53 protein-coding genes, 3 tRNA genes and 1 pseudogene are annotated in these 51,073 nt (G+C 61.4%); 32 read left to right on the forward strand and 25 right to left on the reverse strand.

Features of this window, described 5'->3' with window-relative positions:
• Positions 1–208: 208 nt before the first annotated feature.
• The gene (locus tag O2S87_RS07405) at positions 209–343 is read right to left on the reverse strand and encodes a hypothetical protein (protein ID WP_475408163.1); all 135 of its coding nucleotides are present in this window, start codon (positions 341–343) and stop codon (positions 209–211) included.
• Between the two features lie 228 nt (positions 344–571).
• Between O2S87_RS07405 and O2S87_RS07410 the strand changes: the two genes are divergently transcribed.
• Positions 572–1,408, forward strand: coding sequence for a hypothetical protein (locus O2S87_RS07410; protein ID WP_475408164.1), 837 nt, complete (start codon positions 572–574; stop codon positions 1,406–1,408).
• A 102-nt stretch (positions 1,409–1,510) separates the two neighbouring features.
• Here the strand turns inward: O2S87_RS07410 and O2S87_RS07415 are convergent, their stop codons facing one another.
• Entirely contained in the window at positions 1,511–3,637 is a 2,127-nt protein-coding gene (locus tag O2S87_RS07415) for an HsdM family class I SAM-dependent methyltransferase (protein ID WP_475408165.1), read from the reverse strand.
• A 134-nt stretch (positions 3,638–3,771) separates the two neighbouring features.
• Positions 3,772–3,996: a DUF8024 family protein gene (locus O2S87_RS07420; protein WP_475408166.1), complete on the reverse strand. Its 225-nt coding sequence runs from the start codon at positions 3,994–3,996 to the stop codon at positions 3,772–3,774.
• Between the two features lie 99 nt (positions 3,997–4,095).
• On the opposite strand from O2S87_RS07420, the gene O2S87_RS07425 reads away from it, so the two are divergent.
• Positions 4,096–5,889 carry a site-2 protease family protein gene (locus tag O2S87_RS07425; RefSeq protein WP_475408167.1) on the forward strand — a complete coding sequence of 598 codons (1,794 nt, stop codon included), beginning with the start codon at positions 4,096–4,098 and terminating at the stop codon, positions 5,887–5,889.
• 97 nt (positions 5,890–5,986) lie between these two features.
• Positions 5,987–7,558, forward strand: coding sequence for a heme-binding protein (locus O2S87_RS07430; RefSeq protein WP_475408168.1), 1,572 nt, complete (start codon positions 5,987–5,989; stop codon positions 7,556–7,558).
• A 58-nt stretch (positions 7,559–7,616) separates the two neighbouring features.
• Here the strand turns inward: O2S87_RS07430 and O2S87_RS07435 are convergent, their stop codons facing one another.
• The 5 genes from O2S87_RS07435 to O2S87_RS07455 all read right to left on the reverse strand — a co-directional run bounded on the left by O2S87_RS07435 (position 7,617) and on the right by O2S87_RS07455 (position 10,755).
• Entirely contained in the window at positions 7,617–8,180 is a 564-nt protein-coding gene (locus O2S87_RS07435; RefSeq protein WP_475408169.1) for a DUF502 domain-containing protein, read from the reverse strand.
• 254 nt (positions 8,181–8,434) lie between these two features.
• On the reverse strand, positions 8,435–9,490 hold the full coding sequence (locus O2S87_RS07440) for an aldo/keto reductase (RefSeq protein WP_475408170.1): 1,056 nt from the start codon (positions 9,488–9,490) through the stop codon (positions 8,435–8,437).
• Between the two features lie 66 nt (positions 9,491–9,556).
• Complete coding sequence (locus O2S87_RS07445; RefSeq protein ID WP_475408171.1) at positions 9,557–10,000, reverse strand: CBS domain-containing protein; 444 nt, start codon at positions 9,998–10,000, stop codon at positions 9,557–9,559.
• Positions 10,001–10,063: 63 nt separating this feature from the next.
• Positions 10,064–10,351: a hypothetical protein gene (locus O2S87_RS07450; RefSeq protein ID WP_475408172.1), complete on the reverse strand. Its 288-nt coding sequence runs from the start codon at positions 10,349–10,351 to the stop codon at positions 10,064–10,066.
• 32 nt (positions 10,352–10,383) lie between these two features.
• Positions 10,384–10,755, reverse strand: a complete 372-nt coding sequence (locus tag O2S87_RS07455; RefSeq protein WP_475408173.1) for a TrmB family transcriptional regulator — start codon at positions 10,753–10,755, stop codon at positions 10,384–10,386.
• 350 nt (positions 10,756–11,105) lie between these two features.
• On the opposite strand from O2S87_RS07455, the gene O2S87_RS07460 reads away from it, so the two are divergent.
• The 3 genes from O2S87_RS07460 (at position 11,106) to O2S87_RS07470 (ending at position 13,335) form a co-directional block, all read left to right on the forward strand.
• Positions 11,106–12,041 (forward strand): acyltransferase, encoded by a 936-nt coding sequence (locus tag O2S87_RS07460; protein WP_475408174.1) that lies wholly within the window; start codon positions 11,106–11,108, stop codon positions 12,039–12,041.
• Positions 12,042–12,053: 12 nt separating this feature from the next.
• Positions 12,054–12,794 carry an Nmad3 family putative nucleotide modification protein gene (locus tag O2S87_RS07465; RefSeq protein WP_475408175.1) on the forward strand — a complete coding sequence of 247 codons (741 nt, stop codon included), beginning with the start codon at positions 12,054–12,056 and terminating at the stop codon, positions 12,792–12,794.
• A gap of 121 nt (positions 12,795–12,915) precedes the next feature.
• Positions 12,916–13,335, forward strand: a complete 420-nt coding sequence (locus tag O2S87_RS07470; RefSeq protein ID WP_475408176.1) for a universal stress protein — start codon at positions 12,916–12,918, stop codon at positions 13,333–13,335.
• Between the two features lie 10 nt (positions 13,336–13,345).
• On the opposite strand, the gene O2S87_RS07475 is transcribed toward O2S87_RS07470, so the two are convergent.
• Positions 13,346–13,627, reverse strand: coding sequence for a hypothetical protein (locus O2S87_RS07475; RefSeq protein WP_475408177.1), 282 nt, complete (start codon positions 13,625–13,627; stop codon positions 13,346–13,348).
• A gap of 59 nt (positions 13,628–13,686) precedes the next feature.
• Positions 13,687–14,973, reverse strand: coding sequence for a Glu-tRNA(Gln) amidotransferase subunit GatD (gatD, locus tag O2S87_RS07480; RefSeq protein ID WP_475408178.1), 1,287 nt, complete (start codon positions 14,971–14,973; stop codon positions 13,687–13,689).
• Between the two features lie 99 nt (positions 14,974–15,072).
• On the opposite strand from gatD, the gene O2S87_RS07485 reads away from it, so the two are divergent.
• A complete protein-coding gene (locus O2S87_RS07485; RefSeq protein ID WP_475408179.1) occupies positions 15,073–15,558 on the forward strand; it encodes a hypothetical protein in 486 nt (161 codons plus the stop codon).
• 20 nt (positions 15,559–15,578) lie between these two features.
• Here the strand turns inward: O2S87_RS07485 and O2S87_RS07490 are convergent, their stop codons facing one another.
• Together O2S87_RS07490 and O2S87_RS07495 are read right to left on the reverse strand one after the other, a co-directional pair.
• The gene (locus O2S87_RS07490; protein ID WP_475408180.1) at positions 15,579–16,256 is read right to left on the reverse strand and encodes an ArsR/SmtB family transcription factor; all 678 of its coding nucleotides are present in this window, start codon (positions 16,254–16,256) and stop codon (positions 15,579–15,581) included.
• 74 nt (positions 16,257–16,330) lie between these two features.
• On the reverse strand, positions 16,331–17,020 hold the full coding sequence (locus O2S87_RS07495; protein ID WP_475408181.1) for a DUF1405 domain-containing protein: 690 nt from the start codon (positions 17,018–17,020) through the stop codon (positions 16,331–16,333).
• 116 nt (positions 17,021–17,136) lie between these two features.
• Between O2S87_RS07495 and gpmI the strand changes: the two genes are divergently transcribed.
• Positions 17,137–18,651: a 2,3-bisphosphoglycerate-independent phosphoglycerate mutase gene (gene gpmI / locus O2S87_RS07500; RefSeq protein WP_475408182.1), complete on the forward strand. Its 1,515-nt coding sequence runs from the start codon at positions 17,137–17,139 to the stop codon at positions 18,649–18,651.
• A 37-nt stretch (positions 18,652–18,688) separates the two neighbouring features.
• Here the strand turns inward: gpmI and O2S87_RS07505 are convergent, their stop codons facing one another.
• Complete coding sequence (locus O2S87_RS07505) at positions 18,689–19,345, reverse strand: TVP38/TMEM64 family protein (RefSeq protein WP_475408183.1); 657 nt, start codon at positions 19,343–19,345, stop codon at positions 18,689–18,691.
• 85 nt (positions 19,346–19,430) lie between these two features.
• Between O2S87_RS07505 and O2S87_RS07510 the strand changes: the two genes are divergently transcribed.
• Positions 19,431–19,835 (forward strand): DUF5830 family protein, encoded by a 405-nt coding sequence (locus O2S87_RS07510; RefSeq protein ID WP_475408184.1) that lies wholly within the window; start codon positions 19,431–19,433, stop codon positions 19,833–19,835.
• A gap of 17 nt (positions 19,836–19,852) precedes the next feature.
• Here the strand turns inward: O2S87_RS07510 and O2S87_RS07515 are convergent, their stop codons facing one another.
• Entirely contained in the window at positions 19,853–20,929 is a 1,077-nt protein-coding gene (locus tag O2S87_RS07515; RefSeq protein ID WP_475408185.1) for a DUF7115 domain-containing protein, read from the reverse strand.
• Positions 20,930–21,146: 217 nt separating this feature from the next.
• Between O2S87_RS07515 and O2S87_RS07520 the strand changes: the two genes are divergently transcribed.
• The 3 genes from O2S87_RS07520 (at position 21,147) to O2S87_RS07530 (ending at position 23,521) form a co-directional block, all read left to right on the forward strand.
• Positions 21,147–21,298: transfer RNA gene (locus O2S87_RS07520), tRNA-Met, on the forward strand.
• 382 nt (positions 21,299–21,680) lie between these two features.
• The gene (locus O2S87_RS07525; RefSeq protein WP_475408186.1) at positions 21,681–22,058 is read left to right on the forward strand and encodes a DUF7532 family protein; all 378 of its coding nucleotides are present in this window, start codon (positions 21,681–21,683) and stop codon (positions 22,056–22,058) included.
• Positions 22,059–22,066: 8 nt separating this feature from the next.
• Positions 22,067–23,521, forward strand: coding sequence for a ribonuclease FAU-1 family protein (locus tag O2S87_RS07530; RefSeq protein WP_475408187.1), 1,455 nt, complete (start codon positions 22,067–22,069; stop codon positions 23,519–23,521).
• A gap of 72 nt (positions 23,522–23,593) precedes the next feature.
• On the opposite strand, the gene O2S87_RS07535 is transcribed toward O2S87_RS07530, so the two are convergent.
• Positions 23,594–23,668 (reverse strand) — tRNA-Ile (locus tag O2S87_RS07535).
• A 117-nt stretch (positions 23,669–23,785) separates the two neighbouring features.
• Positions 23,786–23,858, reverse strand: a tRNA-Asn gene (locus tag O2S87_RS07540).
• A 99-nt stretch (positions 23,859–23,957) separates the two neighbouring features.
• Between O2S87_RS07540 and cca the strand changes: the two genes are divergently transcribed.
• Entirely contained in the window at positions 23,958–25,322 is a 1,365-nt protein-coding gene (cca, locus tag O2S87_RS07545) for a CCA tRNA nucleotidyltransferase (RefSeq protein ID WP_475408188.1), read from the forward strand.
• A gap of 60 nt (positions 25,323–25,382) precedes the next feature.
• Complete coding sequence (locus tag O2S87_RS07550; protein ID WP_475408189.1) at positions 25,383–26,729, forward strand: aminotransferase class III-fold pyridoxal phosphate-dependent enzyme; 1,347 nt, start codon at positions 25,383–25,385, stop codon at positions 26,727–26,729.
• 8 nt (positions 26,730–26,737) lie between these two features.
• Here O2S87_RS07550 and O2S87_RS07555 read toward each other — a convergent pair whose 3' ends face one another.
• Positions 26,738–27,061 (reverse strand): ribbon-helix-helix protein, encoded by a 324-nt coding sequence (locus tag O2S87_RS07555; protein ID WP_475408190.1) that lies wholly within the window; start codon positions 27,059–27,061, stop codon positions 26,738–26,740.
• Positions 27,062–27,151: 90 nt separating this feature from the next.
• Between O2S87_RS07555 and O2S87_RS07560 the strand changes: the two genes are divergently transcribed.
• From O2S87_RS07560 to O2S87_RS07570, 3 genes are all read left to right on the forward strand, one after another.
• A complete protein-coding gene (locus tag O2S87_RS07560; RefSeq protein WP_475408191.1) occupies positions 27,152–28,087 on the forward strand; it encodes an HhH-GPD family protein in 936 nt (311 codons plus the stop codon).
• An 88-nt stretch (positions 28,088–28,175) separates the two neighbouring features.
• A complete protein-coding gene (locus O2S87_RS07565) occupies positions 28,176–28,403 on the forward strand; it encodes a hypothetical protein (protein ID WP_475408192.1) in 228 nt (75 codons plus the stop codon).
• 26 nt (positions 28,404–28,429) lie between these two features.
• Positions 28,430–29,770 carry a cytochrome P450 gene (locus O2S87_RS07570; protein ID WP_475408193.1) on the forward strand — a complete coding sequence of 447 codons (1,341 nt, stop codon included), beginning with the start codon at positions 28,430–28,432 and terminating at the stop codon, positions 29,768–29,770.
• Between the two features lie 345 nt (positions 29,771–30,115).
• Here the strand turns inward: O2S87_RS07570 and O2S87_RS07575 are convergent, their stop codons facing one another.
• Entirely contained in the window at positions 30,116–31,165 is a 1,050-nt protein-coding gene (locus O2S87_RS07575; RefSeq protein ID WP_475408194.1) for a Gfo/Idh/MocA family protein, read from the reverse strand.
• A 136-nt stretch (positions 31,166–31,301) separates the two neighbouring features.
• On the opposite strand from O2S87_RS07575, the gene O2S87_RS07580 reads away from it, so the two are divergent.
• The 3 genes from O2S87_RS07580 to O2S87_RS07590 all read left to right on the forward strand — a co-directional run bounded on the left by O2S87_RS07580 (position 31,302) and on the right by O2S87_RS07590 (position 33,017).
• The gene (locus O2S87_RS07580) at positions 31,302–31,718 is read left to right on the forward strand and encodes a transcriptional regulator (RefSeq protein WP_475408195.1); all 417 of its coding nucleotides are present in this window, start codon (positions 31,302–31,304) and stop codon (positions 31,716–31,718) included.
• 124 nt (positions 31,719–31,842) lie between these two features.
• Positions 31,843–32,421, forward strand: a complete 579-nt coding sequence (locus O2S87_RS07585) for an NADPH-dependent FMN reductase (protein ID WP_475408196.1) — start codon at positions 31,843–31,845, stop codon at positions 32,419–32,421.
• A 71-nt stretch (positions 32,422–32,492) separates the two neighbouring features.
• A complete protein-coding gene (locus O2S87_RS07590) occupies positions 32,493–33,017 on the forward strand; it encodes a universal stress protein (protein ID WP_475408197.1) in 525 nt (174 codons plus the stop codon).
• An 8-nt stretch (positions 33,018–33,025) separates the two neighbouring features.
• Here the strand turns inward: O2S87_RS07590 and O2S87_RS07595 are convergent, their stop codons facing one another.
• A complete protein-coding gene (locus tag O2S87_RS07595; RefSeq protein WP_475408198.1) occupies positions 33,026–33,967 on the reverse strand; it encodes a biotin--[acetyl-CoA-carboxylase] ligase in 942 nt (313 codons plus the stop codon).
• 68 nt (positions 33,968–34,035) lie between these two features.
• Here O2S87_RS07595 and cofD point away from each other — a divergent pair, with 68 nt between their 5' ends.
• From cofD to O2S87_RS07620, 5 genes are read left to right on the forward strand one after another with little or no spacing between them, the layout of a single operon-like run.
• A complete protein-coding gene (cofD, locus tag O2S87_RS07600; RefSeq protein ID WP_475408199.1) occupies positions 34,036–35,034 on the forward strand; it encodes a 2-phospho-L-lactate transferase in 999 nt (332 codons plus the stop codon).
• Entirely contained in the window at positions 35,031–35,828 is a 798-nt protein-coding gene (locus tag O2S87_RS07605) for a tRNA-dihydrouridine synthase (protein WP_475408200.1), read from the forward strand. The genes cofD and O2S87_RS07605 overlap by 4 nt, the downstream gene beginning before the upstream one ends.
• Positions 35,825–36,685 (forward strand): triphosphoribosyl-dephospho-CoA synthase, encoded by an 861-nt coding sequence (locus O2S87_RS07610; protein WP_475408201.1) that lies wholly within the window; start codon positions 35,825–35,827, stop codon positions 36,683–36,685. Before O2S87_RS07605 ends, O2S87_RS07610 begins: the two co-directional genes overlap by 4 nt.
• Positions 36,682–37,311 carry a DUF447 domain-containing protein gene (locus O2S87_RS07615; protein WP_475408202.1) on the forward strand — a complete coding sequence of 210 codons (630 nt, stop codon included), beginning with the start codon at positions 36,682–36,684 and terminating at the stop codon, positions 37,309–37,311. Before O2S87_RS07610 ends, O2S87_RS07615 begins: the two co-directional genes overlap by 4 nt.
• Before the next feature lie 24 nt (positions 37,312–37,335).
• Positions 37,336–37,521 (forward strand): 30S ribosomal protein S17e, encoded by a 186-nt coding sequence (locus O2S87_RS07620; protein ID WP_253736401.1) that lies wholly within the window; start codon positions 37,336–37,338, stop codon positions 37,519–37,521.
• A 40-nt stretch (positions 37,522–37,561) separates the two neighbouring features.
• On the opposite strand, the gene O2S87_RS07625 is transcribed toward O2S87_RS07620, so the two are convergent.
• Positions 37,562–38,956 carry an NAD(P)/FAD-dependent oxidoreductase gene (locus tag O2S87_RS07625; protein ID WP_475408203.1) on the reverse strand — a complete coding sequence of 465 codons (1,395 nt, stop codon included), beginning with the start codon at positions 38,954–38,956 and terminating at the stop codon, positions 37,562–37,564.
• A gap of 124 nt (positions 38,957–39,080) precedes the next feature.
• Here O2S87_RS07625 and O2S87_RS07630 point away from each other — a divergent pair, with 124 nt between their 5' ends.
• A complete protein-coding gene (locus O2S87_RS07630) occupies positions 39,081–39,608 on the forward strand; it encodes a PAS domain-containing protein (RefSeq protein ID WP_475408204.1) in 528 nt (175 codons plus the stop codon).
• Between the two features lie 28 nt (positions 39,609–39,636).
• On the opposite strand, the gene O2S87_RS07635 is transcribed toward O2S87_RS07630, so the two are convergent.
• Positions 39,637–39,771, reverse strand: coding sequence for a hypothetical protein (locus O2S87_RS07635; protein ID WP_475408205.1), 135 nt, complete (start codon positions 39,769–39,771; stop codon positions 39,637–39,639).
• A 335-nt stretch (positions 39,772–40,106) separates the two neighbouring features.
• On the opposite strand from O2S87_RS07635, the gene O2S87_RS07640 reads away from it, so the two are divergent.
• On the forward strand, positions 40,107–41,057 hold the full coding sequence (locus O2S87_RS07640; RefSeq protein ID WP_475408206.1) for a D-2-hydroxyacid dehydrogenase: 951 nt from the start codon (positions 40,107–40,109) through the stop codon (positions 41,055–41,057).
• Between the two features lie 102 nt (positions 41,058–41,159).
• On the opposite strand, the gene asd is transcribed toward O2S87_RS07640, so the two are convergent.
• Entirely contained in the window at positions 41,160–42,200 is a 1,041-nt protein-coding gene (asd, locus tag O2S87_RS07645; protein WP_475408207.1) for an aspartate-semialdehyde dehydrogenase, read from the reverse strand.
• A 707-nt stretch (positions 42,201–42,907) separates the two neighbouring features.
• Here asd and O2S87_RS07650 point away from each other — a divergent pair.
• Positions 42,908–43,102, forward strand: a pseudogene (locus O2S87_RS07650) (sodium:calcium antiporter); the annotation flags it as partial.
• 152 nt (positions 43,103–43,254) lie between these two features.
• Here O2S87_RS07650 and O2S87_RS07655 read toward each other — a convergent pair.
• Positions 43,255–43,794: a hypothetical protein gene (locus O2S87_RS07655; protein WP_475408208.1), complete on the reverse strand. Its 540-nt coding sequence runs from the start codon at positions 43,792–43,794 to the stop codon at positions 43,255–43,257.
• 163 nt (positions 43,795–43,957) lie between these two features.
• On the opposite strand from O2S87_RS07655, the gene O2S87_RS07660 reads away from it, so the two are divergent.
• The gene (locus O2S87_RS07660; RefSeq protein ID WP_475408209.1) at positions 43,958–44,641 is read left to right on the forward strand and encodes a haloacid dehalogenase type II; all 684 of its coding nucleotides are present in this window, start codon (positions 43,958–43,960) and stop codon (positions 44,639–44,641) included.
• 118 nt (positions 44,642–44,759) lie between these two features.
• Here O2S87_RS07660 and O2S87_RS07665 read toward each other — a convergent pair whose 3' ends face one another.
• Entirely contained in the window at positions 44,760–45,767 is a 1,008-nt protein-coding gene (locus O2S87_RS07665; RefSeq protein WP_475408210.1) for a sodium:calcium antiporter, read from the reverse strand.
• 102 nt (positions 45,768–45,869) lie between these two features.
• Between O2S87_RS07665 and O2S87_RS07670 the strand changes: the two genes are divergently transcribed.
• On the forward strand, positions 45,870–46,784 hold the full coding sequence (locus O2S87_RS07670) for a DMT family transporter (protein ID WP_475408211.1): 915 nt from the start codon (positions 45,870–45,872) through the stop codon (positions 46,782–46,784).
• A 91-nt stretch (positions 46,785–46,875) separates the two neighbouring features.
• On the opposite strand, the gene O2S87_RS07675 is transcribed toward O2S87_RS07670, so the two are convergent.
• Positions 46,876–47,220, reverse strand: a complete 345-nt coding sequence (locus O2S87_RS07675; RefSeq protein ID WP_475408212.1) for an ArsR family transcriptional regulator — start codon at positions 47,218–47,220, stop codon at positions 46,876–46,878.
• A gap of 374 nt (positions 47,221–47,594) precedes the next feature.
• On the opposite strand from O2S87_RS07675, the gene O2S87_RS07680 reads away from it, so the two are divergent.
• Positions 47,595–48,374 (forward strand): hypothetical protein, encoded by a 780-nt coding sequence (locus O2S87_RS07680; protein ID WP_475408213.1) that lies wholly within the window; start codon positions 47,595–47,597, stop codon positions 48,372–48,374.
• A gap of 150 nt (positions 48,375–48,524) precedes the next feature.
• A complete protein-coding gene (gene ppsA / locus O2S87_RS07685; RefSeq protein ID WP_475408214.1) occupies positions 48,525–50,906 on the forward strand; it encodes a phosphoenolpyruvate synthase in 2,382 nt (793 codons plus the stop codon).
• Positions 50,907–51,073: the final 167 nt, after the last annotated feature.

Raw genomic sequence — 51,073 nt, forward strand, 5'->3', positions numbered from 1 at the left:
AGCGCAAGCGGAGTGGTCGTTGTTTTCGGCGACGCACAACCTGTTGAAGCTGTGGCGGTCCGGCCGAGGGCCGAACGGCCACGAAGTAGCAGACACGATCGCCAGATAGCTGAGTTTGCCTCTCTTTTTGTCAACGCTGCTGGATCGGTTGAGCAAATTATACTGCGGTGTCTTCGACCGATATCGATGACTGAGAGTGTGAGAATTCTTAGACAGGCTCCTCTGTTTCTGTTATTTCTCCCGTTGCCGTTTCCATTGCCGCCACCGTTGCCGTTGCCGTTTCCATTACCGCCTCCACTGTTGTTTCGATTTCCTCGGTCTCGACCCCTATCGTGACCCGCATTTCTGTATCGTTCAGAATGAACACCTACAATCGTGAGTTCAAACGTTTCATTTCTCATATAGTCGTCGCCAGGTTCGTGATTGTCCAGGTCGACGCTGATATCATCAGAACTAATTGAAGCGTGTTGTTCTACTACGTGCAGATCTTCTCCGTCGAAGAAACCGAGAGCCGAATCAGATCTGAAAATCGAGCCGACAGACTTAGGAAACGACACTCACAGATGCGTGTATGAACAGACGGAACGTTCTTGTAGCCATAATTACGGGAGGCGTCATCGGTGCTGGGGGGTATACAGCGTGGGCACGCTCGAGCAGTCAGGAGTATCCACCGTATCCCGACAGTGAGACGAGTGATTTCTCGGGCTCCGAAGACACGATAACGGACACGTTCGAGTTGATCAACGACGGGCCAATGGTGTTCGAAGTCGACCACGAAGGCGACGACCGGTTCGTCGCATGGGCAATCGACGAAAACGAGGAGTTCGTCCAGGGCGGTCCTACGGTGCAAGCAGTCGGACCGTATGGCGGGCTGTCGATTCACGACCTGCCAACCGGCACCTACAGTATCGAGGTCGAAGCCAGCGGCGAGTGGACCGCTACCGTGCACGATCTCCCGGTCTACGAGGACGGAACGGGACTGTCACTGCCAATCGAGTACGACGGCGTGCTCGGCGACGTGATCGGACCGATCGACTTCGGCGAACCCCAAACTGTCGAGTTGGCCGTCGAGTTCGAGTCCGACGAGGGCCAGAACTTCGTCGACCTGATCGACCGCGAGGGGGAAATGGTCGGCGAACTGTTCGAAACCCGCCAGCTGGGTGACGACGACCAACCCGATGAAGAAAGCGAGTCGGACGACACCAACGAAACCGAGAGTTCGAACGAAACGAGTGATTCAGACAGCACAACGGATTCCGAAACCGACACCGAAAACGAGTCGACCGAGTCCGACGGCTCGGAATACTCGGAAGCGACCGAACGAACGGTCAGCGTCGATGTCGGTGGTGTCGGCTACATTGCGGTCGAAAGCGGTAACAACTGGACAGTGTCGATCACCCCCGAGTGAGACCTACGAGTCTTTCCTGTGGTCGACCACTCGGACCGCGCTGGATTCTTGGACCGCGCTGGGTTTCCGAATTGCCCAAACCGTTCGAACCACATGGATCAGTTAGTTTCGGACCATTCGCAGGAAGCTATCGATTTCGTCGACTGCCGTCTCGGTCGACTCACCATCGCGGGCGGCCACGCGTAACCGATCGAAGCGCTCGGCTAACCCGCCGACCGTCTCGTTGTCGAGACCCCGTGGGTCAAGCACCGGTACGCCTTCCAACTCGTTGGGTTCGATCTTGTCCATCCCCGATGAGTAGGTCCGACCTGACCGCCGAACGACCTCGCTGGCGAACCCACTATTTAAATACGCCAGCAACGCCCGTTGCTCGGTGTCGGTGAGGTCGACGTCGAGATACAGACCGTGCAGATTGCTCAGCGTCCGGGCGTCGGTCTCGTTTTTTATGAACCGACTTCCACCGCGGCTCATGTAGGTGACGACGATCGATGGCGGATCGCGGCGGTCGACGACGTACCAAGGTGTTCGATGCTGGGCGAGATAGCCGCTGTGGGCGGCAACCTCGTCCGAGCGGCCGTGGCGGAGGTAGTCGACGATGCCATTGGCCTGGACACTGTCACCAGATTCCTGGTAGGCGGAAATCCTATGGTTCTCGCCGTGGTTACTCGCCTGGAGTTGGCTCACGATCTCGGCGTCCAGCCCAGTGAGATCGTAGAGTACCCAGACCTCACGGCCCGCATCGCGGTCGGTCGCCCAGTCGTCGACGGTGTACTCATAGCCGGGGACACTCCGAGCGTTGCGGATGATCCGCGCGAGATACTGTTCGTCGATGTTCCACTCGTCGACCTCGGCTTGGGTCAGACAGAAAAAATCGTTCTGGCCGGTTGCGATGCCGCGGGTGACGTGACCGAGTTCGGAGAGCGAAACGAGATCGCTCGTCTCGATATCGAGCGGATCGAACAGCCCAGTCCATTTGTCGGTTGGTTCTAGTTCGGCCTGCGGGACGACATTGATAAACCCCCACTCGGTCTCGCCCTCACGATCACCCTCGATGGCCGCCAGCAACGCGTCCTCGCTGGGGTCACCGTCGACGCGAATAAAACGGGTGAGTGCGGTCGGCTCGCCGTCTGGTTTTTCGACAAAACTAACCAGGCTCGTGGTCATCGCCTCGTCGAACTTCGATCGGTCCTCGCGGTCGAACAGGACCAGCGCACGGATGTCGAACGCGGTGGCCAAAAACCGCTTGAGTGATTCACCGTAACTCGTTTCGAGGAACTCACTTGGTGTGATGAACGAGAGTCGACCACCCGGTGCCAGAAACTCGGCGGCGTGGTAGTAGAAGTAGGCATACATCGGCGACAACGCACTGACGGGACCGTCGACCTCGGCTTCGGCCTGTGTATTGATCCGGCGTTTATACGCCGCATCGAGTTCGTGGTGCCGCGAGTACGGAGGGTTCGAAACGATTGCGTCGACGCCGCCGTCGACAACCGAGGTGTCGGTAGCCAGAAAATCCCCGATACGTAGGTTGTGTGGCTCGCCGTGATCCAACAGTGCCAGCGAGGTCGACGCCATGACGAGCGCGAGTTCGTTGAGATCGATCCCGTAGATGTCGGCCAGTGGCGGTTGGTCGACGAGTTCCTGTTTTTGCGTATACATTGCGGCCGCCAGCGCACCAGCACCCATCCCCGGGTCCAACACTGTTTCGGTTCCGTCGTCGATCAGCCACGCGGCCATCAACGAGGCGATCGACGGTGGCGTTCGGAACTGGCCGAGTTTGCGTCTCGACGCCTGGGGCGTGAGCGATTCGAACAGTCGACCGACCTCCTCGCTTGGCTCGGTGGCGTCGACGAGGCTGTGGCGTGCTGCGACGAGAGCCAAAAGATCGGACTCGTCGACCAGTGCGGCCACTCGGTCGAGCGCGTACTCGGCGAACGCTGGATCGTCGGTCTCGGCATATGCGTTTGTAAATCCACTCCAGAGGTCCGACGGGAGTTCGGGGAGTCGACCTTGGTGGTGGTATCGCTCATAGAGTGTTGCCTTGAGGAGCGTGCTGAAGGCGGCCTGTCGGGCGACGATCTCCCGGGGATTGTATAGACGATCGAGCCCGTGGAGGTCGATCCAGTCGTCAATCTCCGTTCGATCCGGCTTGGCACTCGCCTCCAGGCGGTCGACGATGAGACGTGCTGTCGTTCGAACCGCGGAGTCGGGAGAAGACTGCCGAGCCATGGATGTATGTGATTGGCCGTTCAGTCATTAAAAATGACTCGTCGTCCAGCCCAAAGCCTGTCTGTGGCGACTCCGATACGCAGTGGAATGGCCGCCCCTCGCGTGGGCGAGACAAATTGTATTGTGAGCGTCGACTACTCGATTCTGTCGCCGGGGCCACGGCCGAGCCGTGGCACTGGGAGTCCGAGTGCACCGAGCACCGAGTAGCCCATGACGGCCACCGCGAGCGTTATGAAGGCGGTTCCGGTTGCAACGATCACCGTCGAGATGGGGTCTCGAAGCGCAACCTCAGCGAGTAGGCCGGGCATCTCAATCGCGTCGAACAACAAGCGGACGATGAAGTCGACAAAGGCGTTCATACCGAACAGTAGTGAGTCGGGGTATATGTGTGTTCATGTCTCGCGGTCGACTGACACAGACCCGAACCGCTTTCCTGTGTGGGTGACCAACGGGATTCAATGAGTACTCTGCTTTGGATTCTGACGGGGATCTTGGCCTACTCCCTCGCGGCGGTCGTTCTCGACCGGCGTGGACTGTTGCCCGACTATCTGAAGGTCTCGGGCCCCATGATGACGATTCACACCAGTCGTGGGCGAGCGTTTCTGACGTGGTTGGCACGGCCGAAGCGTGCCTGGCGGGCGCTCGCCAACATCGGCGTTGGAATCACCTTGGTGACGATGGTCGGGACGTTCCTCTTGCTGATTTTCCAGAGTGTCACGATTATCCAATCACCGCCGGCCGAAAGCGCTCTCTCGGACCCACGCAACGCGCTGGTAATACCCGGTGTGAACGAATTCCTGCCGCTTTCGGTGGCACCCGAGATTCTCGTTGGCCTGCTGGTTGGACTCGTCGTCCACGAGGGCGGACACGGCCTGCTTTGTCGCGTCGAGGACATCGAGATCGATTCGATGGGGCTGGCGCTGTTCGCACTGTTGCCGATCGGGGCGTTCGTCGAGCCCGACGAAGAGAGCTCGAAAGCCGCCAACCGTGGGGCCCGAACCCGAATGTTTGCGGCGGGCGTGCTCAACAATCTCATCGTTACCGCTCTCGTATTTGGACTGCTGTTCGGGCCGGTCGGCAGCGCCATCGCCGTCTCGCCGGGTGCGGCCGTCGGCGGCGTCTTCCCGGGGAGTGCCGCGGAGTTTGCCGACATCGAACAGGGAGATCGCATCGTCGCCATCGACGGCACGACGGTCGACACTCCGGCCGAGTTCACCGACGCACTGGCCGAGATCGACGCAGAGACGATCGAGGTCGAACTGGCCGACGGCGAGCGCGTGACAGTCGAACGCTCGGCGCTGGTTACAGCGATCTCCGAAAGCTCACCGTTCGCTGGCGAGGAGGGGCTGACAATCAACGATACGATCACGGAGGTCGACGGAACCGCAGTCACCACTGAAGCCGAAATCGCGGACGCCGCCGAAACCGAATCGGTCGTCGAGCTAACGTATCGAGACAGCGAAACTGGCGACGAGCGGTCAGTCGAAGCCCCACTCGGTGTGCTGACGACGATCTCCGAAGACGGACCGCTGAACGAAGCTGGCGCCACTGACTCCGAACGAGTCGTCGTCACGAGCATCGCCGACGAGCGAATCCTGAATTCCGAAGATATCGCCGAAGCACTCGAGAACCGCGAGGCCGGCGAGACAGTCGACGTCGTCACCTACAGCGATGGCGAGCGCGAAACGTACAGCGTCGAGCTCCAACCCAACCCGCAGGATGACGACGACGTGATCGTCGGCATCGCTGGCGGAGTCGGGAGCGAACCGTTGAGCGGAATCACCGTCGACAGCTTTGGAGTCACAGCGTACCCGGCCGAGAACTTCCTCTCGATTCTGACCGGCTCGTTCGGCGACAGCATCGGTGCCTCGCTCGCGCTGTTGCTCATACTGCCGTTTGCCTCGATCGTCGACCCCGCGTTGGACTACAACTTCGCGGGCTTCGTCGAGAGCAACGCGGCGTTCTACGAGGTCGTCGGTCCGCTGTCGGTTCTCGGCGAGGGAGGTGTGTTCCTCTTGGCCAATATCCTGTTTTGGACCGGCTGGATCAACATCAACCTCGCGCTGTTCAACTGTATTCCGGCGTTCCCGCTCGATGGTGGACGGATTCTCCGCACGTCGACCGAGTCGATCGTCTCACGGCTGCCGGTCGGCTCGAAACCCGAGTTCACGCGGGCGATAACCACCAGCATCGGGATGATCATGCTGATCAGTCTCGTGCTGATGATCTTCGGGCCGCAGCTGTTGAGCTAACGACCAGCTATTCTTTATAAAGGGTGTTCTCAACAACCGGGGCGTTCGAGCCGGACAACACGCAAGGTCCATAGTTCAGGCGACCGAACGGTCAGCCATGGTCGAGGCACCACAGACCGACGAAGGCTGGTACATGCTCCACGACTTTCGGACGATCGACTGGGACGCCTGGCGAGCGAGCCCCCAGCAGGACAGAACGCGAGCGGTCGACGACGGAACGACCTTTTTCGAGGCCAGCGAGACCGTCGACGAGGGTGAGTCAGCCATCTTCTCGATTCTCGGCCACAAAGCCGACCTACTTGTGGTCCACCTGCGGCCCACGCTGGACGAACTCTCGCAGGCCGAACGCCAATTCGAGTCGACCGCGCTCGCTGGGTTCACCGACCAGTCGGCCTCCTACGTCTCTGTGACCGAGGTCTCGGGTTACGTTTCGGATGCCTATTTCGAGGAGGACCAAGAGGTCGACGCCGGGCTCAAAGGCTACATCGAGGGGAAACTCGAACCCGAGATTCCCGACGACGAGTACGTCTCGTTTTACCCGATGAGCAAGCGCCGCGGCGAGACACACAACTGGTACGACCTGCCGTTCGACGACCGCGCCGAACTCATGAGCGGCCACGGGAAAACCGGCAAACAGTACGCTGGCAAGATCAAACAGATCATCTCCTCGTCGGTGGGGTTCGACGACCACGAGTGGGGCGTCACCCTCTTTGCAGCTGAGCCGACCGACATCAAGGACATCGTCTACGAGATGCGGTTCGACGAGGCCACCTCGAAGTACGGCGAGTTCGGCTCCTTTTATATTGGTCGACGCTTCCCGCCGTCGGATCTGAGCGCATATCTCGCTGGCGAGGCGGTGCCGACCAGCGAACACGAGGGCTCCGGCGACAGTCCGCACGGTCACGCTCACGGTCATGGCGATGTCGACCACGACCACGGCCACGGCGACGGCGATCACAGCCATTCGCACGGTGAGGCGCACCACGGAGACGGTCACGCGCACAGCGATGGTCACGCGCACGGGGATTCGAATCACGGAGAGTCACATCACGGCGAGTCGACGAGCGACGAGGACCCGGCCGACGACGCGTCGATCCGCGGCCAGTTGGCTGACCTCGACATCTACGCGGGCAAACCTCACGGCGAGGACGTGTATGCCACCGTCCTCTACTCGGCGGCCGACCGCGAGGAACTGTTCGAGGAGGTCGACGGACTCAGAAAGAACTTCGATCACTACGGTTCGCACGTCAAAACCGCCGTCTACGGCGCGAACGACGAGAGTCGAACCGCGGTCGTCTCGATCTGGGAGACCGCGAGCGCGGCCGAAACCGCCGCGGGCTTCCTCTCGGAACTCCCCGAGATCGTCGAGCGCGCCGGCGAGGAGTCAGGATTCGGAACCATGGGGATGTTCTATACGGTCAAACCCGACTCGCGCGAGGATTTCGTCGACAAGTTCGAGACGGTCGGTGGCGTGCTCGAAGAAACCGAGGGCCACATGAACACGGATCTGATGGTGAACACCGAGGACGAAAACGACATGTTCATCTCGAGCCAGTGGCGCTCACAGGACGACGCGATGGGCTTTTTCCGATCCGATGACTTCCGCGATACCGTCCAGTGGGGTCGAGACGTGCTGGCCGACCGCCCACGACACGTCTTTTTGGCCTGAGTCGACCGAAATCCTGTCGGCTCCAGTTCGACATTTATAAGCAAAATAAGCAAAGAGATTAGCGGTCGCTCTGTTCGGCCTCTCCATACCCACAGCTCAACAATCGCACCAGCACGTCCATCAGCGATTCGTCGGTCTGAATGAGTTTGTCCGGGTCGACCGCGGCGACGAACCCGGCTGAAATCTCCGGGGCACCCGGGATAAAGAGAATGACCTTCCCATCGGACGTCTGGTGGCCCGTTTTGAACGCGGCCAGCCGACAGCCCTCCCAGAGCTCGATTTTGACGGGCTGTTGAATCGACTGGTACTGGTCGACGAGCGTCTCCAAGGTGCGTTTGATCGCGTTGTAGAGGACACGAACAACCGGGAACCGATTGACGAGATCGACGACGAACTGGTCGAAGAGCCGACCCACCGCGGTCCGCATGAGTCGGCCAAGCACGAACAACACGACCCCCAGGAGTGCGAACACGACTACCACTCTGAGCGCCGGAGGAATCATGAACGCGACCACCGCAAACGAACTCAGTACGGAGTAGGACCACCAGACAATGATGAAAAACAGCGTAAACGGCGTGAGCGTTACCAACCCTTTCACAAAGGTCTCGCGGAGCACGCTCATGAGTGGTCCAGAGCGAATACGGGTTCAGTAGCCGATCGACCAACCGAAACGGTGCCGAGAGTCGTACAGATAGCTGCCGCAAACCCATACGCCGAACTCCCAGTCATGGTGCATCAAACGGGTTTCGTGAGTATCAATCTGTTCGTTGGTGGTGATATGCGGCCGACTGGGAACTCAAAAGACAAGTGGTAGTTACGCCGAAGCGACCGGGTGTTGTGACTGAACTGCGGTGGCCGATGCGAGGTGGCTACTGTTTAGTCGCCAGCGACCTTGCGAGCCAGTCCCGCATTTCTCAGGTCGTCACCGTCGACTGACGAGCGCAGGCTGTCCATCCCGTCGAACCGATCGATGCCGAAGTTGGTCTGGTAGAGCTCGTCGACGCGGTCGACTTCCGCGTCGGTGAGCGGGACCTCGGAGGCCGCTGCCCACTCGGTGATGTCGGTTTTCGTCCGGAACGTTGGCGTAACGCTGGCGACCGGCTCGTGGCTCAACAGATAGGCGATCGAAGCCTGGCCCATCGTCCGTTTTCCGTCCGCCTTCAGGAACTGGAGCGTTTCGAGCTTCTCCCAGCCGGTTTCGTACCACTCGTCGGGCCGAAAGCCCCGGTGGTCGCCGGATTCAAGTTCGGTCTCGGGCGTCACCTGTTCGTTGAGCAGCCCCGACGAGTGGGGCACCCGCGGGATAAGACTGGTCGACGAGCCCGTCTTTTCGATTGTGTCGAGGAAGTGGTTACCGACTTCTTGCTCGAAGAGGTTCCAGACCAGTTGAAGCGAATCGAACTCCTGGGTGATCGCCATATCGCCCTCGGCCAGCCAGCCGATCGAGGGGCCAAGTGCCCAGCCCGTCGCCTGGATTGTTCCTTCTTCCTTGAGTTCGTCGAAGACTTCGAGAACGTCCTCGTCGACCTCATCAACATCTGCGTTGTGAAGTTGAAGCAAGTCGACGCTGTCGACACCGAGGCGGTCGAGGCTTTTTTCAGTCGCCTCGCGGATGTACGCTGGCGTGATCTCCTTAGGGAGTTCGCCGTGGCCTGCCTGCGGATGGTTATAAAAGTCGTAGCCGATCTTGGTAGCGAGCGTGACTTCGTCGCGGCGGTCGGCCAGTGCCTTGCCGAGCAGTTCTTCAGAGTTGCCGTGGCCGTAGACGTCGCCCGTATCGAAGTAGGTGATTCCCTCGTCGATGGCGTGGTGGACCATCTCGATTGCCTCGGCTTCCGTGCGGTCGCCCCACCAGTCGGTGCCGACGACCCACGCGCCGAAGCCGATCTCGCTGACCTCAACACCGGAGTCGCCGAGTTCTCGGTACTGCATGCTCGCGCATAGGAATGCGAGGCACTTAGCGAAACTGGTTCGTTTTCACGCAGTGAGAATCGTCTCTCACGGCCCACCACGCCACTCGTCAGGGTCGCGTCTCCCGTGGCCCTTCTCCAAGTCACGAGCCTCTTGTAATAGCTCACCGTGGTTCCGAACGATATCGGTCATCGTGAGCATGCCGACAAGATCGAACGCCGAGACTACCGGGAGCTTCTTGACTCCCTCTGTGTGCATCCGGCCGATCGCGGTCTGAATCGTCGTCTCGGGTTCGATCGTGATCAGCGGTCGACTCATTACCTTGTGGACTGGAACCTGATCGAACGCTCGATTGGCCGCGTAGCCGACCCGAAGCGCGTCCATCTCGGTGATGATCCCGGCGGGCGTCTCGTCGCTTACGACGACAACGCTCCCGACGCCGTTGTGGAGCATCTGACCCGCAGCCCCCTTCATCGTCGCCGTCGACGGAACAGTCACGAGTTCCGTACTCATCAGTTCCTTGACGCGCATACGTTCGACTCACAGCCGACCATCATTGCTGTTTCGGCGAGCACAGCATCGGATACAGGTGGGCTACGTCTCGGCGTTCAACAGCTGCCGAGCTAACAAGACCAATCCGTTGGTTTTACCGGCCGCACAGATCGATTGTTCGTCGGCCGTTGGTTCCGTCCCTGTGAAGACACTGAAAAGTACTGTCTGCTCATCGACAAGAAGGAGCCGAGAGGTAGCGGTCGACTCGGTCGCGGCGGTATCTGTGAGTCTGACTCTCGAAAGGGGTAGCTGGTCGGAATCGACGTACTCCACGCCGGACATCCGAGCGTCGTCATCCAGCTCACCGCGAACACTGACGATGACGTTCACACCCCGGTTTCGTGTCTCTGCGAGCGCCGCAGTCAGCTCAGCGTCGACGAGCTCGGCGTCGACGAGGTTTCGTCGAGACTCGCTGGCTCGATGGTTTCGAGCGTTTCTTGAACCGATCGAAGCCGTGATTCGTACGTTCGCCGGAGCATGTTGGCCGCCTCGTCGACCGAGACCGCTCGGAACAGTTTCGGGCTTGTGTGTTGGACCGCGACCAACCCCTTGGTTTCGAGCACACTGACCGCGTCGTAGACCCGTGTACGTGGAACGTCGGTGATCTCACTGATCTCTCGTGCAGTCGCCTGGGGCACTCGTGACAGCGCAACGAAGCACTGTGCTTCATATGTCTTGAGTCCAAATTGTTTGAGCTGTTCGATAACGTCGGTTTCAGTCGCAGTTTCATTCATGGGTCCCAACCATTGCCGGCGATACCGGCCTCTGAGTGACGTTATCACTGAGTACAAAAGTGGTTTGTCTTTCATATCATTTTTTGTGAATAATGTGCTGAAACTGCCCGTTCGAAACGCTGGCTCGAACTCGCTCGGACAAACTGTAACTCGAATAATCACATATTAATACATTGATTGCAAAACAGTAATGTGGTACGCCCCTTGGTATTTCGGTCCCAACCATCTACCAGCCGTACCACACGCGGCAGATCCCTCGCCCGCCGCGTTTTACGAGTCACCAGCCCTCGACTGGACGCTTCGGCCACACAACCGAATTCCTTTATATACTCGCGGCTTACTGCCACCCAATGACGAAGCGACACGTGTCACTGCCTGCGGATGCAGCCGTGGGGGTCCGAGGCTTTATCGACGATGTCGACGAGCGGCTGTCCTCGGACGAAGACACCTGTGCGGTCGTCGAGGACGTACTCGTCGACCTGTTCGGTGACCGGGAGGCCTACGAGGCCTGGCAAGCAGGCGAGTCCGTCTCGCCGGCGACCAGAGTGCGACTCCAGGGCTACGACCCGTGTAATGCGACCGTCGAAGCTGAGTACTACGCCGAAAAGGATGAACAACAGTTCAAGCGGTCGAAACACCTCCAGTGGCTCTGGCGGCAGTTCGACGCCACGCCGATGGCCGACAACGTCGAGTTCGCCCTCGGCTTTCGCCAGATGCTCGCCAACCACCTGTTTGCAGAGTGTGGTGACAACTGTCGATTCTTCAAGGGCATTAGCTTCACATACGGCCACAACATCACTGTCGGTGACAACACGGTCGTCCACGACGACGTCCACCTCGACGACCGCGGCAAACTCACAATCGGGGATCGAGCCTCAATCTCCGACGGCGTCCACATCTATAGCCACGACCACGACATCGTCGACCAGACGTCGGTCCGAAACTACCACACCATCGTCGAAGACAACGCCCGTGTTACCTACGACTCGATGATCCGTGCGGGCTGCCGGATCGGCGAAAACTCGATCGTCGGCGCGCGTGCGGTCGTCCAAGGCGACGTTCCCGACCACCACATCGTCGTCGGAATGCCTGCAAAGAGCGTCAAAATCAAACCCGGCTGGGAGTCCGTTGCCGAACCGGTCGACGACGGTCGCCTCGAGACGCGCCAGACCGACCGTGAAATCGAATACGAGATCGGCAACGAAATCGAGATCTTCGACGAGTTCCAGCGGTCGCTGTCGCCGCCGGGTGCCGAGCCACCGACGAATCGGCCGGACGCCGAGTAGTCACTCCCTACCGTGGCCAAAAGCATCGCAATCAACGTCGGGGCCAACACCAACCTCCCAGGTGTCCGCGGTCCGATCTATCCGGACGGCAGCTTCTGTTATCTTCCGATTCCAGAGCGTGAGCCGACACGTGCGCCAGTGCCGACGTATGCGGATCTCCTCGACGAGCTCGATTCCCTCCCGTTTTCACTCCCCGAGGAAACCCACCAGCGTCCGGTGCATCTCGATCCCTCGTTCGCCGAGTATCCCGGCTGTTCGGCGTACACCTACGGCGACGAACATGCCGTCAAAGCTGGCCCGCTGTCGACGCTCCAGCCGGGTGACTCGCTGTTGTTTTATGCGACGTTGGGTCGTCACGAACCACCGGCTGACGTCGACGTTGGTCCACCGGTCGACTGGGTCGCCCCCGAGTGGGGTGCCTACCTCATCGGCGAGTTCCGCGTCGACCGTGTGTTCGATACGGCGGCCTGCGATCGACTTACCGAGTTCAAGCGCCACGGGGTCGCAACCAACGCCCACTGCAAGCGCGACCCGTTCGATGCGAAAGTGCTCGTCGTCGGTGGGACCGGTTCACGGCTGTACGAACGGGCAGTCCCGCTGAGTGCGGCCGACAGCGGGTCAACCGCCAACCGACTCGTCACCGAACTCTCGAACGATTCGGGTGCGGGTCCGTGGTGGCGTCGACGGCTCTGGTTCGACGACGAGGCGACCGCGGAGCTTCGAACGATCGTCGACGAAACCCTCCAGCGATAAGCCAATATAAATATGTCAGTGGTCGCTGAACAGCCGCTATGCAGAGTCGTTCTTCACAGCGACCGGTAACTGACATGGAGGGCCACGGGGATGCAACACAGTGAGTGCGGAGGTCGGACAGATGCCGAGTAGCAACAGCCTACTTATGAACCCGCTCGTTCCGATTGCCGGACCTGACGACGCGGAGGCAACTTACGAAGCGCTGCGGGGGCACACCGATCCGAAAACGTGTCGACCGCTCGTGATTCACGTGGTCGACGAGGCCGACGGGGAGACCGAAGACACCCAGCGCGCCCACGAGGCGTTTGAGCGATTCATGGCGCGTGCGGCCGCCGACGGGATGGACGTCGACACCGAACTCCGCCGGGGAGAACGCGTCGCCGAGGCGATCATCGAAGCCGCCAAGGAGCGCGATAGCTCGGCGATCGTCTTCTGTTCGCGTGGTGGCAGTGCGTGGTTCGACCTGCTCGCCGGCGGCGTTCGGACCTCGCTCGTCGCCAAAAGCAGCAAGCCGGTCGTCATGCTCCCGCTCGACGAGTAAGCCCTCGTGTTCAGTCCGGACCATCGACCGGTGACTCGCCGAGAGAACCCACGGTTTTGCGCCGGAGATACAGATAGCTGAAAAAGGCGACTGGTGGAACGATGAACACACCAACAGCCCAGCCAGCGGCCACGTAGATCGGTTTTTCCCGATGGAGGGCGTCCCGGCCAACCCAGCCAGCAACGCCGACGGTAATCAGATAAATAACGAGTAGAAAGGGCTGGTCGACGAACGCCGAGACGACGATCGATGCGGTGAGAATCTCGAAGACAACAAGCAGTGGCAACGACATAGCTACGTGTTTTCCCTGAGACGAATTAAGCCAGCGGTTCGGCCCCTATTATCAAGAAGCTACCGCCACGGCTGGGATGCCTCGGTGATCTCGCCGACGAGTGAGCGACCCATCGCCTCGGCGGGGTCGCCGAGATTCGCCAGCGCCCACATGAGTTTGACTTTGGCCGTTCCGGGAAGTGTATCGCCAGCCTCGACGACACCCGCATCGAGCAGGTCGCGGCCCGTGTCGTAGACGCGATCACAGACACGACCTTCGAGACACTGGCTGGTCATCACGACGACCGTACCGCCGTCGACCAGTTCTTCGATTCGTGGAATTAGATCGGTGTGAACGTGCCCAAGCCCAGTGCCCTCGATAATGACGCCGGCCTTGCCGTCGAGGTAGTCCCACGCGGCGGGGTCCATGCCGGGCGTGAACTTGACGAGTTCGACCGACGGATCGAGGTCGTCGGCGAGTGCGAGGTCGACTGTGCCGCGTTCGGTGTACTCGCGGTTGAACTCGAAGGCGTCGGAGGCAGTCTCGCCGTCCGCACCGTCGTCTTGGGCCGTCGCGTATTCGATCCGGGCAAGCGGTTTGTTGCCAACCGTCTCGAACGCGTCCCGGCGGGAGGTGTGGTTCTTCCGGACACGAGTGCCGCGATGGAGCGCGCAGAAGTCATCGCTGGCCGAATCGTGCATGCAGAGCAGGACCTCTGCGCAGTCGCTTTTGGCCGCTTCGACCGCACAGACCGCGTTCATCACGTTATCCGAAGACGGTCGATCCGCCGAGCGCTGGCTGCCGGTAAAGACGATCGGAACGGGCGTATCGAGCATGAACGAGAGCACCGACGCGGAGTACTGCATCGTGTCGGTGCCGTGCATGACGACGACGCCGTCGGCTCCGGCCTCGATCTCTTCGTGGACCGCGCGGGCGAGTCGCTGCCATATCTCGGGGTCCATATTCTCGCTGAGGATGTTCGCGACGACCCGACCACGGTAGTTGGCCCGCCCAGCGAGTTCGGGGACCGCCCGAAGGACATCTTCGGCGGTGAACTGGGCGGTGACCGCGCCGGTTCGGTAGTCGACCGTCGAAGCGATCGTTCCGCCAGTCGAGATGAGCGAAATCGTCGGCAGCTCCTCGTCGAAGGTGATCTCCGAGACACTCGTGTCGTCGGGTTCGTCGGTATCACCGACATCGTACACGTCGGTTTCGAGTACGTCGACGGTTGCTTCTGATCGCTGGATTCCGATGTTGTAGCCGCCGTCGAGTTTGAGAACGAGATGGTCGGCCGTCGAGGAGGGCATCAACACGCCCTCGTTGTCGACGCCGCCGGCCTCGACGCGGATGCGGTCGCCTGGATTCATACCCGGAGTTGCCTATCGGCAGACTTGAAACCACCCTTTCGTGCCGAGCCTGCCGCCGACGGCACAACAGCCATACACCCAGAGTTCGTTGGCGAAACCATGACGCGATCCGACGAACAACTTCTCGAAGAGCTGGGTAGCGAGGGCAGCGAGCGCCGCAGTAAGCGCGACAGTGTGGGCGAGGATGACGGTAATTCGGGGTTCGGTCGACTCAGTGGCGGCTTTTCGCTCAAAGCGCTCGTGGTGTCGACCGTACTGATCGGCGTGGGCGTCGTCGGTGGCGGTGCGATCCCGATTGTCGGGACGCTCGGCTCGCTGGGCGGGCTGTTCGCAGCCGCATTTATATATGGACTCGTCTCCAGCGAGCGGCGCTATCTCGAAACCGCGGTCGCTGGTGGTGGAATTATCGGAGTGAGTTTCGCGCTAAGCCTGTTGTCGACCGGCGTGTTGCCCGTCGGCTGGCACTTTTTCGAGCAGTACGGCCTCGCGTTCGGCGGGCTGGGCGTTGTGATTGGCGTAGTGCTGGGCGTTGTCGGCCACTACTTTGGCCGTGATCTTCGCGTTGGACTGACGAAAGAAATCTGAATTGAGAAGCGAGAATCGGACTACCGGATCCGCCACTTGCTCCTGTCGGTGGTGACGACATCCGCCGCTTGGAGACGAGAGAGCGCACGTTCGACGACCTCGCGGGGAGCGGTAAGCTGGGAGGCGACCGAGTCGGTCGTCCCATCGGTTTCGACGATCGCCGCCAGAATTTTGGCGTAAAACCGCCCATCGGCGTCGATTCCGGTGTGTGTCGTTAGCTCGTCAAGCGTTTCGGTGAGTCGACCGTGTACCCATCGTTGGGCGAGCGAGAGCTCACGGTCGAGCGATTGGAGCCGGCCAAACTCGGCGGCGAGCGCTTCGATACTCTGGTGGTCGCTCGTCGACTGGTCGTGGCCGTTCGTTGCGGCCTCTTCGAGCGAGAGATGCGGACACCGCCCGGACATATCTAGCGTCGAACTGGCTGGATACGCGCTTTTCGCCCCGAAACTGTGCGGCGAGACGTCGACTTCGAGCCGGAGGCTCTGGGTGATGTGGAAATATTTTCGACGCTGGTCATCGGTTCGACTCTCGATGAGCCCGGCGTCTTCGAGTTTGCGGAGGTGGTCGATAACGGCTTTCGGGCTCACCCCGAGGTATTCACTAATCTCGGTGACATAACAGGGCTTCTGTGAGAGCAGTCGGAGAATCCGTCGACGGTTCTGGTTACCGAGCAGATCCAAGAGTACCGCCGAATCCATATGAAGACATACGCGAGCGCGAATAAAACGTTGTCTACCCCACAGCTAAGCGACAGTGATACCCTGTCTAATCGCTATACAGTGGCGGCAGTGTGAGAATCTGTCTCGTTCGAGAGTCGTTCGAACTGCCAGCCGGCCAGCGCGACGACAGCCACCGAGAGGCCGACGGTCATCGCTGGCAACGCCACACCCGGTTCGTATCGGAGCGGTGGATGGTAGCCGAAGCCGTAGTCGACCAGATCGTTGACAAACAGCAACAACAGCGAGAGGCCGAGTGCGCCACGGGTTGTCCGGCCGTAGTGGAGCATCGCGAACGCCAGTACGACGAACAGCAGGTGGGTACCAATAATGAACCAGTAGTCGTAGAGGGCAGCCGCATCGAAGCCGAAATACCGGTCGACCCGAAGGTTCAGTGCGACCGCTGTCCAGAGCCCATACTTGACGAGCCAGACGAACGCGAGCGTGTGGAGATACGCCAACGGTCGGTTGGTGGGGGCCTCAGACAGTCGACGGCCGAGATTTGGAAGAAGGGTCGCGACCGAGAGCGTCGCCAGCGCGATCGCGGTCGGCGAGTCGGCGTACAGCGGCCACAGCAGCGTCGGCACGTCCGGCATCGTGTCGACGTAGAACCGAACACCCACGAGAAACGCGGTGGCCGTGGCGACCAACAGCGCGACCAGACTCGGCGGATGCGAGAGATACGACTCCGCGTACCGCTCGGGAACTGGTCGACGGAGCGTCGGCGAGTGGTCTCTGTCCGTCATTAGCCACCGATTCCCAGTCACCACTCAAACCGGTTTCCGTTCGCGTACCATTCGAGACGGTGCGTCGGTCAGCCAGTGACGCAAAGCGTAATTAGCCCGAGCGGAGACAGTTAGGTATGAAAGGCGCACTTGTCATTCTCGACGGCTGGGGACTCGGCGACCACGATCATCTCGACGCCGTTCGAGCCGCAGAGACACCGACGTTCGACAAACTCCGTGAAACCGGTGCGTTCGGCACGCTCACGACCCACGGCCGCGCGGTCGGCCTGCCAGAGGGGCAGATGGGAAACAGCGAGGTCGGCCACCTCAACATCGGCGCGGGTCGGGTCGTCAAGCAGTCCTACACGCGCATCGCTGACTCGATTGCCGACGGGAGTTTCCGCGAAAACGAGGCGATCAACTCGGCGCTCGACTATGCGAGTGACCACGACGGCCGAGTTCATCTGATGGGGCTGGTCAGCGACGGCGGCGTTCACTCCGACATCAGCCATCTCGAAGCCCTGATCGAACTCGCAGGCGACCGCGAGGTCGACGCCGTGACCCACGCCTTTACCGACGGTCGTGACACCGCGCCCCAATCCGGCGCGGGCTATCTCGCCGAGGTCGAAACGATGATCGACACCCACCAGACGGGCGGAATCGCGACCGTCTCGGGTCGGTACCACGCGATGGATCGCGACCAGAACTGGGACCGGACCAATCGCGCCTACGACGCGATCGTCAACCGCAACGCCGAGTTCACTGCCGACTCGGCGGTCGACGCGGTCGAGGCCAGCTACGAACGCGGCGAGACCGACGAGTTCATCCAACCGACGCTGGTTGCAGACCAGCCCGCGCTGAATGACGGCGACGCGGTGATCTTCTTCAACTTCCGTGCGGACCGAGCCCGCCAGATCGTGCGCATGCTCGCCAACATCGACCCGGTCTGGGAGATCAGTATCAGCCCACCCAACATCCGGCTCGTCACACTGACACAGTACGACAAGACGTTCGGCCTGCCGGTAGCGTACCCGCCCGAGCAGCCCGAAGATACCCTCGGCGAAGTCGTCTCGGAGGAAGGGCTCACCCAGCTTCGGCTTGCCGAGTCCGAAAAGTATGCACACGTCACCTACTTCCTCAACGGAGGTCGAGAGGTCAAATTCGACGGTGAACGCCGCGAGATCGTCAAAAGCCCGGACGTGCCGACCTACGACCTCCAGCCCGAGATGAACGCCGAAAAAGTGACCGACACCGCCATCTCGGTGATCGAGTCCGACGATCCGGGCTTGCTCGTTATCAACTACGCCAACCCCGATATGGTCGGCCATACGGGTGACTACCAGGCTGCAATCGCCGCGGTCGAAGCCGTCGACGCCCAACTGGGTCGACTCGTCGAAGCAATTGGGGCCGCCGATGGTCACACACTGATCACCGCTGACCACGGCAATGCCGACGACATGGGTACCGCCGACGACCCTCATACGGCCCACACGTTCAACCCGGTGCCGGTGATCTACCTCACACCCGAGGGCGATGACGGTGGCAAGACCGTCCGCGCAGGCGGCGCGCTCTGTGATCTGGCACCGACCCTGCTGTCACTGATGCATCTCGACAAGCCGTCGACGATGACCGGCGAGTCACTGCTCGAATAGACTGTTTTCTACGGAATCGGCCTTCGGTAGGCACTCACTACTCGATCGCAGAGACACTCGGCGACTGTCGGTCAATCGCCAGCCGGTAACAGGGCCCCGCCAAGAGGAGTATCGCGACGGCACTCATTCCAGCCACGAGCCATGGGTCGAGGGCTCCCGAAAGCTCGCCAGTCGTCAGCTGGTCGACCGATCGTCCGACAACGAGTCCGAGTACTGCCCACGGGAGTTCACCGAGCGCAGTGCCTGTAAGATAGTCCCGTAACCGGACGCCGAGTGCGCCAGCGGCGACCGAAACCACGTCCGACGGCAGCGGGAATAGACGAGCGGCGGTCACCCCGCGAACACCGCCAGTCTCGGCGAGCAGGGATTCGCCAGCCGATGTGAGTCGACCGGTTTGAACAGCCGAGATGCCGAACCAGTAGGGTGGGAGACTCGTGACAACGAGTGCACAGAGCGCAAGTGGGAGCCCTGCCAGCCCGTAGGCATATCCGATGCCGATCGACAACACGAGCGTCGGCCACGCGAATCCGGACCGAACGACTGCAACCGCGAGAACGACCGCTGCGAACACGAACGGCGTCTGTGCCAGAGTTTCGAACCGGCTCAGGGCGACTGACGGTGAGACGAGCCACGCCGCGAGAGCGACACCGAGCAGTGTCAGTCCCCCGATCGCGAGCCGTGTTCGTCTCTGCATACCTATCACCTGCGGTGACTCTTATATACGCTTTCTGGCTGACCGCAAACGAACGGTTATGTGGTCGGACGAAAAATCAGCAGCTGTGACAGAGCGCGTGGACAGCGAGGACAACGGCCGAAAACGAAACCGAGCGTCGAAACGTGAACTCGGCGTCGACCTACTGGCTCATCTCGAAACCGAGTATCTCGAGCTCGCCGAGGCAGTCGACCGGCTCGAAACGGTCACCACGAACCCCACGCTCACCCGCGAAATTCTCGATTCCGCGGAGAAACGCGGAATCATCGACCGAGACGGCGGGCGAATCCGAACTCGCCGCGGCGGTGTGTTCGTACGATTCGAGAGCCAGGTGACCGTTCGCGAGGGTGAGTTCGAGTGTAGACGCTGTGGGACCGGGGTTTCAAGCGGTCACTTCATCGCGTTCGAATCGGGCGAACTCGGACCGTTCGGCTCGTCGTGTATTCGGAAAGTCGTCGGTCGCGACGAATAAGCGCGAGTAGGTGGTCCCTACCGGCCGCGACGGAGCTCTGCAATCAGCGTTTCGAGCAGCTCAGCCTGCCGGTCGAGCTGCTGTTGTTGGTGGTCGATCGTTTCGGCCAGCGCGGCGATCTGGACCGATAGATCCTCCTCATCGACAGGGCCTGCCGACTCGAACGGTGAGCCCTCGAACGCGTCGAACGCCCCTTCGCCAGCGTCGGCTGCAGTCGCTGGCGACTCGCTGGCCGCCTGTGGCTGATCGGTCGACTGGCTCGTCTGGGCCGGTTGTGAATCAGTATCCTCGAGTGAGGCCACTAGCCCCTCATCGAGTGTCGAATCGGTCGAGCCATCCCGTGTCGAGTTTTCGGGTGTCGAATCGGGTTCACCGGGTTCGGCGCTCAGCGGATCGGGTCCGTCGCCGAAATCCAACCGATCGACCGGCTCGCCGTTCTCGCCTTCGTCTTCCTGTTCGGCCATTTTGCTCCTGAGCTCGTCGAGACTCGTGACATCGTGGAACTCACAGACCGTCTCGACGATGGCCTCGCGGACCGCTCTGGCGTCGCTGTTCGGGGTTTTAAATCGGTTTTGTCGGCCATCAAGCGTGAGAACGACAGCGGTCGCGACGCTTCCTTCCTCGAAGTCGACGTTTGTCAGGTCGCTGTACTCGAACTCCTCGAAATCGGCGTCCCAAACGGCCGAGCCGATGTGTTTGATGACGCGCTTGCTCGTCACGATAAGCGTAAGATCGCTGAATCTGAACGTCTTGTGGACCGTCTCACCGGGCTCGGTGATGCCAGCCGCGCTGATAACGCCTGCCAGAATCGGATGGAGCACCTGGTCGACGCGTTTCGCCGGGAACGCGAGCGTTTCGCTGCCGTCAAGCCCGTAATCCAGCGAGAGTTTCGCCTTTCGTCGACCCACTGACAGCGAGAGCTGTTCGGCGTCGTGGGGGTAGGTTTCGATCGATTCGTCCGATAGTAGTCCGTCCGCGCGGTAGACGACTGTCCGGCTTTGGGTGACGACCAGCACGTCTTCGCCGCCGAGTTGGACCTGTGCAACCGACGGTTCACCGTCCAGGGCGGACTCGAGCAGCTCGGGCAGGCTCATTATCAGGGAGTACCCACGCTGGCTGATAAATCCGCGGGTCTGAACAACAATCGTTCGTGTCAGTTTTGTCCGCTTTGTCATCGCCCGACGGTTCTCGGTCCGGCTGATCAGCACCGAGTTCTTGTTTCGGATTCGGTACCGAGTCAGTTGATCGCATACCACGAAGCCAAGGTCAGATGAGAAGGTTAAAGAGTACAATCGGGCAATGGAGAGATGAGGCCGGGTGGCTTAGCTGGACATAGCGCCGCACTCATAGGGTTACTGAGATTCGGTGCGGTAATCGCCTTGGAAGCGTCCGCCCCACAGAGGCCTGCCGAGCCTCGTACCTGGGTTATGCGGAGATCGCGGGTTCGGAGCCCGCCCCGGCCATTTGTCTTTTTCGACGACCCACGAGCGTAGCGAGGTCACTTGCGACCTCGAATTCGAACGGCGTAGCCGTGAGCCCCAGTGAGTGCTGAGTCCAGAAAGACGTGGCCGGAAGCGGCGTGGCGGCAGTGCCGTCACGTTATCGGCGGTCGGTGAAACCGACTGTCCTTGCGCAGAAGCCGCTCGCGGTTCACATGAACGGAGTGAGCGGGAAGTCGACATGCGCCGAGCGAAGCGAGGCGTGTGTCGGAAGTTCGGAGTCCGCCCCGGCCATGATTTCAGTAAATAAGAACAGTAGTAGGAGGTGACTACGGGGCTGTCGACCGAACCATCAGCGCCCAACCGAACAGTGACCTTTCAAAAGTACGGAGCGCTAACCACGAGTATGCACTTCGATCCACGAACCCAGCAAGCGCTTCGGGCCGTCGGCCTGTCGACCGACGAGCTTCGGGAGGCCTCCGAGCGAATCGTCGAGGCAGTGGCCGACGATGCCGACCACTTGCGGGCGTTTTTCGACGCAGTCGACACTGTCTACTCCGACATGGACAAAGCCCACAGCGCCGACGAGATCCAGACGCACGCCGTCGAGTTCATCGATATCTATACCCACGCCGCGGACCTCCGGGGGTATCTCCGCTTCGACCGCTGGGGCGTCCCAATCGAGGGCGGTCGCGTGCTGAACAACGAGGTCGTCGAACTCACCCTCGGTGGGACCGTCAACGGTCGGGTACGATTCGCCCACGAGCGGCAAGAACTGGAGTGACGTCAACAATGACCGATGATCCGATAGTTGACGACGACACAAGCTACCGCGTCCGTATCCGGGGTATTTACACGACCGCACTCACCCAGCTATGTCTCGATGCCGACTGGTCGGTCGTACAGGCTTCGGGGCCGATCGAACGCCGGTTCGACGCGGCGTTCGGTTCGGACGCCCACGACGTAGCGATCGAGACGACCGACGACAGACAGGGTGTCGGAATACACGGCGCGCCCGCGTCCGTCGACGCGGCGGCCGATCTGGTCGGCGATGTCGGCATCGACGCCTTCCAGTGGAGTGATCCCGCTCCCGATGGCGCGGTCTTCGACGGCCGCGTTATCGACACAACGCGTAGAGGTGCGGTCGTCGACCTCGGCGATAGCGAGGGCTATCTTCCGTTTCGGCAGGTCGACGGCCGAATCGAGGACGGCGACATGGTTCGCGTGCAGGTGACCGAGGCGGCCGCGCCGTGGCTTGACGACCGGCCGCTACTCGATACGACGATCGAGATCTCTGGTAGTCTCGTAACACTCGTCCCCGGTGACGGTGAGCCGACGGTCGATACCCGCGATGAGTCGGCGGCGCGCGAACTCGTGGGGATGACTGAGTTGCTTGGCGTCGAGGCCCCCGACGGCTGGCGGATCCGGTGGGCCCATGCCGCCACCGAGGTGTCGATGGACGCGCTCGAAGCCACCCTGGATCACACTGCCGACCGGGCTGCGGCGTTGACGTCGGCCCTCGGCGTTGACGGCCTCAGTGGAGGTGTCGACGCCACGGGCGACGGGTCTGCGGAACTCGCTGCGCCAGCGTCGGGGGTGTGGATCTGGTTCGGCCGCGAGTCCAGATTCGCGCTCGACGAAAGTAGGAGAGAGGTCACGACCACCATGCCCGGCCACCACCGGATAAAAGCCGGATCGTCGAGCGCGAGCGCGGGCGTCGACTTCGTCGAGGCGCTCTGTTCACCCGACGGTGAGTTTCCTTTTGAAACTGTTGCCGACACCTTTGGACCGCAGGAAGGCGACCAAACTACCATTGCCCACGGCAAGCCAGCAGGCCACGTCATCACGCTCGGGACTGGCACAGTCACCAAGCGCGAAGAGGACAGCATCACCGTGCGGCGGGAGCTTTCGGGCGGCGGCACGTACGATGGACTCGGGGTGCCGATGGCGACGGGCGATACGGCAACGACGACGTTCCGTGAGGGCCGGTGGTGGTATCCGACAGTGTATCGCGACCGCGAGGGATCAGTGAAGGGAACCTACGTCAACGTCTGTACGCCCGTCGAGTGTTTTCCCGATTCGGTTCGGTACATCGATCTCCACGTCGACGTGCTCAAGCACGCTGATGGGCGTGTCGAACGGGTCGATGATGACGAACTCGATGCGGCCGTCCAGGCTGGGAGGATAAGCGAGTCGCTGGGCGACAAAGCCCGATCGGTATCGTCGGCGCTACAAAACGCTTTGTGAACATTCTGTAAGGAAGGATCGTCTATTTCTGGTAGTCGACTCCTAATTACCCGGAGCAGTAGCGTTTAAAAATGGGCCCTACCGGATTTGAACCAGTGACCACCGAGTTATGAGCTCGGCGCTCTAACCAGACTAAGCTAAGGGCCCTCGAATCGGAATTTCGTCGCATCCCATATGAGAGTGTCGAGTTTCGATGTCGTCAGTCAAGACGGTTCGCGGGACACTCGAAGTCGACTCTCCTCGTGTAGTATCGTCAGAGAACGACGCCGTCGCCAGGGCTCGAACCTGGGACCACCTCGTTAACAGCGAGGTGCTCTACCATCTGAGCTACGACGGCTCAACGCAACCGAAGGTAGTCGGATGTATTTAATAGGGCTTTCGCTTTCCCCCCGACGGAAGCGACATCCTTTCACACGCAGTGTTTCAATACCGACGTATGACGACCCTCGACGAGGTGCTGTCGACGGTTCGCCAGCGCGTCACTCCGAGCGCCGCCGAACGCCACCGGCTGGCGACCGCCGCGTCGACGCTGGCCGACCGCGCCCGCGCGGCCATCGACGACCGCAACATCGCGGCCGACGTGCTACAGGTCGGCAGCACCGCCCGCGGCACGTGGCTTGCGGGCGACCGCGATATCGATCTCTTCGTCCGTTTCCCGCCGGACCTCCCCCGTCAAGACCTCGAAACCTACGGCCTCGAAATCGGCCACGAGGTCCTTCCCGAGGGCCACCAGGAGTACGCCGAACACCCCTACGTCAAAGGCGAGTTCGATGGCTTCGACGTCGACTGTGTCCCCTGCTACCGCGTCGAGTCGGCCACGGAGATCCGGTCGGCGGTCGACCGAACGCCGTTTCACACTCAGTATCTCGAGGCCCGACTCGACGACACCCTTGCCGGTGACATCCGCGTCTTCAAGCGGTTTTTAAAAGGAATCGGGGCCTATGGCAGCGATCTCAAGACGCGCGGCTTTTCGGGCTATCTCGCAGAACTCCTCGTCGTCGAGCACGGTGGCGTCGCCGCCTTGCTGGAGGCCACCGCAGACTGGTCGCCGCCAGTCGTCTTCGATCCTGAAGATCACGGCACCACGACGTTCGACGATCCGCTAGTCGTGATCGACCCCACCGACCCGGATCGTAACGTGGCGGCCGTCTGTTCGGCCGACAACGTCGCCCGGCTCCAGCACTACGCCCGTCGACTCCTCGGTGAGCCCGATCTCTCGCTGTTCTTCCCACCTGATCGCGAGCCGCTGTCGGCCGCCGAGATCATCGACCGACTGGCGAGCCGAGAGACGACACCGCTCGCCATCATCTTCGAGACGCCCGATATCGTCGACGATCAGCTCTATCCCCAACTCGAAAAATCGCGGTCGGGCATCGCCTCCGGCCTCACCGGCCACGGTTTCGACGTGTTCCGGTCGGCCACGATGGTCGACCACGAGGACGACACCGCGGTCCTGCTGTTCGAGTTGTCGACCGCCACCCTCCCCGCAGTGGAGCGCCACGAAGGACCGCCGGTTTCGGTCCGCGAGCACGCCACTGGCTTTTTCGAGGCCTACGTCGATGAAGAAGCCTGTTTCGGCCCGTTCCTTGATGGCGACCGCTACGTGGTCGAACGCCCCCGCGCGTGGACCGACGCCGTCGACTACCTCGACAGCGAGGCGCTTTTCGAGGTCGGCCTCGGCGTCCACGTCGAAACGAAACTCGAAGCCGACTACGAGCTACTGGTCGGCTGTAATGAAATCGCTGAACTGGTCAACACCGTTGGCGTCGGCCTCACTGACTATCTCGACCCTCGTCCCTGAGCCGACTTGATACCCCGTTTCGGCGATACGTTTTAGCCGTCAGTTACCTTATTAATAGCCATGGACCGCGAGACGGCCGAGCCGACGGTCGACCGGATACCGGGCGAGCGCGCCAAGCGATGGGTCGACCATCACCACGAGACGGCCGCCCCCAGCACCTACGTTTTCGAATTCATCTGGGACCACTCGGCCCCCGCCGAAGGTCCGTTTTGTACTGATGTCGACGGTAACGTTCTCCTTGATTTCACGAGCCACGTCGCCGCCGCGCCACTGGGGTACAACAACCCCAAAGTTATGGACCGCCTCCAGGAGTTCGATCTGGTCGACCCCCTGAAGATCGCCGGGCAGGATTTCTACGTCTCAGGCGGCGACCCCGCCGACGACCGGCTCCCCGGTCCAACGGAACTGATGGACCGACTCGTCGACATCACAGCTGAGTACGATATGGACACCGTCTTCCTCTCGAACTCGGGCGCGGAGGCGGTCGAGAACGCGATCAAGATCGCGTACGACCACAGCGACGGCGGCCAGTACGGGATCACCTTCGAGGGGGCCTTTCACGGCCGAACCCTGGGAACGCTCTCGCTCAATCGCTCCAAAGCGGTGCATCGTCGACACTACCCCGAACTCCCCTCGATTCACGACGTGCCCTTCTGCACTGCCCGCGGTTGCACACCCGATTCCTGCGGCTGTGGCTTTTTCACCGACGCAGGGTCGCAACTCCGGCGGATGGTCGACCCCGACGGCGGCTATCTCGATCCCAACGAGATCGCCTTTATCATCCTCGAACCGGTGCAGGGCGAGGGCGGCTACCGCATCCCGAGTCAGGCGTTCGGCGACGAACTCGCCGCGGTCGCCGAGGCCTACGACATCACACTCATCGCCGACGAGATCCAAAGCGGCCTCGGCCGGACGGGGAAGATGTGGGGATCGGATCATTACAGTTTCGAGCCGGACGTGATCAGCGCCGCCAAGGCCCTCCGAGTCGGCGCGACGGTCGCCCGCGAGGAGGTCTTTCCGGGCGAGACGAGTCGACTTTCCTCGACGTGGGGTGCGGGCGACATCCTCGCCTCCCTGCAGGGGGCGCTCACCATCGACGCGATTCAGGAGCACGATCTGCTGTCGAACGCCCAGCGGCGAGGCCAGCAGTGCGTCGAACAGTTGACCGATGCACTCGTCGAATGGGAGTGTGTAGTCGACGTTCGCGGACTCGGCCTCATGCTCGCTGTGGAGTTCGACACGCCGGATCGACGCGACGCGGTCCAGACGACCGCATTTAAAAGAGGACTGCTCACGCTCGGTTGTGGGCGGAAGACGTTGCGGCTGCTGCCGCCGCTGGATGTGACCGAACGGGAAATCGAACTCGGCGTGGAGTTGTTTATAAATGCCGTCGGTGATACCCGATAGTCAGTCGTCTACATTCGGTACCGATTCGAGTCGTCGAGCGACGGGAGGCTGTCGCCGCCGGTCATTTCCTCGTAGGTCATCCCCGAGAGGTACTCGTCGTATGTCACGTCGTAGCCCGACCGAAGGTGGAAGTCGAGGTCGCCGGAGTCGACGGTCTGCCGGTAGAGCAAATGAATCCCGCGTCGGACGAGTTCCGCGGGGTCGTCGGTCTCGAAGGCGGCGGCCAGCATGGCGAGTTCGTTTTTCGTTTCGCGGTCCAGCGAGATCGTGAATTCGTCGTCGAGATCGCTGTACTCGTCGGTGATATCCTCGGTCAGTTCGTCGAGGCTCATAGGAGATGAGTAGCACAGCAGACGGAAACGCATTGCTGTTCGGCTGGCGGGATCAGCACCCCTAAACCGCCCGCGTGCGGAGCGTCGACAATGAGCGATGCGGGCACACAGGAAGGGCCGAGGCTCCCTGACGCCGAGACGGTCGACTCGATCCAATCGGCCTTGATCGAGTGGTACGAGGCCGACCATCGCGACTACCCGTGGCGGCAGACTGACGATCCTTACGCCATTCTCGTCTCGGAGGTCATGAGCCAGCAGACCCAACTCGACCGAGTCGTGGAGGCGTGGACCGATTTCCTCAACGAATGGCCCACCGTCGACTCACTGGCCGACGCCACCCGCGGCGACGTCGTCTCCTTCTGGAGTAACCACAGCCTCGGCTACAACAACCGTGCGAAATACCTCCACGAAGCCGCAACGCAGATCGTCGACGACTACGACGGCGAGTTCCCCGAGACGCCCGACGAACTTCAGGAGCTGATGGGTGTCGGCCCCTACACCGCCAACGCCGTCGCCTCGTTTGCGTTTAATACCGGCGACGCGGTGGTCGACACCAACGTCAAACGCGTGCTGTATCGCACATTCGCGGAAATCCATAATACGGACGACCCGGACTACGAACCCGTCGCAAACGCGCTTATGCCTGCTGGAGAGTCCAGAATTTGGAACAACGCGATCATGGAACTCGGCGGTGTCGCCTGTGGCAAAAAACCACGGTGCGACGAGGCCGGTTGCCCGTGGCGGCAGTGGTGTCACGCCTACCAGACGGGGGACTTTACCGCACCCGATGTACCTACGCAGCCAAGCTTCGAGGGAAGTCGACGACAGTTTCGGGGGCGCGTGGTTCGACTCCTCGGTGAGCACGACGAGATGGAGCTTGATACTCTCGGCCATCGGATTCGTGTCGACTACACACCGGAGGGCGAGTACGGTCGAGAGTGGCTTCGAGGGCTTCTTTCAGATCTTTCTGACGATGGCCTCGTCCAGATTGAGAAAGGAGATGGTCAGACGATTGCTCGACTCTAATAGGCAGGTTCAGATCCCCTGAACGGCTTTTCGAGAGTTGTAAAACATACGACCCTGTGGGTCACCGTGTCTATGTTCGCTGAATAGATTGCCACAAGCAACGCGACCGTCGACCACGAGGCGAGCGGTCACGTTTGAGGAAGCCGTCGCCCAATCCCGACTGAGTGGGCCGACCACCACCGACATCGGAATTGACGACGAGGAACGTAGCGCGCTCGACGAAGCCAACCGAGAACAGTCCGCGGCAGAAGCCCAGCAAAACCGGCCGAAACACGGCCCTGACGACGAAATTTGCCGGGTTAGACCGAACCCTTAGGTCGGTAACAGCCCTACAAAACAATAATGCGTCGCCATCCACCCGGACCGAACGGGGTGCCGTTTTTCGGAAACAGCCAACAGTACGCTGACGACCCGTTTGCGTTCATGAACGCCTGTGCGGATTCCTACGGCGATGTCGTCCAGTTGGATCTCGGCCCACGACCAGTGTATATGCTGACCAACCCCCGAGACGTCGAACGCGTTCTCGTCTCGGAGTCGACGGCCTTCCCCAAACTGGATCTGGGCGACGATGCAGTCTCCGAACTGCTCGGTGATGGGCTGTTGACAAGCGAGGGCGAGGCGTGGAAACAGCAGCGCCAGCGGGCGTCTCCCGCCTTTCACAGCCGACGCGTCAACACCCTCGCAGGAACGATGACCGACTCCACCGAGGAAATGCTGGAGGGGTGGACTGACGGCGAGCGGATCGATATTCACGTTGAAATGGCCCGACTCACGGTACGGATCATCGTCACTGCCATGTTTGGCACCGATATCGATTCTGCACGGGTCAAACGGATTCAGAGCCACCTCGAACCGCTTGGGGCACGGTTCGAACCGGATCCGCTTCGTCGGCTGATTCCCGACTGGGCTCCGACAAGAAAAAACCGAGAGTTTTCGGCCGCTGTCGACGCCCTCGAAGGGATTATTGACGAGATCGTCGCCGAGCGGCGAGGAACCGAAACCGGTCGAGCGGACGACGAGCCGATGGATTTCCTCTCCATTCTGCTTCGGGCCCAGACTAACGGCGACGCAACTGCCAAAGACATCCGCGACGAGATGATGACGATGCTGTTGGCGGGCCACGACACGACCGCGCTCACGCTTACCTACACGTGGTATCTCCTCTCACAGCATCCGGAACTCGAACAACGGCTCCACAGGGAACTCGACGACGTGCTTGGCGGCGACCTGCCGACCGCCGCCGACAGTCGACGGCTTGCGTATACGTCCAACGTGCTCAACGAGGCAATGCGACTGTACCCGCCGGTGTACACGCTGTTTCGGGAGTCGGCGGTCGACGCCGAGTTCGGTGGCTATCGGATTCCGGCCGGCTCGGGGCTCATGCTTCCGCAGTGGGTCATCCATCGATCGGGGCGGTGGTACGATTCCCCCGAGGCGTTCGACCCCGACCGCTGGACCACAGAGCGGCGCGCCGACAGACCACGGTTCGCGTTTTTCCCGTTCGGTGGTGGTCCGCGACACTGTATCGGCAAACAGTTCTCGATGCTGGAGGCAACGGTTATTCTATCGACTGTCGCCCAAGAGTACACCATGGAGTATCTCGGTCCCGAGGAGTTCGAACTTCTCGGCTCGCTGACAATGCATCCCGACGAACCGGTTGCGATGCGGCTTCAGGAACGATAGGGTCGGCAGTGGCTCCTGTCGACGCTGGTAACGGTGCCGCCTCGGTCTGGCGCACTGCATGAGGGGGTTTCACACCTCGTCGGGCGCACTGCACAAATGGTTGCGACACGTATACTACGTCGATGCGCTGCAAAAACAAATCGACAAAGAAATCCAGTGGCACCACGCGAGAGAACGCGCGGATGTTTGCGAAATCGGGTGCACGCCTGGGTGCCGCCGCTGGGGGCCGCGTCGGACCGGTCACGACCGGGCTCAGTTATACGGGCGGTTGTTCGACAGTGGTTGGTCGCCTACGACTTCGGCGCGTTTGATGACCGCAATGACACTTATAATCCACCGTGACGGTCAGGCCGAGTCTTCCACCGCAACGTCCTCGGCGTCGACACCCACGAACAGCCCATCGTTCCGTGCCGACTCGTAGGCGGCTTCGGTGACCGCAGTCACGCGCAAACCATCGAGGGCGGTCGCCACGGGTTCGTCCCCTGTCCGAATCGCCTCGATGAACGCATCGGCTTTCGTCCGCCGCGTACTGCGCCTGATTCGAGGCCAGTACTCGCCGTTGTCGGGGTTGATCTCGACGTAGTCGCTCGGCTCCCAGCCGTACGCCGAGAGGCCGACCGCGCCCTTTCGATCCCACATCCAGATGTGCTCTCGCATGCAGGGTATTTCGCCCGACAGCGAGACCGTTGCCAGTGCACCGTTCGTGAACCGGATCGTCACCGATGTGCTCGCGTCGACGCGCCGCTCATCATCGACGAATCCCATTGTCGCGGAAACCGACTCCGGCGTGAGTTGGGTCGACCACAGAATACAGTCGAGCAGGTGGCTCCCGGTGTCGTACAGATAGCCGCCGCCGGAGAGCTCGGGGTTCTGTCGCCACGTTCCCGCAAAGCGGTCGACCCACGGCTGGCCCACCGACGCGGTGATCCACCGCGGTTCGCGGTCGGCGCTGGCCCACACCTCACGCGCCCTGATAAATGCCGGGTCGAGATGCCGCTGGTACCCGACCATCAACACCTCTTGGCGGCTGTCGTTCAACTCGACGAGCTCGCGGGCCGCGTCGATGTCGGTCGTGAGTGGTTTGTCACACAGGACGTGGAGGTCCCGCTCGAAGGCGGCCAGAATCTGGTCGTCGTGGAGGGTATGGGGAGTCCCGATCAGCACCGCGTCGACCGGCTCCGAGTCGAGCATCGTCTCGTAGTCGGTGTATCGTCCTTTGGGGTCGACACCCAGTTCGGAACCCGCTTCGTTGAGTACCGTCTCGTCGATGTCGACGAGCGATGTGATTCGAGCCGCATCGTGATCGCGGAACCCAGAACCAACCGTCGTTCCGATAAACCCGCCGCCGACGATTCCGATTTGGAGCGGGTCGGTGTGGTCGACTGTCTCGCTCATGGCATAGCTGTCTGCGAGCGATTGTAAAGCTGGTCTGGGTAGTCAACAGGACTATCAGTACATCCGACGAGTGTTCGTTCTGATACGTACCACCAAGAGATACATTTACATGAGAGTCTCTCACACGTGTGGAGTAATGGTCAAGTCGACAGTTCGGTTCTCTGAGGCGGTGATGGACCGCGTCGAGGAGTTGGTGTCGGGGGAAACGTTTTCGAGCAAATCCGAGTTCCAGCGCTTTGCTGTCGAGTTCGTCCTCTCGGAAATCGACGACTACGAGCCCGAAATGCTGGATTTCGATGACGTACGCGACGAGGTGTTCCCGAAGGACTCCCTACTTAGAAGCAATGAGGTCGTTCCTGAGCCCGATGCTGAGTTCTACCAGATCGCCGCCCGCGTCCGACAGTTTGCGGTTCGCGGCGAGATCAAGACCGCCCGCGACCTGATCGATACGCACTATCCGGCAACCGATCCCCGAACCCTCCTGCTCGACGACATCGTCGAGACCTATCGCGCCCACGAACAGTCACAGACGACATCACTCGCAGACGACTGACCACCGACCCACCTCGGCACCGACCAGCGACGCAGTTGGACACGGACCATCCAGCCATTCGACACGGAGAACCTACGGTTCGGGCGACGCTGGCAGTTTTATATCGTCGCTTCAATGGTCGACCATGCCTGATACGCACGTCGTCGCTCTTGCTGGCAGCCTCCGTGAGGGAAGTTACACCCGTCTCGCAACCACTCGTGCCCTCGAAGGCGTAGAAGCCGCTGGAGCCACCGGCGAGCTCATTGATCTCAGAGAGTACGATCTCCCGCCGCTAAACGTCGACTATGAAACACAGGGCGACAGCACCCAACTCGCCGAGCGCGTGCGAGCGGCCGATGCAGTCATTCTCGGCAGTCCGATGTACCACGGCTCGTACTCCGGTGTGCTTAAAAACGCGCTCGACTACTGCGGGTTCGACGAGTTCGAAGGGAAAACCGTCGGCCTCCTTGCGGTCTCCGGGGGCTCGTTCCCGATCACGACGCTCGAGCACCTCCGGTCGGTGTGTCGCGCACTCAACTGCTGGGTGCTTCCCCATCAGGCGGCGATCCCGAACGTTCACTCGGCCTTTAAAAATCGCGCGTTCGTCGACGAAGGAACCGAACGCAGAGTCGACACGCTCGGTCGACGCGTCGTGGAGTACGCCGACATCGAACCCGATCCGGCGACGTTCGAAAGCGACCAGAACGAAGGTGCAGACGACTGACTCCCTACTAGTCTATGACAATTGGTAACAATAATTAACACGATCCGCCACGAATCATGTTGTGAGTTACCATGACACTGTACGACCGCATACTGGTCCCAACGGATGGCTCGTCGGAGGGAAAACGGGCGGTTGCTCACGCGATTGCTCTCGCCGAAACCCACCGAGCGACGGTTTCGGCACTGTACGTCATCAATATGGCGAGCTACAACGGGCTCCCGATAGAATCGTCCTGGAAGGGAGTGACGACGCTGCTCAACACTGACGCCCAGGCGGCACTCGACGAGGTGGTCGACCTCGCCGAGGCCCGTGGCGTTTCGGTCGAAACCGAGATCGTCGAAGGCTCGCCGAGTCGAGAGATCGTCGAGGCCGCCGAGTCACAGGGGTGTGATCTGATCGTGATGGGCACCCATGGACGGGGTGGGATCGACCGGCTGTTGCTCGGAAGCGTCGCCGAAAAAGTCGTCCGTGCGGCCCGCGTTCCCGTGATGACCGTCAGAGTCGGCGACGAACCCGCCGCGGTCGCCGGACCGGCCACCGCCGACACGGAGGCCGATACTGACCCGCGGATGCAGGCTGACTCTCAGACCGGCTGAAACACCCCCTACTGGGGTCGCAGATGCTCACAGTCGCCAGCGTGGACGATCTCTGAGCTCTCAGTGGTTTCGATAACAAGCGCTCCGGGGAACTGCACGTCGACGGCCCTTCCTTCGATTACCCGGGTCGGTGTCTCGACTCGGACGTCCGCACCGAGCGTTGAGCTGTATTCGCGCCACCGATCCAACACGGCCTCGGGATTCTCCAGCAGTTCGTGGAGTGATTCGAGCAGCCGCTGGACGAACAGTCGGCGGTCGATATCGGCCCCCGTCTCGCTACGGAGGCTCGTTGCCTCGTCGGGAAGCTCAGTGGCGTCGATGTTAGCATTGACGCCGATCCCACTGACAAGCCACGAGACACGGTCGGCTTCGCCCTCCATTTCGGTCAGTATTCCTGCGATTTTCCGACCGCCGCGCGCGCCCTCCTCGCCGACCAGTACGTCGTTGGGCCATTTGAGATGAGCCGCAACCCCGGCCTCCCGGCAGGCAGTGGCCGTTGCGACGCCCGCTGCGAGTGCCACCAGCGGCACGTGAGCCGCAGGCAGGCTCGGCTGAAGGACGACCGAACACCAGACGCCCCCGCTGGGGGCGGTCCACGACCGTTCGAGCCGACCGCGACTGCCGGTTTGTTCGTCGGCGACGACCGCCACGTCGACCACTCGATCGGCGGCCAACTTCCGGGCGCGATTGTTCGTACTGTCGACCGAATCGTGGTACTCGATACTGTACGGCGCGTCGAGTCCGAACTCGATTGCGGCCGCCCCATAGTCGGGGACGTCTGTCACCTCATAGCCCGCATCGGTGCTTTCGATCTCGAAGCCGTCGTTTCTGAGCGCTTCGACCTGCTTCCAGACTGCGGCTCGCGAGATCCCGAGCCGTTCTGCGAGCGCTGGCCCGCCGACCGGCCCCTCCTCGAAGGCCCGCAAGAGCGCACGACGTGTCTCGTTCATTGCTGGCAGTAGTCACTCCATACCAAAGAGCCGTCGGATACAAACCCACGCCCTTCTTAACATTCCCTATGATTACGTTTCTCGCTGGCGGCACGGGAACGCCAAAGCTGTTGGCCGGTGCCACAGCACAGTTCGATCCCGAGAGGCTCACCGTCGTGGCCAACACCGGCGATGACATCGAACTCGGTGGCCTGTTGGTCTGTCCGGATCTCGATACGGTCCTCTTTCACGAAGGCGACATCCTCGATACCGACCGCTGGTGGGGGATCGAAGACGATACACACGAGACCAACACCGAACTCCACCGACTCGCTGAGGCCGCTGGCCTCAATGCTGGGCCGCGATACCTCCCGCCGCGCGACCAGACAAGGGGTCGACCAATCGCCCGCTGGCGACGTTTCTCAGGTATTGCGGAGTTCATCACCATCGGCGACCGCGACCGGGCGGTCCACATCACCCGAACGAGTCTCATTGATGAAAGCAAGACACTCACCGAAGCCACCCAGCTCCTTGCCGATGCCCTCGGCGTCCAGCTTACGCTGCTGCCGATGAGCGACGATCCGGTTGCCACGATCATCTCAACCGCCGATGGACCGATCCACTTCCAAGAGTACTGGCTCGACAAGGCCGATACGGACGTAAGCGGGGTCGAGTTCCGTGGAGCCGAATCGGCCGAACCGACCACGCAGGTGTTGAATGCACTCGACGCACCCGTCGTCATTGGTCCATCGAATCCGGTGACAAGCATCGGGCCACTACTCGCAGTACCCGGTATCGAACCGGCGCTGGAACGAACTCCGGTGGTTGCCGTCTCGCCGTTTATCGAAGACGAGGTCTTTTCCGGACCGGCCGCAGCCCTCATGGATGGAACGGGCCAGGAGCCGAGTACGCGGGGCGTAGCCGACGCCTACCCCTTCGTCGACGCCTTCGTCCTAGACACTGACGACGGTACTGACCTCGACCGGCCGGTCGTCCATACTGACACGAAAATCGACAATGTGGCCGACAGCAGACGAGTGATGGACGCGGTGGTCGACGCGCTGGCAGAGTTGGGGGTCCACGTATGAGCAGCAACCGGTCGACCGGCATACAGCGGGAGCGTAGGCAGTGCCTACCGTTCGAGCCCCGGCTGGCGCTGGCGAGCCTAAGCGGCGAGGCCGACGCTAACTGGGCAACCGCCGGAGCCGACCTCGCTGGAGCAGCCTTTATTGGTGGGATCGCACTCGACGAACCGAGCCGCGAGGCTGCACGTGAACTCGTCGACCGCGACAGACGAGAGTTCTTCCCCAATTCTCCGCCAGAATTTATAACCGACCAACTGACCGCACTCCGTGACGTGCCGATCCAACCGGGCGTCAACGTCAGAAGCGCGAGCACTGACTCGATTCGAGAGGTTGCAGAGATCTGTTCGGATCACAACGCGATCCTAGAGATCAACGCTCACTGTCGGCAGTCGGAACTCTGCGATGTGGGCTGTGGCGAAACCCTGTTGGCCGATAGCGACCGACTAACCAAGTATGTGGCTGCGGCCGCGGCCGAAGGGCCAGCTGTAAGCGTTAAAGTCCGTGCAGAGGTACCGGGCGTAGACCTCCCGACGGTTGCTAAACGAATCGAGACCGCCGGGGCCGACGCGATCCACGTCGACGCGATGGACTCCGAACCCGTGATTCGGGACGTGGCCGCCGCAACCGATCTGTTCGTCATCGCCAACAACGGGGTCCGGGATCGAAAAACGGTACGGGAGTATTTCGGTTACGGGGCCGATGCGGTCAGTGTGGGTCGACCGAGCCGTGAGCCAACCGGTGCAGTGATGCAACAGGTTGCGGCAGCGGTCGCAAAACAGGCGGTACCGATCAGATGACTCCCGCAGGTCGAACCGCGGCGGAAAACGCCCAGCTTGCGTTGTTGCTCGAAGTATCGGGCACACCGAAGCCAGGTAACGTCGACCGTCACCGCGATCTGCACGAGCTGCGGTTCGAGCAATTCATGGCCGGTGCAGTCGGTGCCCGCGATGGGCTCCAGCGTGCCGCCGACGGTGGGGCTGTGGGTGCTGCCTTCGAGCAGGCTGTCGGCGGAATGTCGGCCCAAACGGGCGGTAACACCCAGTTCGGCTGTCTTTTGCTGTTGATTCCACTGATACGGGCAGCCGCGAGCCGGTCGCTCACTCCCGAAGGCGTTTCGTCGGTTGTCGAGGCGACGACTGTCGCGGACGCGGTCGACTTCTACCGAGCCTTCGAACACGTCGATGTCGCAGTGGAAGATCCGCCTGCCGGGGCCGACGTTCTCGACGTTCGACGGGGGAGTAATGCCGCCTCATCGCTCCGAAAACGGGAGCTGACGCTGTATGATATCATGAAACGTTCGGCCGATCCTGCGGGCCGGGTGGGTGACGGGAACGCCCGTGAGTGGGTCTCAGGCTTCGAGCGCACGTTCAGAGCCGCAGAGTCACTGGTAGTCGACGAGGGACCGATTGGTGACCGGACAGCCCGCGTCTTTTTACAACTGCTTGCCGAGAGCCCGGATACACTCGTCGCAATCAATCACGGTGAGGCCGTCGCACGTGACGTATCGGCGCGTGTAGCCGCGGTCGACGGCGATCTGGCTGCCGCCGAACAGTTGGCCGACGAGTTCGTCGAAAAGGGATACAATCCAGGAACAACTGCAGATATTACGGCCGCGGGCCTGTTTGTCGCACTCGAACGAGGAATGACCGTATGACTGCTGAGACCTCTCAGCTACCTGAGTGGCCCGTTGAGCTCCGTGGCGTCACTGAATCCATCGTCGCCACTCTCGGCCCCAACGAGCTGTGGAACATGGCTGCTCTCGGACTTCATGCACCCGACGAACCGGGCGAGCCAGTCGAGGCGACGACGTGGGGTAACACCCGAACTCGACGGAACTTTCATCGGCAGGGCGGTGGGGTAGTGCAGTTTACGGCTGATCCACGCGAGTTCGTCGACGCGGCGGTGACGATCCGCGAGGAGGCCGAGCCGGTGTTGCCGAACGCCGATGCGTGGGTTGCAGTCGAGGCTACGGCGGTCGACAGTGGTACTGAAGACGGGACCCAGTGGGAGCAGTGGGAGATTCGACCGACCGAAACGGGAACTGTCGAGAGTAGTCGACCCCTAACAATAAACCGCGGTTTTTATGCGGTGATTGATGCGACAGTCGCAGCCTCACGACTCACGGTACCCGCGTTCGACACGAAGGAACTGATTGATCGGCTACGTTATTTCGAGACAACGGTCGACAAATGCGGTGGCCCACAGGAACGGGAAGCCTTCGAGGTACTCAGCGAGGAAACGGGCTGGCGGGCACACGCGGAACGGAACGAATCGTTTTAGTGTCGTTCCGACCGAAGTGGCTGTATGGCAATCAAACCGAAGTACGTCAAACAGCTCGCAACAACGCTCCTCGAACGGTACCCCGAGGCGTTCAACACGGATTTCGACACCAACAAGGAAAACGTCGCCAAGCTCACCACCGTCGACTCCAAGGGCGTTCGCAACCGCGTCGCGGGCTACATCACTCGAAAGAAAGCCGCAACGGTCTAATTCTCGAACGAACGCGATAGACGCCGACACTCAGCCACACTCAGTAGACGTAGTCTTCGGCACTGAGTTGGGCGTAGCCGCCTTTTTTGAGCGCTCGTTTCTGCTTTTTGTATCTGTACAGCACCTTCGCGCCGGAAACCCCTGCCCGAAGCGTACTCGATTTGAGCAGGTTCGTTCCATCGGCCGCGATCATACCACGAACCGATTTAAACGTGCGGTCCCAGTCGCTCGGCCCGTAGCCACGGCAGAGTTCGGCAAACGCGAGGTTTCTGAGTAGCTCGTCGCCGATCGCCTCGTGCCACCGGTCGTTGTACGTCGACAGATCGCCGTCGGCCGCCAGCTCACCCGCGATTGCACCGGTTCGAACAGCGACGTGATCGCCACCCTCGTGGAACGCCGACGTCGTTCCCATCGCGCCACCTGCGACCGCGATTCCGGCCTTGACAGGCGATTCGATCGGCCGCGTAGAGGAGATGCTGTAGGTTTCGGTACCGCCGCGCTTGCCGCGGTCTTCGACGAGTGGGAAGTCGGCCTCGATGTCGTACTCGTCGCCCCACTGCCATTCGAGAAGTCGACGGATGTACGTGCTACCCTGCGGAACGCGGTCGTCTTCGGGTTCGAGCAGCTCGTACGCCCCACGGTCGTCGATCGCGTCGATATCGAGGCCGATCGGCATCGTCAGTCCGACCCGGCAGACCCGTGCGTCGTTCGGGAACACCCATGGATAGGCCGTGTGGCCGGGCATTACACCCCACCAGAATTTGATCGCGGTTTTGAGCTCCTCGAACACCTCTTGGGGGAACCGCCGATACTCCTGGTAAGCGATGTGGTTAACCTTTGGCGAGGCGAGTTTCTTCGATGCCTTGCTATCGTCGGGGAGATACTCGTCGAGAACCCGGTTGGTGACGGTTCGCTGTGGACCATCCGCAAGAATCAGAAAATCGGCCCCGATTTCGTCGCCGTTGGCCAGCGAGACGACGTGCCGTGGATCGTCGTTGGTTCGGTCGGCCTCAAGATCGCTGTCGACGCCAGTCACACGGACCTTGATCCGGTACTCCGCGCCAGCGTCTTCGGCACGCTCACGCATCCAGTCGTCGAAGCGAGCGCGGTTGAATGTGTAGCCGAAGTGGTCGTACGACGAGTCAATACCGGTACTCGTGAGCGTGCAGGATTCGGTCGGACCGATGAACTCGGCGCGATCGAGGTGCTGGCAGCGGACTCCCTCGGGAAACTCGTCCGGATGAATGCCCATGATGTCGACCCAGTAGTCCAAAATTCCGGCCGCGTCGGTCGAATCGGGACCGAGCGCTTCGCGGTCGGCCCGCGGGACACCCTTCTCGAAGACGACCGCCGAGACACCGCCGCTGGCGGCGGCGTGCGCCGCCGCGGTGCCTGCCGGCCCACCGCCAACGATGGCTACGTCTACGCGTTCCATACGTTCTACCGCTCGGATCGGATATTAAAGCCACTGAACTTTCGGTCGACATTTGGTATGTAGGGATCGGCTACTTCCATCTTCGGATCGGTAATCAGTATATAATTCCGCCCATAGGAGTGGTATGTCAGCCGACGCCGATCTCGATCAACTTCTTCGCGAGCGAGCGCGGTCGACTGGCCCCATCGTCTCTTCGATGGCCGTCTTGGAACACCTCGCCGAACTGCTCGCCGCGATCCGTGCGAACGCACCTGACGAAACGTATCGGACCGACGCCGCGTCGACACTGTCGTGGAACACACCCACGATGGACGCCGCGCCGATCGCCATGGCGATTTCGGGGCCGGCGTACGAGGACAACCCCGTCGCCTACGTCAACGAGCAGTTCGAAGCGCTCACAGGGTACGAGAAAACCGAGTTGCTCGGCGAGAATCTACGGCTTCTACAGGGGCCGAAGACGGCCAGCGAGCCGGTCGAGGACCTCCGAGAAGCGCTCGATATCTGGGCACCGGTGATCGTCGAACTCCGCAACTACCGAGCCGATGGCACCGAGTTTTGGAACCGTCTCGCGCTCGCCCCGATTGCTGACGAGACGGGAACGATCAGCAACTGGGTCGGGTTCCAAGAAGAGATCACCGACCGGCGATCGTAGGGAGTGCCTACCGGTCTGCAAAGAGTCGTTACTGCCTGCGATGGCTGTCTTTGTGCCGGGCTTCGGCCTCCTCAGTAATCTCTTGAATCGCCGCTTCCTGCTCGCCGCGTGAGATCCCACCCGATTCGGCGTGTTGACCGGTATACTGCCTGCGTGGGATCACATTCCAGACCGACTCCGAATCGTTCTGGTTACTGGAATCGTTTCGATACAACCGGTAGACGACGAGCCGCTGAAGAGAACGGCCAACAGAACGGGTATCACGATCGTATCGAAGACGAGCGCGAGACTCGATAACAAGACACTACCGCCGAGCAGAAACAACAAGACGGCAACGGCTGTGTATGTCAACGCTGACCGAAGGGCCGAACCGACGTCCATAGGAGCATTCACACGGTTGACACCTACGGGTGTTTCGGTTACTGAACGGGCGTTGACAGTGACATTGAACCGATATAACTGCCGTACACTGATATATCTGGACTCCAAAGGCCGATTATGAGTCAGCCGGAGATCGCGATCCTACGACAGAAGATTCACGGATTGTCGGCCGATGACTACGCGAGTGCCCTTCGGGCGCGCCTACCGGAGGCGAAAATCTCGGTCGGCCGGACGCCCGCCGAAGAGCAGGAACTCCTCGAACGGGTCCCGATCGCGACGGGGTTTTCGATGAGTCCCGAAGAAGTCGAGGCGGCATCGAATCTGGATCTGTTCGGCTGTGTCTACGCCGGTGTGGGCCATCTCGCTCTCGACACGTTTGAGGCCAACGGCACGGCCGTGACCAACGCCTCCGGCGTCCACGGGCCAAACATCTCCGAGTACGTTATCGGTTCGATTCTTTCGTTCGTCCGAGGCTTCGACCGCGCACGTCGACAGCAAGAACGTAACGAGTGGCGGTCGTATCCTGCCCGCGAACTCTACGGCAGCACAGTCACAGTCGTTGGGCTCGGCTCGATCGGTCAGGCGGTCGTCGACCGACTCGACCCGTTCGGTGTCGAGACCATCGGCGTGCGCTACACGCCCGAAAAGGGTGGCCCAACCGACGAGGTGATGGGTTTCGACGAGATCCACGACGCGCTCGCGCGAACCGATTACCTCGTTCTCGCCTGCCCGCTGACCGACGAAACCGAGGGGCTGATCGACAGCGAAGCGCTGTTGACGCTCCCAACGCACGCGTTCATGGTGAATATCGCCCGCGGCGGAGTCGTCGACACTGACGACCTCGTCTCAGCGATGCATGCCAACCGGATCGCGGGGGCCACACTCGACGTGACTGATCCCGAACCGCTTCCCAACGATCACCCGCTGTGGGACTTCGGCTCGGTGTCGATCACGCCGCACAACTCGGGGCACACCCCGGACTACTACGAACGACTCGCCGATATTCTGGCGACGAACGTCGAGCGCTACCGGCAGGGCGAGACCGACTTCGAGAACCGCGTCGTGTAGGCGGGCGACCGAACCTATCTTTATTGTTTATAAAATGAGTTGGTCGACCCTCTGTCGTTGGAGCGTCGACACGAAAAAGCGATCAGTGGTTTGGGTCGGTCCCTAAATCCAGCCTTCGTCGACGAGCAGTTCGCCGTTCAGCAGGCTTGCCCCGGCGGCACCGCGGATCGTGTTGTGAGCGAGACAGTTGTACTTGATGCCCGAATCGGTCGACTCAACGCCACCGGCCGAAATCTGCATCCCGTTTTCACGCTCGCGGTCGAGTCGCGGCTGCGGGCGGTACATCTCCTCGTCGCCGAAGACATGAATCAGTTGATCGGGCGCGCTCGGCAGGTCGACGCCTGGATACTCGCGCATCGCCTCGCGGGCTTCCTCTGGGCTTGGCTCGTCGGCCAGATCGACAAACAGGCTTTCGAGGTGACCGTCGAGCGTCGGAATCCGGTTGCACGAGGCGTTGACCGTCGAGTCGTGCATACTGAGTTCGCTGCCGTCGAAGCTGCCGAGGAGCTTGCGGGATTCGGTCTCCATCTTTGGGGCTTCGCCGCCGATATGCGGGATGGCGTTGTCGATGATCTCCATCGAGGTGACGCCGGAGTAGCCAGCGCCTGAGACCGCCTGGAGGGTGGTGACGTCGACGCGCTCGATGCCGAACTGGTCGAGCGCGGCGAGCGTGGGCACCATCGTGATCGTCGAGCAGTTGGGGTTTTTGATGAGCGCGCCATCCCAGCCGCGAGTGTCGCGCTGGACCTCGATCAGCCCGAGGTGGTCGGGGTTGATCTCGGGGATGGTGAGGGGAATGTCCTCGGCCATCCGATCGTTCGAGGAGTTCGAGGAGATGACGTAGCCTTCTTCGAGGAACTGGGGTTCGACCTCTGCGGCGACGCCCGAGGGAAGCGACGAGAACAGCAGATCGACGTCGTCCGGAACATCATCGGGATGCGTTCGACCGACTTCGATATCGGCGACGTCGTCGGGGATCTGGGTTTCGACCCGCCATTTGGCGGCGTCGCGGTAGGATTTTCCGGCGGACGATTCGCTTGCGGTCAGGGCGGCGATTTCGAACATTGGGTGGCCGTCGAGCAGCTGGATGAATCGCTGTCCGACCGCACCAGTCGCGCCGAGAATGCCAACATGTACTGCCATTACCGTGGGGTACCGTCTCATACACATAAGTGGGTCGGATTGCCGTGCAGGTTCCCGAACAATCAGGTAGAACAGGGCCGCTGTCGGCGGGACTCGTCCCGAACTGTCGGCAAAACACGACACGCGCTAGTATATAAACATAGCCGTGTCGACCGACGACCTGTGTTTGTCCATCATTTGCCGAGAATTTCGTGGTAACGTGTGATTCGTCGGTCGGCGCTCGACCTCCTGTTCCGTGGGCCGTCCGGCTGATATGTGGGTGTCGACCCGTGGACGGAAGGTGTAAATCGGTCGGGGCTCTCTGTCGACGTGCGTGCTCTAGTCCCCGGCGGAGTACTCCTCTTTGGGAGCGATGATCGTTCGGAGAACCCAGGCACGTGATATACGGTCCGCTGTCGACCGTAACTGACAGCCGCCTGGCACGAGGGTTTCCCGACCGACTCGGCACGCCGCCTTGGGATGAGGTCGGACGTTAGTGTTCCGGGCGATACTTCGATTCTTCGAGATGTTACCCGCCGAGACAGTCGTCTCATTCGCCGAGGTCGACCAGTTCGTTTCTCACACCGTCGGCTCCGTACTGCGTGATGACTTTCTCGACGATCCAAGCGAGCCCTCGGTGGTTGCTCACCGACCTCTGGGTAGTCAAACGCCACGTTCAGCAGACAGCTACCCAACATTGATTACGGTATTCGAAAACCACTCTGTGGATGGTTCAAGGTAGTCCGGCGTTTCAGATCGGAGTGATCGTCCTGTCGGTGGCGGGGTTGTGGATCGGTGCCCGGCTCCTGGTCGTCGCCGTCGTTCGGCTGGCCCGCCAGTTCAGGCTCTCGGAGCTGACCATTGGACTGACGATCGTCGCCATGGGGACGTCGACGCCGGAGCTCATGGTGTCGGTCGACGCCGTCATTGCCGTCTAATCAAGTAGCGGAAGTACGTTCGAACGGTCGCTGGCCCGACTGGGTTCGGCTATCTGAATCCGTACCAGATCCACCAGCCAGAGGCTGTTTCGGAACACGATCAACTACCGTGCCCTGTCTCCAATGGGGAGAATCGATTACAACTTACTCATGACCGATGTGAGGGAGTTCCGGAGCGCCATCGCCTTGGATGCGAGCCAGCGTCGACCACGTGAGTTGGTTTCGACGACCACATGCTTGCGGTCGAGCCAGCGTCGCATTTCCTTTCGTCCGACGTGGCGTTCGATGCCGTTCTGCCGGAGGTGCTCGACCGGGTGTCGCAGCCAGTTGGGTTCCCAGTGGGCGAAGACGTCGATGTATGCTGGCGTGTGGGCGATGAGGATGACGTGGAGCTGTCTGTCGGCCAGCAGGGTCCGTCGGTAGGTCCAGCTGCCGTTCGGCTCCGTGCCGACAGGCGGCCGGTGATACCACGCCAACGGGTCCCAATCGAAGCCGTGGGCCTGTAGCATCGCCGTGAACTCGTCGACCGGCTGATGGACGGTGCCGACGTATTCGGACTTATAGAGCCGGTATTCGGGCTGGCCGAACGCGCGTGCGAAACGGGTGAGCCACGGGCCAAGCCAGTGTCGCAGGCGGTAGGGCACGTCCGGATCGAGCGTCTCGACGATTGTTCGCATCGACTTGCCCTTACGGCTCCAACGTCTCGAACGTTGTGTCGTCGGTGGGGGTTTGATACCGATCCGAGCACCGAGGTTCCAAGCGGTCAGTAGTGTCTCGTACGAGAACAGTCGACTCCGTCATGTCCGAACGGTTACGGGTGAAGCTCCCGTCGAATCGGCAATGACGTTCGATCCCGAACGCGTTTCGACTGTCACGTTCGACTCCTACAGCACGCTCGTCGACGTCGACGCCGCCGAAGCAGCACTCGCCGCCCGCGTGGACGATCCCGAACCGGTCTCGAAACTCTGGCGCTCCCGGTCGTTGGCATACACCTTTGTTGCCACCCAGATCGACGCCTACCGGCCGTTTTACGAGATCAACCGCGAGGCCCTCCAGTACGCCCTGGATGCCCACGATGTCGAGCTCTCGACCGACGAGCGCGACGAGATACTGGCGGTCTACCACGAACTCGACGTGTTCGACGACGTCCGCGAGGGTATCGAACGCCTTCGCGACGGCGGCTACGACTGCTATGTCGTCTCGAACGGCAACCCCGAAATGCTCGATTCGATGGTCGAGCACGCCGAAATCGGCGATCTCATCGAAGACACGATCAGCGCCCACGAGATTCAGGTATTTAAACCGAACGCCGAGCTCTACCGTCACGCCGCTGGGCGAACCGGTACCCCAATCGACGAAATCGCCCACGTCACCGCGGGCTGGTTCGACGTGATGGGTGCGACCCACGCCGGGATGCAGAGTGTCTGGGTCGACCGAAAGGGCTCGCCGTGGGAGACGTTTGGAACCGACCCTGCGGTCACGATCGACTCGTTTTTCGAGTTGGCCGAAGCGTTCGGTGTCTAAACTGCCCGCGCCCACACAGTCGACGTGTCGACACGAAACACTCTGTCGACACGAAACACGTCGGGCCGTGGTCGTCCTGCACGCAAACGGAACGTGAACGATCCAGTGGCAGACCTAGTTAAATACCCTGTACGGTGTCGATAGCGCCGACCGATTCGAGCGTCATCCAGAGTAGAAAAATGCCATAGAGGCCGAGAAAGCCGTAGGCCTCCAGATCCGTGAGTTCGAGATCCGTCCGGGTGAAGATAACGAATATGAGCGTCGCAAACGCCAGAAAGCCCATCGTCGGGATCGTCGCCAGAAAGTTGATCGTCGCCTCGCCCGCCAGCAAGACGCCGACCGGGATCGCCACCAACAAATTGAACGTATTGCTGCCGAGGACGTTCGTGAGACTCGTCACGCTGTCGTCGTTCCGAGCGGCCTGAATCGAGACGAAGGCATCGGGGAGGCTCGTCCCGGCGGCGATGACCGTGAGGCCCCAGAGGAAACTCGGGATGTCGAAGACATCACCGAAGGTGAGCACGGCGCGGATGAGCCCCTCGACGCCGACCGTAATCACGAGCAGGGAGACGGCGAGTAATCCCCACTCGCGGCGGGGCTCAACGTCGACCGTGCCCGTCGAGACGTGCTCGCTGGCATCTTGCTGGTGGAGGAAGATGTAGACGCCGTACGTTGCCAGCGGAAGGATGGCGAGTTCAGGGGTGAGGATCGCCGCGCTGTTGGTGCCGCCGGGGACGTAGGTCGCCCCGAGCGCGAAGACAATGAAGAGCACGAGGACGCTGATGATGTAGAACTGGGCGTCCTTGTGGATCAGGCTCCGGGTGGCCTCCAGTTCGTCGGTCGACAGCGCCGAGGCCGCCGGGATGACCAGCAGATTGAAGATGGCGCTGCCGACGATCGCACCCACACCCAGCGAGAATTCGCCGTGGACGAGCGTGCTGATGACGACCGAACTGATCTCCGGAAAACTGGAGCCGACCGCGACGACGACCGCGCCGTGGACCGCCACCGGCAGCCCGTAGTAGCGGCTGAGGCGTCCGGCAGCCCGCTCGAAGTAGGTGCTGCCGATCCAGATAACGCCGACGCCGACCACAGCGAGCACGAGCGCGACGAGGAGTCCGGTCATTGCGCAGGGGTTGTCGACCGGGGGCCAAAGAGGTAGGCGATCGATACCTGGAGGAAAGACTCGCTCGGGCAGCTTTTAGACGAGGTAGGATCAACCGAAGGTATGGGCACCTCTCGGAACGCCGGGCTGTTCGTGCTGCTGTCGTTTCTCTGGGGCACCTCGTTCATGGCGATCAAGGCCGGACTCGAGTTTTTTCCGCCGGTGCTCTTCGCGGCGTTTCGCTACGACATCGCGGGCGTGATCCTCCTTGCGTATGCGGCCGCCGCCAGCGACTACTGGCTGCCCCGCACTCGCGCCGACTGGCTGACGATCCTCGTCGGGTCGACGCTGATTATCGCGCTGTACAATGCTTTCCTCTTCGTCGGCCAGCAGGGCGTCACCAGCGGCGTCGCCGCGATCCTCATCGCGATGAATCCGATCCTCGCCACCGGCTTCTCGCGGGCGTTGCTCCCGAGCGAACGACTGGCTCCCCTCGGGGTCGCCGGACTCCTCGTCGGTTTCGTCGGCGTCGGGATCGTCGCGCGGCCGACCGCCGGTAGCCTGCTGGCCGCCGACGTGCTCGCCCACGCGTTCGTCCTGCTGGCGGCGGTCTGTGTCGCCCTCGGAAGCGTCCTCGTCCAGCGCGTCGACGGCGGAATTTCGACGGTCGGCATGGTCGCGTGGTCGAACGCGCTGGGGGCGGTCGTCCTCCACGTCATCAGCTTCGGCATGCCGTCCGAATCGCTGGCCGGAGCCGCGTTTTCGACCGGCGGACTCCTCGCGGTCGGCTACCTCGCGGTGCTGGCGAGTGCGGTGGGCTACGTTATCTACTTCGACCTACTCGGTCGACTCGGCGCGATCGAAATCAACCTCGTCTCCTATACCGTGCCGATCTTCGCCGCGCTCTCGGGGTGGCTCGTCCTCGACGAGACGCTCGATATCGGCGCGGTCGTCGGCTTTCTCGTCATCGCTGCGGGGTTCGTCCTGGTGAAACGCGAGGCCATCGGCGATGTGGTTGACTCGTGGCGTCGCCACTAACCGTGGCCGGGCGGTCAAAGGGTGAAGTAGAGTCGATTGCCCGTGGACTATCAGTGATAGAAGGATCGTCCACCCCTCGACAGTGAGATTCCTACTCGGCTGTCTCTGTGGCCGACAGCCCATCCCAACTGTCGATTTTGTCCAGTTCGGTCTCGGACGCGATGGCCTCCTCGATGAGTCGACCGAAATCCGGGACGAAGCCGTACCCCTCGCGGAGCGCCACCGCATACCGCCCTCGCTCGGTAATCTCGTAGAGCCCAGAGTGCTCGGCCGGGCCGATCTTCGTGACGAGCCCGTAATCCGCCAACACCGGGAGCCGCGTGTTGATGTTGGCCCGTGACTTTCCGGTCCGAACGGCGAGGTTCGGTGCGACGTTCCGCCCACCCGTCGCCAAGGCCTCCAAAATCAGGAAATCAGTCGGCTGGCGGAGTTTCATCTCGTCTCTTCCTACGTGCTCTCAGTTATTGTATACTTATGGTTTCACCATAATTTAACATTTTTAGTTATATTTTACGCACCACACTATTGTTTAGGCAATTATTTCCCCATTCTATTGTGGTCGGTAATTATAAGTAATAATTGTTCATAGTTCTTCTCGGAGGTATTAATGAAAAACGATCTGCTAGACAAATGGGTACAATGTAGTCACCAAACGTCGCCATGCAGGCCTCCAGATGAGCGGACAAAAAGTGAACAACTACTATGACGAATAGAGACAACGCTGAAAATAGTGTTACTACTGATGAACACGCAGCTTCTAATCGACCCTCCATCGATAGGGACACCACGAACAACGCCAGGGCCCTCGGTGTGCCCGCAATCGACGACTGTGGAGCCAGCCCGGTGGCTGTCTCCCACGAGCCAGCCACCAAGCCAACAGCCACTGGGTCGACAGTTGCGGTGCTCTCCTCGCCGAAAGGAACAAACGGGTCGCAGGTCCGGACACTGCTTGAAATCCCGAACGTAACGACCTCCAGTAGCGAACAGGACACCCTCATCTTTCGGCCGACAGTCGAAAGTTCGCTGTTCACACGAGTCAAGAGTAACGGCGAGAGGGCCACCGGCAAACAAACGGGCCACAGCGGGACGGTGAGATGGGACCCGGTGGCCAACGCAGGTCTCTTTGCCTGGATCGAGATCCGCGGCGACGCGACTGATGGTTCCTGGAAGATGGTCGACATCGAGGGAACTGTTACGGACCAGCCGCTGCTCGCATCGCCGGATGATTTCGTCGACCGGAACGGCAACCTCTCGAAGGTCGCCGACTCGGTTGTAACGTTCAACAGCCAAAACCTCACACTCGGATGGTTCGTCGAGGATCTCATAGATACCGTTATCGACCTTCCGGAGACTGTGTACGGCGAGTCCGAGGAGTTCGACCTCCTCCTCGATCTCCTCTACGACCTCCTGATGCGGTCACGGAGTGTCAACGGCTTCAACTGGATCGCACGCGGCGTCAACGGCGTCAATGACTTCCGGCTCCGAGGCGCGCTTTACGACTTTACATACGGTGAGGCCGAAGCCAGAGCCGTTGTCGGCAACCGCTCTATGGTCGTGCAGGCGGTGGCGTTGCCCTACGACGCCTGTTGAGTACAACGGAAATACCTGTTTTCATTCGACGATAGGTCGTATCGCCTCCATGTGGATCCCCGCTGAGCAGTGACCCATGTCTGTGGGTTCGCCACATATTCACGATTATTGAAAATAGTTTCTTTGGTATGTCGACCACTAGTGTCCAGTATGACAGTACGCTGGCTGGAAGACGTTCGGTCGACAGACATCGACACCGTCGGCGGCAAGGGGGCCTCGCTGGGTGAGCTTACCGCGGCCGGGCTTCCGGTTCCGCCGGGCTTTGTCGTCACCGCTGAGACCTACCGGACGTTCCTCGAAACCACCGGCATCGACGACAAGCTGTTCGAGACGCTGGCGGTCGACGGCGGCGACGACCTCGCGGGGGCCGCCGAAACCGCCCGCGAGCTGATTCTGGAGACGCCGGTTCCCGACGAGGTACGCGAGGACATCCTCGATGCCTACCGCCAGCTCGGCGAGCAGTCGACGGAGACCGATGAGAGTGAGCCGTTCGTTGCCGTGCGCTCGTCGGCGACCGCCGAGGACCTGCCCGACGCCTCGTTCGCTGGCCAACACGAGACGATCCTTAACGTCACCAGCGAGCGGCTCGTCGACCGCGTCCGGGAGTGCTGGGCCTCACTGTTCACCGAACGGGCGGTCCACTACCGCAACACCCACGAGTTCGACCACAGCGAGGTCGACATCGCGGTGGTCGTCCAGCAGATGGTCGCGGCCGACAAATCCGGTGTCATGTTCACCTGCCACCCCTCGACCGGCGACCGCGAGATGATCGTCGAGTCGGCGTGGGGTCTCGGCGAGGCGGTCGTCTCGGGGATGGTTTCGCCCGACAACTACGTGATCGACCCCGAAACCGCGACGATCGTCGAGTCGACCGTTGCCGACAAGAAACAGCGAATGGTCAAAGATCCCGAGACGGGAGAAACGGCCCTCGAGCCGGTCCCCGACGACCAGCGGTCCGCCCAGGTGTTGACCGCCGCGGAAATAGAGCGATTGGTCGACCTTGGCCGCCGTGTCGAGGACCACTACGGCGACCCACAGGACGTGGAGTGGGCGCTAGCCGACGGCGAAATCTTCATGCTCCAGTCGCGGCCCATCACGACGATCAGCGAGAGCGAGTCGACCGGCGGGACCGACACGAGCCGATCGGTCGACGCCGAGCAGTCGACCGCCGATGCCACCGAACCTGCCGTCAATGGCGGCCACCGCAGCCAGCAGGCAACTGCCGCCGAATCAGAGGCCGACCCCGAAGACGACGTGCTCGTCCGTGGAGTGGGCGCGAGCCCCGGCACGGCATCGGGCGCAGTGCGGATCGTCCGCAAGCTCGACCACCTCGATCAGGTGACCGACGGCGACATCCTCGTCAGTCCGATGACGACCCCCGACATGGTATCGGCGATGCAGCGCGCGGCGGCCATCATCACCGACGAGGGCGGGATGACCTCCCACTCTTCGATCGTTTCGCGCGAGATGGGCATCCCGGCAGTCGTCGGCACCCGCACCGCGACCGAGGTCTTGGAGGACGGCCAGATCGTCACCGTCGACGGTGAGATGGGCACCGTCCGTGAGGGTGGTGTCGACGACGACGAGGAGCCAGCGATCCAGCCCGATCCGGTCGAGTCGGTCCGGCCCCAGACCCCCGTCAAACCGATGACCGCCACCGAAGTCAAGGTCAACCTCTCGATCCCCGAGGCCGCCGAGCGCGCCGCAGCGACCGGCGCGGACGGCGTCGGCCTCTTGCGGATCGAACACATGGTCATCTCGCTGGGTAAAACGCCCGAGCAGTACATCGCCGACCACGGCGAGGACGCCTTTATCAATCAGCTGGTCGACGGCATCCGAACGGTGGCCGAGGCGTTCTATCCGCGACCGGTTCGGGCCCGGACGCTGGATGCGCCGACCGACGAGTTCAGGGAGCTACAGGGCGGTAGCGACGAGCCCCACGAACACAACCCAATGTTGGGCTACCGGGGGATTCGCCGGAGCCTCGACAAGCCCGACCCGTTCCGGTGTGAACTGCGCGCGTTCGGTCGGCTGTTCGAGGCGGGCTACGACAACGTCGAACTCATGTTGCCGCTGGTCAACGACGCCGAAGACGTCGAACGTGCGAAACGCCACCTGGAGGCGGTCGGCATCGATCCCGACAAAACGCGGTGGGGCGTGATGGTCGAAACGCCTGCCAGCGCGCTGCTGATCGAGGAGCTCGCGGGCGCGGGCATCGACTTCGTCTCCTTCGGCACGAACGACCTTACCCAGTACACCCTCGCCGTCGACCGGAACAACGAGTACGTCGCCGAGCGATTCGACGAACTCCACCCCGGCGTCCTCAAACTAATCGAATCAACCATCGAGACCTGCCGCGAGTTGGGCGTCGACACCAGCATTTGCGGGCAGGCCGCCTCGAAGCCCGATATGGTCGACTTCCTCGTCGAACAGGGGATCAGTTCGATCAGCGCGAACATCGACGCGGTTCGTGACGTCCAACACGAGGTCAAGCGCGTCGAACAGAAGCTCCTGCTCGATTCGGTCCGCTGAGAGCCGTCACACATCCAGCCAGTAGGAACTGCCTACTATGTATTGACATCCTCCCGCGCCTGAAGACGCGGGAATCCCACGGCACCGCACCGCTGGATTGGGATATTACGGTTTGCAGTCCACCACTTGTGCCTGCGGTTGGAATCCGCTGGACAAGTCGTAAAGGT

It is taken from the genome of Halohasta sp. A2, assembly GCF_056175805.1.

What these genes read in the sequence shown, in the direction of transcription:
- O2S87_RS07405 (WP_475408163.1), bottom strand. Translation starts at nt 343, where the DNA reads ATGCGGGTCACGATAGGGGTCGAGACCGAGGAAATCGAAACAACAGTG.
- O2S87_RS07410 (WP_475408164.1), top strand. Translation starts at nt 572, where the DNA reads ATGAACAGACGGAACGTTCTTGTAGCCATAATTACGGGAGGCGTCATC.
- O2S87_RS07415 (WP_475408165.1), bottom strand. Translation starts at nt 3,637, where the DNA reads ATGGCTCGGCAGTCTTCTCCCGACTCCGCGGTTCGAACGACAGCACGT.
- O2S87_RS07420 (WP_475408166.1), bottom strand. Translation starts at nt 3,996, where the DNA reads ATGAACGCCTTTGTCGACTTCATCGTCCGCTTGTTGTTCGACGCGATT.
- O2S87_RS07425 (WP_475408167.1), top strand. Translation starts at nt 4,096, where the DNA reads ATGAGTACTCTGCTTTGGATTCTGACGGGGATCTTGGCCTACTCCCTC.
- O2S87_RS07430 (WP_475408168.1), top strand. Translation starts at nt 5,987, where the DNA reads ATGGTCGAGGCACCACAGACCGACGAAGGCTGGTACATGCTCCACGAC.
- O2S87_RS07435 (WP_475408169.1), bottom strand. Translation starts at nt 8,180, where the DNA reads ATGAGCGTGCTCCGCGAGACCTTTGTGAAAGGGTTGGTAACGCTCACG.
- O2S87_RS07440 (WP_475408170.1), bottom strand. Translation starts at nt 9,490, where the DNA reads ATGCAGTACCGAGAACTCGGCGACTCCGGTGTTGAGGTCAGCGAGATC.
- O2S87_RS07445 (WP_475408171.1), bottom strand. Translation starts at nt 10,000, where the DNA reads ATGCGCGTCAAGGAACTGATGAGTACGGAACTCGTGACTGTTCCGTCG.
- O2S87_RS07455 (WP_475408173.1), bottom strand. Translation starts at nt 10,755, where the DNA reads ATGAATGAAACTGCGACTGAAACCGACGTTATCGAACAGCTCAAACAA.
- O2S87_RS07460 (WP_475408174.1), top strand. Translation starts at nt 11,106, where the DNA reads ATGACGAAGCGACACGTGTCACTGCCTGCGGATGCAGCCGTGGGGGTC.
- O2S87_RS07470 (WP_475408176.1), top strand. Translation starts at nt 12,916, where the DNA reads ATGCCGAGTAGCAACAGCCTACTTATGAACCCGCTCGTTCCGATTGCC.
- O2S87_RS07475 (WP_475408177.1), bottom strand. Translation starts at nt 13,627, where the DNA reads ATGTCGTTGCCACTGCTTGTTGTCTTCGAGATTCTCACCGCATCGATC.
- gatD (WP_475408178.1), bottom strand. Translation starts at nt 14,973, where the DNA reads ATGAATCCAGGCGACCGCATCCGCGTCGAGGCCGGCGGCGTCGACAAC.
- O2S87_RS07485 (WP_475408179.1), top strand. Translation starts at nt 15,073, where the DNA reads ATGACGCGATCCGACGAACAACTTCTCGAAGAGCTGGGTAGCGAGGGC.
- O2S87_RS07490 (WP_475408180.1), bottom strand. Translation starts at nt 16,256, where the DNA reads ATGGATTCGGCGGTACTCTTGGATCTGCTCGGTAACCAGAACCGTCGA.
- O2S87_RS07495 (WP_475408181.1), bottom strand. Translation starts at nt 17,020, where the DNA reads ATGACGGACAGAGACCACTCGCCGACGCTCCGTCGACCAGTTCCCGAG.
- gpmI (WP_475408182.1), top strand. Translation starts at nt 17,137, where the DNA reads ATGAAAGGCGCACTTGTCATTCTCGACGGCTGGGGACTCGGCGACCAC.
- O2S87_RS07505 (WP_475408183.1), bottom strand. Translation starts at nt 19,345, where the DNA reads ATGCAGAGACGAACACGGCTCGCGATCGGGGGACTGACACTGCTCGGT.
- O2S87_RS07515 (WP_475408185.1), bottom strand. Translation starts at nt 20,929, where the DNA reads ATGAGCCTGCCCGAGCTGCTCGAGTCCGCCCTGGACGGTGAACCGTCG.
- O2S87_RS07525 (WP_475408186.1), top strand. Translation starts at nt 21,681, where the DNA reads ATGCACTTCGATCCACGAACCCAGCAAGCGCTTCGGGCCGTCGGCCTG.
- O2S87_RS07530 (WP_475408187.1), top strand. Translation starts at nt 22,067, where the DNA reads ATGACCGATGATCCGATAGTTGACGACGACACAAGCTACCGCGTCCGT.
- cca (WP_475408188.1), top strand. Translation starts at nt 23,958, where the DNA reads ATGACGACCCTCGACGAGGTGCTGTCGACGGTTCGCCAGCGCGTCACT.
- O2S87_RS07550 (WP_475408189.1), top strand. Translation starts at nt 25,383, where the DNA reads ATGGACCGCGAGACGGCCGAGCCGACGGTCGACCGGATACCGGGCGAG.
- O2S87_RS07555 (WP_475408190.1), bottom strand. Translation starts at nt 27,061, where the DNA reads ATGAGCCTCGACGAACTGACCGAGGATATCACCGACGAGTACAGCGAT.
- O2S87_RS07560 (WP_475408191.1), top strand. Translation starts at nt 27,152, where the DNA reads ATGAGCGATGCGGGCACACAGGAAGGGCCGAGGCTCCCTGACGCCGAG.
- O2S87_RS07570 (WP_475408193.1), top strand. Translation starts at nt 28,430, where the DNA reads ATGCGTCGCCATCCACCCGGACCGAACGGGGTGCCGTTTTTCGGAAAC.
- O2S87_RS07575 (WP_475408194.1), bottom strand. Translation starts at nt 31,165, where the DNA reads ATGAGCGAGACAGTCGACCACACCGACCCGCTCCAAATCGGAATCGTC.
- O2S87_RS07580 (WP_475408195.1), top strand. Translation starts at nt 31,302, where the DNA reads ATGGTCAAGTCGACAGTTCGGTTCTCTGAGGCGGTGATGGACCGCGTC.
- O2S87_RS07585 (WP_475408196.1), top strand. Translation starts at nt 31,843, where the DNA reads ATGCCTGATACGCACGTCGTCGCTCTTGCTGGCAGCCTCCGTGAGGGA.
- O2S87_RS07590 (WP_475408197.1), top strand. Translation starts at nt 32,493, where the DNA reads ATGACACTGTACGACCGCATACTGGTCCCAACGGATGGCTCGTCGGAG.
- O2S87_RS07595 (WP_475408198.1), bottom strand. Translation starts at nt 33,967, where the DNA reads ATGAACGAGACACGTCGTGCGCTCTTGCGGGCCTTCGAGGAGGGGCCG.
- cofD (WP_475408199.1), top strand. Translation starts at nt 34,036, where the DNA reads ATGATTACGTTTCTCGCTGGCGGCACGGGAACGCCAAAGCTGTTGGCC.
- O2S87_RS07605 (WP_475408200.1), top strand. Translation starts at nt 35,031, where the DNA reads ATGAGCAGCAACCGGTCGACCGGCATACAGCGGGAGCGTAGGCAGTGC.
- O2S87_RS07610 (WP_475408201.1), top strand. Translation starts at nt 35,825, where the DNA reads ATGACTCCCGCAGGTCGAACCGCGGCGGAAAACGCCCAGCTTGCGTTG.
- O2S87_RS07615 (WP_475408202.1), top strand. Translation starts at nt 36,682, where the DNA reads ATGACTGCTGAGACCTCTCAGCTACCTGAGTGGCCCGTTGAGCTCCGT.
- O2S87_RS07620 (WP_253736401.1), top strand. Translation starts at nt 37,336, where the DNA reads ATGGCAATCAAACCGAAGTACGTCAAACAGCTCGCAACAACGCTCCTC.
- O2S87_RS07625 (WP_475408203.1), bottom strand. Translation starts at nt 38,956, where the DNA reads ATGGAACGCGTAGACGTAGCCATCGTTGGCGGTGGGCCGGCAGGCACC.
- O2S87_RS07630 (WP_475408204.1), top strand. Translation starts at nt 39,081, where the DNA reads ATGTCAGCCGACGCCGATCTCGATCAACTTCTTCGCGAGCGAGCGCGG.
- O2S87_RS07640 (WP_475408206.1), top strand. Translation starts at nt 40,107, where the DNA reads ATGAGTCAGCCGGAGATCGCGATCCTACGACAGAAGATTCACGGATTG.
- asd (WP_475408207.1), bottom strand. Translation starts at nt 42,200, where the DNA reads ATGGCAGTACATGTTGGCATTCTCGGCGCGACTGGTGCGGTCGGACAG.
- O2S87_RS07655 (WP_475408208.1), bottom strand. Translation starts at nt 43,794, where the DNA reads ATGCGAACAATCGTCGAGACGCTCGATCCGGACGTGCCCTACCGCCTG.
- O2S87_RS07660 (WP_475408209.1), top strand. Translation starts at nt 43,958, where the DNA reads ATGACGTTCGATCCCGAACGCGTTTCGACTGTCACGTTCGACTCCTAC.
- O2S87_RS07665 (WP_475408210.1), bottom strand. Translation starts at nt 45,767, where the DNA reads ATGACCGGACTCCTCGTCGCGCTCGTGCTCGCTGTGGTCGGCGTCGGC.
- O2S87_RS07670 (WP_475408211.1), top strand. Translation starts at nt 45,870, where the DNA reads ATGGGCACCTCTCGGAACGCCGGGCTGTTCGTGCTGCTGTCGTTTCTC.
- O2S87_RS07675 (WP_475408212.1), bottom strand. Translation starts at nt 47,220, where the DNA reads ATGAAACTCCGCCAGCCGACTGATTTCCTGATTTTGGAGGCCTTGGCG.
- ppsA (WP_475408214.1), top strand. Translation starts at nt 48,525, where the DNA reads ATGACAGTACGCTGGCTGGAAGACGTTCGGTCGACAGACATCGACACC.